General features: G+C 53.2%; 53 protein-coding genes and 5 tRNA genes (1 of these 58 running past the window's edge). 42 read left to right on the forward strand and 16 right to left on the reverse strand.

Annotated features, from left to right (window positions below; all coding sequences use genetic code 11):
• Positions 1–125: 125 nt before the first annotated feature.
• A tRNA-Trp gene (locus OGX67_RS01155) sits at positions 126–201 on the forward strand.
• 99 nt (positions 202–300) lie between these two features.
• Here OGX67_RS01155 and hdfR read toward each other — a convergent pair.
• A complete protein-coding gene (gene hdfR / locus OGX67_RS01160; protein WP_085952510.1) occupies positions 301–1146 on the reverse strand; it encodes an HTH-type transcriptional regulator HdfR in 846 nt (281 codons plus the stop codon).
• Positions 1147–1252: 106 nt separating this feature from the next.
• Between hdfR and maoP the strand changes: the two genes are divergently transcribed.
• Positions 1253–1591, forward strand: a complete 339-nt coding sequence (gene maoP, locus OGX67_RS01165) for a macrodomain Ori organization protein MaoP (RefSeq protein ID WP_003018025.1) — start codon at positions 1253–1255, stop codon at positions 1589–1591.
• A gap of 24 nt (positions 1592–1615) precedes the next feature.
• Here the strand turns inward: maoP and OGX67_RS01170 are convergent, their stop codons facing one another.
• Positions 1616–3136 (reverse strand): YifB family Mg chelatase-like AAA ATPase, encoded by a 1521-nt coding sequence (locus OGX67_RS01170; protein ID WP_286525690.1) that lies wholly within the window; start codon positions 3134–3136, stop codon positions 1616–1618.
• 351 nt (positions 3137–3487) lie between these two features.
• On the opposite strand from OGX67_RS01170, the gene ilvL reads away from it, so the two are divergent.
• The 6 genes from ilvL (at position 3488) to ilvA (ending at position 10040) form a co-directional block, all read left to right on the forward strand.
• The gene (gene ilvL / locus OGX67_RS01175) at positions 3488–3586 is read left to right on the forward strand and encodes an ilv operon leader peptide (RefSeq protein WP_001311244.1); all 99 of its coding nucleotides are present in this window, start codon (positions 3488–3490) and stop codon (positions 3584–3586) included.
• Between the two features lie 139 nt (positions 3587–3725).
• Positions 3726–5372 (forward strand): acetolactate synthase 2 catalytic subunit, encoded by a 1647-nt coding sequence (ilvG, locus tag OGX67_RS01180; RefSeq protein WP_257651988.1) that lies wholly within the window; start codon positions 3726–3728, stop codon positions 5370–5372.
• Entirely contained in the window at positions 5369–5632 is a 264-nt protein-coding gene (gene ilvM / locus OGX67_RS01185; RefSeq protein WP_003018017.1) for an acetolactate synthase 2 small subunit, read from the forward strand. The genes ilvG and ilvM overlap by 4 nt, the downstream gene beginning before the upstream one ends.
• A 17-nt stretch (positions 5633–5649) precedes the next feature.
• Complete coding sequence (locus OGX67_RS01190; protein WP_257651987.1) at positions 5650–6579, forward strand: branched-chain amino acid transaminase; 930 nt, start codon at positions 5650–5652, stop codon at positions 6577–6579.
• Between the two features lie 60 nt (positions 6580–6639).
• Positions 6640–8490, forward strand: a complete 1851-nt coding sequence (ilvD, locus tag OGX67_RS01195; RefSeq protein ID WP_257651986.1) for a dihydroxy-acid dehydratase — start codon at positions 6640–6642, stop codon at positions 8488–8490.
• 5 nt (positions 8491–8495) lie between these two features.
• Positions 8496–10040 (forward strand): threonine ammonia-lyase, biosynthetic, encoded by a 1545-nt coding sequence (gene ilvA / locus OGX67_RS01200; protein WP_003018007.1) that lies wholly within the window; start codon positions 8496–8498, stop codon positions 10038–10040.
• 63 nt (positions 10041–10103) lie between these two features.
• Here the strand turns inward: ilvA and fabV are convergent, their stop codons facing one another.
• Together fabV and ilvY are read right to left on the reverse strand one after the other, a co-directional pair.
• Positions 10104–11297 carry an enoyl-ACP reductase FabV gene (gene fabV, locus OGX67_RS01205; protein ID WP_257651984.1) on the reverse strand — a complete coding sequence of 398 codons (1194 nt, stop codon included), beginning with the start codon at positions 11295–11297 and terminating at the stop codon, positions 10104–10106.
• A gap of 172 nt (positions 11298–11469) precedes the next feature.
• Entirely contained in the window at positions 11470–12441 is a 972-nt protein-coding gene (ilvY, locus tag OGX67_RS01210; RefSeq protein ID WP_257651983.1) for an HTH-type transcriptional activator IlvY, read from the reverse strand.
• Positions 12442–12524: 83 nt separating this feature from the next.
• On the opposite strand from ilvY, the gene ilvC reads away from it, so the two are divergent.
• The gene (gene ilvC, locus OGX67_RS01215; protein ID WP_257651982.1) at positions 12525–14000 is read left to right on the forward strand and encodes a ketol-acid reductoisomerase; all 1476 of its coding nucleotides are present in this window, start codon (positions 12525–12527) and stop codon (positions 13998–14000) included.
• Positions 14001–14119: 119 nt separating this feature from the next.
• On the opposite strand, the gene ppiC (OGX67_RS01220) is transcribed toward ilvC, so the two are convergent.
• Together ppiC (OGX67_RS01220) and ppiC (OGX67_RS01225) are read right to left on the reverse strand one after the other, a co-directional pair.
• Positions 14120–14401, reverse strand: a complete 282-nt coding sequence (ppiC, locus tag OGX67_RS01220) for a peptidylprolyl isomerase PpiC (protein WP_001140251.1) — start codon at positions 14399–14401, stop codon at positions 14120–14122.
• A gap of 49 nt (positions 14402–14450) precedes the next feature.
• The gene (gene ppiC, locus OGX67_RS01225; RefSeq protein ID WP_106929805.1) at positions 14451–14732 is read right to left on the reverse strand and encodes a peptidylprolyl isomerase PpiC; all 282 of its coding nucleotides are present in this window, start codon (positions 14730–14732) and stop codon (positions 14451–14453) included.
• 115 nt (positions 14733–14847) lie between these two features.
• Here ppiC (OGX67_RS01225) and rep point away from each other — a divergent pair, with 115 nt between their 5' ends.
• Positions 14848–16869 carry a DNA helicase Rep gene (rep, locus tag OGX67_RS01230; protein ID WP_257651981.1) on the forward strand — a complete coding sequence of 674 codons (2022 nt, stop codon included), beginning with the start codon at positions 14848–14850 and terminating at the stop codon, positions 16867–16869.
• Between the two features lie 47 nt (positions 16870–16916).
• Here rep and gppA read toward each other — a convergent pair whose 3' ends face one another.
• The gene (gene gppA / locus OGX67_RS01235) at positions 16917–18398 is read right to left on the reverse strand and encodes a guanosine-5'-triphosphate,3'-diphosphate diphosphatase (RefSeq protein WP_257651980.1); all 1482 of its coding nucleotides are present in this window, start codon (positions 18396–18398) and stop codon (positions 16917–16919) included.
• 136 nt (positions 18399–18534) lie between these two features.
• Positions 18535–19803 (reverse strand): ATP-dependent RNA helicase RhlB, encoded by a 1269-nt coding sequence (rhlB, locus tag OGX67_RS01240; RefSeq protein ID WP_003017994.1) that lies wholly within the window; start codon positions 19801–19803, stop codon positions 18535–18537.
• 143 nt (positions 19804–19946) lie between these two features.
• On the opposite strand from rhlB, the gene trxA reads away from it, so the two are divergent.
• From trxA to OGX67_RS01330, 18 genes are all read left to right on the forward strand, one after another.
• Positions 19947–20276 carry a thioredoxin TrxA gene (gene trxA, locus OGX67_RS01245; RefSeq protein WP_001280776.1) on the forward strand — a complete coding sequence of 110 codons (330 nt, stop codon included), beginning with the start codon at positions 19947–19949 and terminating at the stop codon, positions 20274–20276.
• A 130-nt stretch (positions 20277–20406) separates the two neighbouring features.
• Positions 20407–20526 (forward strand): rho operon leader peptide, encoded by a 120-nt coding sequence (locus OGX67_RS01250; RefSeq protein ID WP_049259789.1) that lies wholly within the window; start codon positions 20407–20409, stop codon positions 20524–20526.
• 87 nt (positions 20527–20613) lie between these two features.
• A complete protein-coding gene (gene rho / locus OGX67_RS01255; RefSeq protein ID WP_002437993.1) occupies positions 20614–21873 on the forward strand; it encodes a transcription termination factor Rho in 1260 nt (419 codons plus the stop codon).
• A 238-nt stretch (positions 21874–22111) separates the two neighbouring features.
• Positions 22112–23215: a UDP-N-acetylglucosamine--undecaprenyl-phosphate N-acetylglucosaminephosphotransferase gene (gene wecA, locus OGX67_RS01260; protein ID WP_257651979.1), complete on the forward strand. Its 1104-nt coding sequence runs from the start codon at positions 22112–22114 to the stop codon at positions 23213–23215.
• A 12-nt stretch (positions 23216–23227) separates the two neighbouring features.
• Entirely contained in the window at positions 23228–24274 is a 1047-nt protein-coding gene (gene wzzE / locus OGX67_RS01265; protein ID WP_194858113.1) for an ECA polysaccharide chain length modulation protein, read from the forward strand.
• Positions 24275–24329: 55 nt separating this feature from the next.
• On the forward strand, positions 24330–25460 hold the full coding sequence (gene wecB, locus OGX67_RS01270; RefSeq protein WP_194858112.1) for a non-hydrolyzing UDP-N-acetylglucosamine 2-epimerase: 1131 nt from the start codon (positions 24330–24332) through the stop codon (positions 25458–25460).
• Positions 25457–26719 carry a UDP-N-acetyl-D-mannosamine dehydrogenase gene (wecC, locus tag OGX67_RS01275; RefSeq protein ID WP_071696993.1) on the forward strand — a complete coding sequence of 421 codons (1263 nt, stop codon included), beginning with the start codon at positions 25457–25459 and terminating at the stop codon, positions 26717–26719. The genes wecB and wecC overlap by 4 nt, the downstream gene beginning before the upstream one ends.
• Complete coding sequence (gene rffC / locus OGX67_RS01280) at positions 26716–27393, forward strand: dTDP-4-amino-4,6-dideoxy-D-galactose acyltransferase (RefSeq protein WP_003841192.1); 678 nt, start codon at positions 26716–26718, stop codon at positions 27391–27393. Before wecC ends, rffC begins: the two co-directional genes overlap by 4 nt.
• A 4-nt stretch (positions 27394–27397) precedes the next feature.
• Positions 27398–28528 (forward strand): dTDP-4-amino-4,6-dideoxygalactose transaminase, encoded by a 1131-nt coding sequence (gene rffA / locus OGX67_RS01285; protein ID WP_257651978.1) that lies wholly within the window; start codon positions 27398–27400, stop codon positions 28526–28528.
• A gap of 1 nt (position 28529) precedes the next feature.
• Complete coding sequence (gene wzxE / locus OGX67_RS01290; protein WP_257651977.1) at positions 28530–29780, forward strand: lipid III flippase WzxE; 1251 nt, start codon at positions 28530–28532, stop codon at positions 29778–29780.
• A complete protein-coding gene (locus OGX67_RS01295) occupies positions 29777–30856 on the forward strand; it encodes a TDP-N-acetylfucosamine:lipid II N-acetylfucosaminyltransferase (protein WP_054528917.1) in 1080 nt (359 codons plus the stop codon). Before wzxE ends, OGX67_RS01295 begins: the two co-directional genes overlap by 4 nt.
• Positions 30853–32208: an ECA oligosaccharide polymerase gene (gene wzyE / locus OGX67_RS01300; RefSeq protein ID WP_003017967.1), complete on the forward strand. Its 1356-nt coding sequence runs from the start codon at positions 30853–30855 to the stop codon at positions 32206–32208. Before OGX67_RS01295 ends, wzyE begins: the two co-directional genes overlap by 4 nt.
• Positions 32208–32948, forward strand: a complete 741-nt coding sequence (wecG, locus tag OGX67_RS01305) for a lipopolysaccharide N-acetylmannosaminouronosyltransferase (RefSeq protein WP_003017964.1) — start codon at positions 32208–32210, stop codon at positions 32946–32948. The genes wzyE and wecG overlap by 1 nt, the downstream gene beginning before the upstream one ends.
• 277 nt (positions 32949–33225) lie before the next feature.
• Positions 33226–34611, forward strand: a complete 1386-nt coding sequence (gene thrP / locus OGX67_RS01310; RefSeq protein ID WP_003841199.1) for a bifunctional threonine/serine APC transporter ThrP — start codon at positions 33226–33228, stop codon at positions 34609–34611.
• 102 nt (positions 34612–34713) lie between these two features.
• Positions 34714–34790: transfer RNA gene (locus OGX67_RS01315), tRNA-Arg, on the forward strand.
• A gap of 56 nt (positions 34791–34846) precedes the next feature.
• A tRNA-His gene (locus tag OGX67_RS01320) sits at positions 34847–34922 on the forward strand.
• A 20-nt stretch (positions 34923–34942) separates the two neighbouring features.
• Positions 34943–35028 (forward strand) — tRNA-Leu (locus OGX67_RS01325).
• Positions 35029–35069: 41 nt separating this feature from the next.
• Positions 35070–35146: transfer RNA gene (locus OGX67_RS01330), tRNA-Pro, on the forward strand.
• Between the two features lie 454 nt (positions 35147–35600).
• Here OGX67_RS01330 and hemY read toward each other — a convergent pair.
• The 4 genes from hemY to hemC are packed head-to-tail and all read right to left on the reverse strand — an operon-like array spanning position 35601 to position 39678.
• Positions 35601–36800 (reverse strand): protoheme IX biogenesis protein HemY, encoded by a 1200-nt coding sequence (gene hemY, locus OGX67_RS01335; protein WP_003017958.1) that lies wholly within the window; start codon positions 36798–36800, stop codon positions 35601–35603.
• Positions 36801–36802: 2 nt separating this feature from the next.
• The gene (hemX, locus tag OGX67_RS01340) at positions 36803–37978 is read right to left on the reverse strand and encodes a uroporphyrinogen-III C-methyltransferase (RefSeq protein WP_257651976.1); all 1176 of its coding nucleotides are present in this window, start codon (positions 37976–37978) and stop codon (positions 36803–36805) included.
• Positions 37979–37999: 21 nt separating this feature from the next.
• Positions 38000–38740, reverse strand: coding sequence for a uroporphyrinogen-III synthase (hemD, locus tag OGX67_RS01345; RefSeq protein WP_005133323.1), 741 nt, complete (start codon positions 38738–38740; stop codon positions 38000–38002).
• Positions 38737–39678, reverse strand: coding sequence for a hydroxymethylbilane synthase (hemC, locus tag OGX67_RS01350; RefSeq protein ID WP_003841203.1), 942 nt, complete (start codon positions 39676–39678; stop codon positions 38737–38739). The genes hemD and hemC overlap by 4 nt, the downstream gene beginning before the upstream one ends.
• Before the next feature lie 390 nt (positions 39679–40068).
• On the opposite strand from hemC, the gene cyaA reads away from it, so the two are divergent.
• Positions 40069–42615, forward strand: a complete 2547-nt coding sequence (cyaA, locus tag OGX67_RS01355) for a class I adenylate cyclase (protein WP_003017946.1) — start codon at positions 40069–40071, stop codon at positions 42613–42615.
• Between the two features lie 94 nt (positions 42616–42709).
• Here cyaA and cyaY read toward each other — a convergent pair whose 3' ends face one another.
• Complete coding sequence (gene cyaY, locus OGX67_RS01360) at positions 42710–43030, reverse strand: iron donor protein CyaY (protein ID WP_003017943.1); 321 nt, start codon at positions 43028–43030, stop codon at positions 42710–42712.
• Between the two features lie 138 nt (positions 43031–43168).
• Between cyaY and lptM the strand changes: the two genes are divergently transcribed.
• The 8 genes from lptM to corA all read left to right on the forward strand — a co-directional run bounded on the left by lptM (position 43169) and on the right by corA (position 50101).
• Positions 43169–43372: an LPS translocon maturation chaperone LptM gene (gene lptM / locus OGX67_RS01365; RefSeq protein ID WP_003017937.1), complete on the forward strand. Its 204-nt coding sequence runs from the start codon at positions 43169–43171 to the stop codon at positions 43370–43372.
• 49 nt (positions 43373–43421) lie between these two features.
• On the forward strand, positions 43422–44246 hold the full coding sequence (gene dapF / locus OGX67_RS01370; protein ID WP_003017933.1) for a diaminopimelate epimerase: 825 nt from the start codon (positions 43422–43424) through the stop codon (positions 44244–44246).
• Entirely contained in the window at positions 44243–44950 is a 708-nt protein-coding gene (locus OGX67_RS01375; RefSeq protein ID WP_003017931.1) for a DUF484 domain-containing protein, read from the forward strand. The genes dapF and OGX67_RS01375 overlap by 4 nt, the downstream gene beginning before the upstream one ends.
• Positions 44947–45849: a tyrosine recombinase XerC gene (gene xerC, locus OGX67_RS01380; RefSeq protein WP_003841210.1), complete on the forward strand. Its 903-nt coding sequence runs from the start codon at positions 44947–44949 to the stop codon at positions 45847–45849. The genes OGX67_RS01375 and xerC overlap by 4 nt, the downstream gene beginning before the upstream one ends.
• Positions 45849–46565: a 5-amino-6-(5-phospho-D-ribitylamino)uracil phosphatase YigB gene (gene yigB, locus OGX67_RS01385; RefSeq protein ID WP_286525710.1), complete on the forward strand. Its 717-nt coding sequence runs from the start codon at positions 45849–45851 to the stop codon at positions 46563–46565. The genes xerC and yigB overlap by 1 nt, the downstream gene beginning before the upstream one ends.
• 64 nt (positions 46566–46629) lie before the next feature.
• Entirely contained in the window at positions 46630–48792 is a 2163-nt protein-coding gene (uvrD, locus tag OGX67_RS01390; protein WP_003017922.1) for a DNA helicase II, read from the forward strand.
• A 148-nt stretch (positions 48793–48940) separates the two neighbouring features.
• Positions 48941–48997, forward strand: a complete 57-nt coding sequence (ysgD, locus tag OGX67_RS01395) for a YsgD/CorL family protein (protein WP_212723238.1) — start codon at positions 48941–48943, stop codon at positions 48995–48997.
• A 153-nt stretch (positions 48998–49150) separates the two neighbouring features.
• A complete protein-coding gene (gene corA, locus OGX67_RS01400; protein ID WP_003017920.1) occupies positions 49151–50101 on the forward strand; it encodes a magnesium/cobalt transporter CorA in 951 nt (316 codons plus the stop codon).
• Positions 50102–50174: 73 nt separating this feature from the next.
• Here corA and rarD read toward each other — a convergent pair whose 3' ends face one another.
• Both rarD and yigI read right to left on the reverse strand, forming a co-directional pair.
• Positions 50175–51068, reverse strand: coding sequence for an EamA family transporter RarD (rarD, locus tag OGX67_RS01405; protein ID WP_071696834.1), 894 nt, complete (start codon positions 51066–51068; stop codon positions 50175–50177).
• Positions 51069–51119: 51 nt separating this feature from the next.
• The gene (gene yigI, locus OGX67_RS01410) at positions 51120–51587 is read right to left on the reverse strand and encodes an acyl-CoA thioesterase YigI (protein WP_003017917.1); all 468 of its coding nucleotides are present in this window, start codon (positions 51585–51587) and stop codon (positions 51120–51122) included.
• 165 nt (positions 51588–51752) lie between these two features.
• Between yigI and pldA the strand changes: the two genes are divergently transcribed.
• From pldA to rhtC, 3 genes are all read left to right on the forward strand, one after another.
• Complete coding sequence (gene pldA / locus OGX67_RS01415) at positions 51753–52622, forward strand: phospholipase A (RefSeq protein ID WP_003017916.1); 870 nt, start codon at positions 51753–51755, stop codon at positions 52620–52622.
• Between the two features lie 88 nt (positions 52623–52710).
• Positions 52711–54540 (forward strand): ATP-dependent DNA helicase RecQ, encoded by a 1830-nt coding sequence (gene recQ, locus OGX67_RS01420; RefSeq protein ID WP_003017915.1) that lies wholly within the window; start codon positions 52711–52713, stop codon positions 54538–54540.
• A gap of 63 nt (positions 54541–54603) precedes the next feature.
• A complete protein-coding gene (gene rhtC, locus OGX67_RS01425) occupies positions 54604–55224 on the forward strand; it encodes a threonine export protein RhtC (protein WP_003828942.1) in 621 nt (206 codons plus the stop codon).
• A 48-nt stretch (positions 55225–55272) separates the two neighbouring features.
• Here the strand turns inward: rhtC and rhtB are convergent, their stop codons facing one another.
• Entirely contained in the window at positions 55273–55893 is a 621-nt protein-coding gene (gene rhtB / locus OGX67_RS01430) for a homoserine/homoserine lactone efflux protein (RefSeq protein ID WP_003828938.1), read from the reverse strand.
• Between the two features lie 110 nt (positions 55894–56003).
• Here rhtB and pldB point away from each other — a divergent pair, with 110 nt between their 5' ends.
• Complete coding sequence (gene pldB, locus OGX67_RS01435) at positions 56004–57020, forward strand: lysophospholipase L2 (RefSeq protein WP_003017911.1); 1017 nt, start codon at positions 56004–56006, stop codon at positions 57018–57020.
• 15 nt (positions 57021–57035) lie between these two features.
• A protein-coding gene (yigL, locus tag OGX67_RS01440; RefSeq protein WP_003017910.1) for a sugar/pyridoxal phosphate phosphatase YigL crosses the window boundary here: on the forward strand, positions 57036–57671 show its 5' portion. It continues 165 nt past the right edge of the window; 636 of the gene's 801 nt are visible here — the first part of the coding sequence; it begins with the start codon at positions 57036–57038; its stop codon lies beyond the right edge, outside the window.

Genomic DNA, 57671 nt, shown 5'->3' on the forward strand with positions numbered 1-57671 from the left:
CGGTAGTTCAGTTGGTTAGAATACCTGCCTGTCACGCAGGGGGTCGCGGGTTCGAGTCCCGTCCGTTCCGCCACTTATTAGAAAATTAAGCCTGCTTAGTAGCAGGCTTAATGATAAGAAAATTTAGGGGCGTAGCTCAGTTGGTAGAGCACCGGTCTCCAAAACCGGGTGTCGCGAGTTCGAGTCTCTCCGCCCCTGCCAGAAACAATCCTTAGCATTCTTGCTAAGGATTTTTTTTATCTGCAATTTGCGCTGTGCCTTCCAGTTGTTTTATTCCCGGCATCCTTGCCCGTATTTTCTTTAATCTTCCAGAATATTCGTTCTCAGCAAGTCGCAAATCAGTGCATGTTTATCGCTGTTTTGCAGCCAAACTGCATATAACGGGCGCGAAAGGGTTGTACTGTCAGTAACCGTATGGAGATCGCTTTTACCTTTAGCCCAACTGACCGGAAGCCAGCTAAAGCCTCTAAGGACTGAAAGTTGCTGCCTGGCCAATTCTGCCGAACTGGTGGTGAGTACCGGCACTTCATCTCCCGCAATCAATCCCGCTTCGTGTTGCTGAAAGTCAGGTCCCCATTCCAGACGCAGATAATTCAGTTCATCCTTGGTTTGCGAAGGAGAACTGCAATAGAGCGCCAGCGTGAAATATCCCAACAGTTGGCTGCTAAATTCGTCCATTTTGGGCGTTTCGGTAGTAATCAGTAGATCAAGCTGTCGTTCATGGAGCTGTTTTACCAACGACTGTCGCTGAGCGATCCTCGCTTCAAACTGCAGGCTGGATTGCGGCTCCTGGGATTGGTACAAACGCCCCAACCAGCCATTAAGCATACATTCCCAGAGGGATGCGCTGGCACCAATAGAAAACTCGTTATGACGCGAGGTATTCGCAACCTCCTTACGTGCGGCTTGCCACGTATTCATCAGCGTTTCAGCGTAAGGCAGTAATTTTTCACCAGCAGCGGTTAAACGGATATTGTTTCTGTGTCGGGTGAACAGGTTTACACCCAATTGATTTTCCAGTTGTCTGATCCGGAAACTAACCGCTGATTGGGTCAGATAGAGCGCTTCAGCAGCTCTGCCAAAGTGGCGTGTCCGGCTAACTTCCAGGAAAGTTTTTAACAATTCCGTATCCACAACTCGCTCCATAAAATTATTTGTCGTTATGATTTAAATCTTTTGTTTGACGCTCTGTCAAGCGTAACTAATACTCCGCGCCATAAATAGCTCGGCCAAAGAATTAGGAGCGTGCAGGATGGCGGAAAGCTTTACGACGACTAATCGATATTTCGATAATAAATATTATCCCCGCGGATTCTCCCGTCATGGTGATTTCACCATTAAAGAAGCACAACTGCTTGAGCGTCACGGTTATGCTTTCAATGAGCTGGATCTGGGCAAGCGTGAGCCGGTAACGGAAGAAGAAAAACTGTTTGTTGCGGTATGCCGTGGTGAGCGCGAACCGGTTACCGAAGCTGAACGTGTGTGGTCCAAATACATGACGCGCATTAAGCGTCCAAAACGCTTCCACACGCTGTCTGGTGGGAAACCTCAGGTGGAAGGTGCGGAAGATTACACCGAATCTGATGATTAATAAAAAAGGGCGAAAGCCCTTTTTTTATGCCAGTAGTTTTTGCAAATGAATGAGTAATCTGTCTATCGCCCGATACCCAACAGCCTCCTGTAAGTGCTGGCGAGAGATATGGTCAGATTGCTCTATATCCGCGATCGTTCGAGCGACCTTTATCAGGCGTAACCAGGCGCGGATGGATAATCCGAGATGCGCGAGCGTTTCTTCAAGCCACTGTGCATCGTCGCTGCGCAGTGGACAGTATTTATGGATATCCTGACTGTCCAGATGCGCGTTTAACTTATTTTGTCGTCGATACTGACGATCTCGCGCTGCCATAACACGTTGCTTCACCGTTGCGCTATCTTCTCCTTTTACCTGGTTCTGGCTGAGTATCCCGGGCGGTGGCAAAGGGATTTCGAGAGAGAGAGCGAAGCGGTCAAGAAATGGACCTGATAATCGATTGAGGTAGCGTAGCGTCTGCTCTGGGGTACAGCGGTTATGGTTCCCCTGATAATGGCCTGTTGGGCTGGGATTCATAGCGGCTATGAGTTGAAAGCGAGCGGGATAGGTGATTTTTGCTCTGGTGCGGGATAGATGTATCTGTCCGGACTCAATGGGTTCGCGCAGTGCATCCAGCGTGCGTCGCTCAAACTCGGGTAGTTCATCCAGAAATAGTATGCCGTTATGCGCCAGAGAGATCTCGCCTGGCGCAGGAATAGAGCCTCCACCGACCATGGCGGTTAAAGAAGCACTGTGATGCGGAGAGCGAAAAGGGCGTTGTTTCCACTGTTTCTGTAGCGTGTCGGAATTGACCAGACTAAGAATCGCGGCGCTTTCCAGTGCCTCATCGTTACTCAGTGGCGGAAGCAATCCTCTCAGGCGACTGGCCAGCATGGTCTTACCCGTACCCGGAGGGCCGATGAGTAAGAGGTTATGACCGCCAGCTGCGGTAAGCTCCAGCCCGCGTTTACCCTGTTCCTGGCCGATAACATCGCTCAGATCATCTGCTAATGCGCAGGGGGTAAAATCTGCCGATGATGGTCTGTCTAAATCATGCTTACCTTCGAGGAATGCGCATACGGCCTGTAAATGATCGGCTATCAGGCACCCTTCACCGTGTATTAGTCCAACTTCAGCTGCATTCTCTTTTGCGACAATAATTCTCCTCCCTGCGCGAATGGCTTCGGTTGCACTTGATATCGCACCGGGAACGCCGCGTAACGCGCCTGTAAGCGCTAATTCGCCTACCAGCTCATATGTATCGAGATTATGGGTAGTAAGCTGCTCAGAAGCGGCCAGAAGCGCAACTGCGATAGGTAAATCATATCGTCCCCCTTCTTTTGGGAGATCGGCCGGAGCGAGGTTTATGGTTATCTTCTTTGCCGGGAATTCATAACCGCTATTAATTACCGCACTGCGAACCCGATCGCGGGCCTCTTTTACCGTTGTTTCGGGTAATCCCACCATGGTTAAACCAGGCAAACCATTGCTGATATGTACCTCGATGGTAATGGCTGGCGCATTCACGCCCAACGCAGCGCGTGTGTGAACAATCGATAGTGACATAAGCCCTCCTGATGAAAGCATTATGTCGCAATACATCGCGGCAAGATTTCACATAATTACGGTTTTTAGAGGCTTATTCCCGTGTTTTTATGTAGCTCAACACTGATTGCATAAAGTCTGGAATAGCGCTCGCAAACGCTTTTGAATGGCGTTTTTAGTAGGGAATGGTTGCCGAGAATCACCTGAAACGTGAAATATTTTCACTTTTGATTTTTTGTTTAAAAAACAACGATATTTATCTAAACCGTTAACGTCGTCAGAAAAACGAATAAAAAAATATCTTGTGTCATTTGCAAATTCTATGGTAACTCTTTAGGTATTCCTTCGAACAAGATGCAAGAAAATACAAAAATGACAGCCCTTCTACGAGTGATTAGCCTGGTCGTGATTAGCGTGGTGGTGATTATTATCCCACCGTGCGGGGCTGCACTTGGACGAGGAAAGGCTTAGAAAACAAGCCTTAACGAACTAAGACCCCCGCACCGAAAGGTTCGGGGGTTTTTTTTGACCTTAAAAACATACACGAGGAGCAGAAAGTGAACGGTAGCATAAAATTCTGTTTCTCAAGATTTCCGGCGGGGATGTAACTATGAATGGGGCACAGTGGGTGGTACATGCGTTGCGTGCACAAGGGGTTCAAACCGTCTTTGGTTATCCTGGTGGCGCAATTATGCCGGTTTACGATGCGTTATATGACGGCGGCGTAGAACACCTGTTGTGCCGACACGAGCAGGGCGCGGCAATGGCAGCAATTGGCTATGCCCGTGCGACCGGTAAAACCGGCGTGTGTATCGCCACTTCCGGGCCTGGTGCTACCAACCTGATCACGGGCCTTGCCGATGCACTGTTAGATTCAGTTCCTGTGGTGGCGATCACCGGCCAGGTGGCATCATCTTTCATCGGAACGGATGCGTTCCAGGAAGTGGACGTTCTGGGTATGTCTCTGTCCTGCACCAAACACAGTTTCCTGGTGCAGTCACTGGAAGAGCTGCCGCGCATCATGGCTGAAGCTTTTTCTGTGGCGAATTCCGGTCGTCCGGGGCCGGTTCTGGTTGATATCCCGAAAGACATCCAATTGGCCAGCGGTACGCTGGAGCCGTATTTTACCACCGTCGAAAACGTAGAGGTTTTCCCGCACGCTGACGTTGAGCAGGCACGTAAAATGCTGGCACAAGCGCAGAAACCTATCCTGTACGTAGGTGGCGGCGTTGGTATGGCGCAGGCGGTCCCGGCCCTGCGTGAATTTATCGCGGTAACCCAAATGCCGGTCGCCTGCACGTTGAAGGGGCTGGGCGCAGTAGAGGCTGACTACCCATACTATTTGGGTATGTTGGGAATGCACGGCACTAAAGCGGCAAATTTCGCGGTGCAAGAATGTGATTTACTGATTGCAGTGGGCGCGCGTTTTGATGACCGGGTGACCGGCAAGCTGAATACCTTCGCACCAAACGCCAGCGTGATCCACATGGATATCGACCCTGCGGAAATGAACAAGCTGCGCCAGGCGCACGTAGCATTGCAGGGTGATTTAAATTCTCTGCTGCCGGCATTGCAGCAATCGCTGAAGATTGACGCATGGCGTCAGCATAGTGCTGAACTGCGCACAGAGCATACCTGGCGCTATGATCATCCCGGTGAGGCTATCTACGCACCACTGTTGTTGAAGCAGTTGTCCGATCGCAAACCCGCGGACAGCGTAGTGACAACGGATGTTGGCCAGCATCAGATGTGGTCGGCGCAGCATATGACCTACACCCGCCCGGAAAATTTTATCACCTCGAGCGGCCTGGGTACGATGGGCTTTGGCTTGCCAGCAGCGGTTGGCGCGCAGGTTGCTCGCCCGAACGATACGGTAATCTGTATCTCCGGTGACGGTTCCTTCATGATGAATGTACAGGAGCTCGGCACCGTAAAACGCAAGCAGTTGCCGCTGAAGATAGTTTTACTCGACAACCAGCGGTTAGGCATGGTGCGACAATGGCAGCAGCTGTTTTTCCAGGAACGTTATAGCGAAACCACCCTTACCGATAACCCCGATTTCCTCATGTTGGCCAGCGCCTTCGGCATACCAGGTCAACACATCACCCGTAAAGACCAGGTTGAAGCGGCACTCGACACCATGCTGAACAGCGAGGGGCCATACCTGCTTCATGTCTCAATCGACGAACTTGAGAATGTCTGGCCTCTGGTACCGCCAGGTGCCAGTAACTCAGAAATGCTGGAGAAATTATCATGATGCAACATCAGGTCGCCGTTGAGGCTCGGTTCAATCCGGAAACGTTAGAACGTGTTTTACGCGTGGTACGCCATCGCGGTTTTCAGGTGTGCTCCATGAATATGGAAGCCGCCAGCGATGCGCAAAATATAAATATCGAATTGACCGTTGCCAGCCCCCGGTCGGTCGACTTACTGTTTAGTCAGTTAAGTAAACTGGTAGACGTTGCACATGTTGCTATCTGCCAGAGCACAACCACATCACAACAAATCCGCGCCTGAGCGCAAAAGGAAGAAAAATGACGACGAAAAAAGCTGATTACATTTGGTCTAATGGCGAGATGATTCGTTGGGAAGACGCTAAGGTTCACGTGATGTCCCACGCGCTGCACTACGGTACTTCTGTATTTGAAGGCATCCGTTGCTACGATTCTCACAAAGGGCCGGTGGTGTTCCGTCATCGTGAACATATGCAGCGTCTGCGTGATTCAGCCAAGATCTATCGTTTTCCGGTTTCTCAGAGCGTTGATGAGCTGATGGAAGCTTGCCGTGAGGTGATTCGTAAAAACAATCTGACCAGCGCCTATATCCGTCCGCTGGTGTTTGTTGGCGACGTGGGGATGGGCGTTAACCCGCCAGCGGGATACACCACTGACGTGATCATCGCTGCGTTCCCGTGGGGCGCTTACCTTGGTGCTGAAGCGCTGGAACAGGGGATCGACGCGATGGTTTCTTCCTGGAACCGCGTTGCGCCGAACACCATCCCTACAGCGGCTAAAGCGGGCGGTAACTATCTGTCTTCGCTGCTGGTGGGTAGTGAAGCGCGTCGTCATGGCTATCAGGAAGGCATTGCGCTGGATGTGAATGGTTACATCTCTGAAGGCGCGGGTGAAAACCTGTTTGAAGTAAAAGACGGCATTCTGTTTACCCCGCCGTTTACCTCTTCTGCACTGCCGGGTATCACCCGTGACGCGATCATTAAGCTGGCGAAAGATCTCGATATCGAAGTGCGTGAGCAGGTGCTGTCCCGTGAATCGCTGTACCTGGCCGACGAAGTGTTCATGTCCGGTACCGCGGCCGAAATCACCCCAGTACGCAGCGTCGATGGTATCCAGGTGAGCGAAGGCCGCTGTGGCCCGGTCACCAAACGCATCCAGCAGGCCTTCTTTGGCCTCTTTACCGGTGAAACGGAAGATAAATACGGCTGGTTGGATCAGGTTAATCAATAAACATAAATTTGGGACGGCACGCACCGTCCCAATTATTAGACAGACGGGAGTTAATCAAGCATGCCTAAGTATCGTTCTGCTACCACCACCCACGGCCGCAATATGGCGGGTGCCCGCGCACTGTGGCGCGCCACCGGGATGACCGATGATGACTTCGGTAAACCGATTATAGCTGTGGTGAACTCTTTTACCCAGTTTGTGCCGGGTCACGTCCACCTGCGCGATCTCGGTAAACTGGTTGCCGAACAAATCGAAGCCTCAGGCGGCGTGGCGAAAGAGTTCAACACCATTGCTGTGGATGATGGTATCGCCATGGGGCACGGTGGCATGCTGTATTCACTGCCGTCCCGCGAGCTGATTGCTGACTCCGTTGAGTACATGGTTAACGCCCACTGCGCCGATGCGATGGTCTGCATCTCTAACTGCGACAAAATCACTCCTGGGATGTTAATGGCCTCTTTGCGCCTGAATATTCCGGTGATCTTTGTTTCCGGCGGTCCGATGGAAGCCGGGAAAACCAAGCTCTCTGACCAAATTATTAAGCTCGACTTGGTTGATGCCATGATTCAGGGCGCTGACCCGAAAGTCTCCGACTCGCAGAGCGAGCAGGTAGAACGTTCTGCTTGCCCAACCTGCGGCTCCTGCTCCGGCATGTTCACCGCCAACTCGATGAACTGCCTGACCGAAGCGCTGGGCCTGTCGCAGCCGGGTAACGGTTCGCTGTTGGCGACTCACGCCGACCGTAAAGAACTGTTCCTTAACGCGGGTAAACGCATCGTCGAGCTGACCAAACGCTATTACGAGCAGGATGATGACTCCGCCCTGCCGCGCAACATTGCCAGCAAGGCGGCGTTTGAGAATGCCATGACGTTGGATATCGCCATGGGCGGCTCCACCAACACTGTTCTGCACCTGCTGGCGGCGGCGCAGGAAGCGGAAATTGACTTCACCATGAGTGATATCGACAAGCTGTCCCGCAAAGTCCCACAGCTGTGTAAAGTGGCGCCGAGCACGCAGAAATACCATATGGAAGACGTGCACCGCGCAGGTGGCGTACTGGGTATTTTAGGCGAACTGGATCGTGCCGGACTGCTGAACCGCGACGTGAAAAACGTGCTGGGTCTGACTCTGCCGCAAACGCTTGACCGGTATGACGTGATGTTGACCAAAGACGACGCAGTGAAAAAAATGTTCCGCGCCGGACCGGCGGGCATCCGTACCACCCAGGCGTTCTCGCAGGACTGCCGTTGGGATACGCTGGATGACGACCGCGCTGAAGGCTGCATCCGCTCGCTGGAACATGCTTACAGCAAAGACGGCGGTCTGGCAGTCCTGTACGGTAACTTTGCGGAAAACGGCTGTATCGTAAAAACTGCAGGCGTGGATGACAGTATCCTGAAATTCACCGGCCCGGCAAAAGTGTATGAAAGCCAGGACGATGCGGTTGAAGCAATCCTCGGTGGTAAAGTGGTGGCTGGCGACGTGGTTGTCATTCGCTACGAAGGGCCGAAAGGCGGGCCAGGCATGCAGGAAATGCTCTACCCAACCACCTTCCTGAAATCGATGGGCCTCGGCAAGGCTTGTGCGCTGATTACCGATGGTCGTTTCTCCGGCGGTACTTCGGGGCTTTCCATCGGTCACGTTTCTCCGGAAGCGGCCAGCGGCGGTAATATCGCGATTATCGAAGATGGTGACATGATTGCCATCGATATCCCGAATCGCGGCATTCAACTGCAACTGAGTGATGCGGAAATCGCTGCGCGCCGTGAAGCGCAGGAAGCTCGCGGTGACAAAGCCTGGACGCCAAAAGATCGTCAACGTCAGGTCTCCTTTGCTCTGCGCGCCTACGCCAGCCTGGCAACCAGTGCCGACAAAGGTGCGGTGCGCGATAAGTCGAAGCTCGGGGGATAATGACTATGGCGGATTCACAACCTCTATCCGGTGCTCCTGAGGGCGCTGAATATCTCAGAGCGGTACTGCGTGCGCCGGTATACGAAGCGGCACAGGTAACGCCGCTACAGAAAATGGAAAAGCTCTCTTCGCGCCTCGATAACGTCATTCTGGTGAAGCGCGAAGACCGTCAACCCGTTCATAGCTTCAAGCTACGCGGTGCCTATGCCATGATGGCGGGCTTGACCGAAGAGCAAAAAGCGCATGGGGTCATCACCGCATCGGCGGGTAATCATGCTCAGGGTGTCGCGTTCTCTTCTGCGCGATTAGGCGTGAAGGCGCTGATTGTCATGCCAACGGCTACCGCCGATATCAAAGTCGATGCCGTTCGCGGCTTCGGCGGAGAAGTGCTGTTGCACGGCGCGAATTTTGATGAAGCCAAAGCCAAAGCGATTGAACTGTCACAGCAGCAGGGTTTTACCTGGGTTCCACCGTTTGATCATCCGATGGTGATTGCCGGGCAGGGCACGCTGGCGCTGGAGCTGCTCCAGCAGGACGCTCATCTCGATCGCGTATTCGTGCCTGTTGGTGGTGGCGGATTAGCGGCAGGTGTTGCGGTGCTGATTAAACAGCTGATGCCGCAAATCAAAGTGATTGCCGTGGAAGCGGAAGATTCGGCCTGCCTGAAGGCGGCGCTGGATGCCGGTCATCCGGTGGATCTGCCGCGTGTGGGTCTCTTTGCCGAAGGCGTAGCGGTGAAACGTATTGGCGATGAAACCTTCCGTCTGTGCCAGGAATATCTCGACGATATTATCACTGTCGATAGCGATGCTATTTGTGCGGCAATGAAAGACCTGTTCGAGGATGTACGTGCGGTGGCTGAGCCTTCCGGGGCGCTGGCGCTGGCGGGGATGAAAAAATACATCGCCCAGCACAATATTCGCGGTGAACGTCTGGCGCACGTGTTGTCCGGTGCGAACGTTAACTTCCACGGCTTGCGCTACGTTTCCGAACGTTGCGAGCTGGGGGAACAACGTGAAGCCCTGCTGGCGGTGACCATCCCGGAAGAGAAGGGAAGTTTCCTGAAGTTCTGCCAGCTGTTGGGTGGCCGTTCGGTAACGGAGTTTAACTACCGCTTTGCCGATGCGAAAGACGCCTGCATTTTTGTCGGTGTACGCCTGAGCCGTGGGCTGGAAGAGCGTAAGGAAATCCTGCAACTGCTCAACGAGGGCGGCTACAGCGTGGTGGATCTGTCTGATGACGAGATGGCGAAGCTACACGTGCGCTATATGGTCGGTGGACGTCCGTCGAAACCCTTACAGGAACGTCTCTACAGCTTCGAATTTCCTGAATCGCCGGGGGCGTTGCTCAAATTTCTGCATACCCTGGGGACGCACTGGAATATTTCATTGTTCCACTATCGCAGTCACGGTACCGACTATGGTCGCGTACTGGCGGCGTTTGAGTTGGGGGAACACGAGCCTGATTTTGAAACGCGGCTAAATGAACTGGGTTATGACTGTCACGATGAAACGCATAACCCGGCGTTCAGGTTCTTCCTTGCGGGTTAACAACAGCCATTAAAAAAGGGTTCATGTAAAAACATGAACCCTTTTTGCTACTGTATCAGCAGATTACAGCGTGATAACGTCGAATTCGACTTCAGTATTCACGTCAGCATCGTAATCCACACCGTCGAGGGCAAAACCGAACAGATTCAGGAATTCCTGCTTGTATCCTGCATAGTCAGTTTCTTGCGCCAGGTTTTCGGTGGTGATCAGCGGCCACAGGTCGCGACATGCCTGCTGAATGTCATCACGCAGTTCCCAGTCATCCATACGGATACGTTGGTTGTCATCAAGCGCCACTTTGTCACCGTACAGGCTGGTGGTCATCAGACGGTTGATTTGCTCGATACAACCTTCATGAATCCCCTGTGCTTTCATCAGCTTGAAGACCATGGAGATGTACAGCGGCATCACTGGAATGGCGGAAGACGCCTGAGTGATAACGGATTTCAGTACGGCAACGTTCGCGGAACCGTTCAGCGGAGCCAGCTGGTTACGCAGTTCGCCCGCGGCGCGATCAAGGTCTTCTTTCGCTTTGCCCAGCGCGCCGTGCCAGTAGATTGGCCAGGTCAGGTCGGTACCGATGTAGGAGTAGGCTACGGTTTTCACTCCGTCAGCCAGCACGCCCGCTTCGCTCAGCGCGCCCATCCACAGTTCCCAGTCCTCGCCACCCATTACGGTAACGGTGTTCTGCACTTCTTCTTCGGTTGCCGGCTCAATGCTGGCGGTGATGATCTGATCTTTGTTGGTATCGATCGCTTTAGAAGTGTAAACCTCACCGATTGGCTTCAGCGCAGAACGGACGATTTCACCGGTTTTCGGCATTTTACGCACTGGGGAAGCCAGTGAATAAACGACCAGGTCAATCTGACCCAGGTCTTCTTTTATCAGTTTGATCACTTCATCACGGCATTCGTCAGAGAACGCATCGCCGTTGATGCTTTTGGCGTACAGACCTTCACGCTTAGCGGCTTCATCGAAGGCGGCAGAGTTATACCAGCCTGCGGAACCCGGTTTGGTATCCGTGCCCGGTTTTTCGAAAAATACGCCGATAGTGGCGGCTCCGCTGCCAAAGGCGGCAGAAATTCTGGAAGCCAGACCGTAACCGGTGGAAGCACCGATCACCAGCACGCGGGACGGGCCGTTCTCGATTTTCCCGTTCTGCTTAACATACTCGATCTGCTTTTCCACGTTGACTTTGCAGCCAGTCGGATGGGTCGTTGTACAGATGAATCCACGAATTTTTGGTTTGATTATCATAATGATGGCTAATTAAGTTTGTATTTTCGCTGTCAAGTGCGCAATGACACCGTCTGTTCTGGCCTGCTTAACGCGATGGTTAACAAGCCCCCCACTACAATGGATCACGACATTATACAGAAAAGGAGTGCCAATACTGAATCTACCACTGATTTTAGGCCTGACGCTGGCGCTAGTCGGCAGATTTACGTTCCAGAACAATCTTCCAAAACGCGTCGATCAGCGGTTCATGCAGTCGTTTTTTCGGCGCGCAGACGCCGAGCTCGAACGGCGTTTTCTCGTCGCTGCGTTCTAAAATCATCACGCGGTTACGTACCGGCTCCGGGCTGTTTTCCAGCACCACTTCCGGCAGCAGCGCCACGCCGCAGCCCAGCGCCACCATCGAAACCATCGCCTCGTGGCCGCCCACCGTAGCGTAAATCGATGGGTTGCTGATTTTGTGACGGCGGAACCACAGCTCAATGCGGCGGCGTACCGGCCCCTGATCGGCCATGATAAACGGTACCGTCGACCAGTCGGGTTTCTCGACGGAAACCTGATTACGCACCGGGCAAGGCAGCGCCGGGGCAATCAGGACGACCGCCAGATTCTCTAACATGGAAAACGCTACCGCGCCGGGCAGCGTCTCGGGCTTACCGGCAATCGCCAGATCGGCCTCGCCGGTGACCACTTTGTCCATCGCATCGGCGGCGTCGCCGGTGGTGAGCTTGATTTCCACCGACGGATGTTCGGCGCGGAAGCGGTCGAGGATTGGCGGCAGATGGCTGTACGCGGCGGTCACCGAACAGAAAATATGTAATTCACCCGACAGCGACGGCCCTTGTTGGTCAAGCGTGTGGCGCAGCTGCTGGTATTGCAGCAGCGTCTGCTGGGCGAATACGCGCAGCTCTTCGCCCGCTTCGGTCAGCGTGACCGTACGGTTATCGCGTACAAACAGCGGCTGACCGAGGTCTTCTTCCAGGCGCTGAATTTGTCGGGAGAGCGTGGAGGGGCTGACGTGCATCGCCCGCGCGCTGCGGCCAAAGTGGCGGCTATCCGCCAGATGCAGGAACATTTTCAGATCGCGTAAATCCACGAATTCTACTCCCTCTTTTAACGTTGCAGAAATTGCAATGTGACGTTGTGAATATATCAATTTCCGCAATAAATTTCCTGTTGTAATGTGGGTACATTCTCGCTGAAACGCGAACCGAACAATAAGACAGTACAACATCACGAGGTATCACCATGGCTAACTACTTTAATACACTGAACCTGCGCCAGCAGCTGGCGCAGCTGGGCAAATGTCGCTTTATGGGTCGCGACGAATTCGCCGATGGCGCAAGCTACCTTCAGGGTAAAAAAGTGGTCATCGTCGGCTGTGGCGCACAGGGTCTGAACCAGGGCCTGAACATGCGTGACTCCGGTCTGGATATCTCCTACGCTCTGCGTAAAGAAGCCATTGCTGAGAAGCGTGCTTCCTGGCGTAAAGCGACTGAAAACGGCTTCAAAGTGGGCACCTACGAAGATCTGATCCCGCAGGCTGACCTGGTGGTTAACCTGACCCCGGACAAGCAGCACTCTGACGTAGTACGTTCCGTACAGCCGCTGATGAAAGACGGCGCGGCGCTGGGTTACTCCCACGGCTTCAACATCGTGGAAGTCGGCGAGCAGATCCGTAAAGACATCACCGTTGTGATGGTGGCGCCGAAGTGTCCGGGTACTGAAGTGCGTGAAGAATACAAACGTGGTTTCGGCGTTCCAACCCTGATCGCCGTTCACCCGGAAAACGATCCGAAAGGCGAAGGTATGGCTATCGCCAAAGCGTGGGCCGCAGCTACCGGCGGTCACCGTGCGGGTGTACTGGAATCCTCCTTCGTGGCAGAAGTGAAATCTGACCTGATGGGCGAGCAGACTATCCTGTGCGGTATGCTGCAGGCCGGTTCTCTGCTGTGCTTCGACAAGCTGGTGGCAGAAGGCACCGACCCGGCTTATGCGGAAAAACTGATTCAGTTCGGCTGGGAAACCATCACCGAAGCGCTGAAGCAGGGCGGCATCACCCTGATGATGGACCGTCTGTCTAACCCGGCGAAACTGCGTGCTTACGCGCTGTCCGAACAGCTGAAAGAGATTATGGTGCCGCTGTTCCAGAAACACATGGACGACATCATTTCCGGCGAATTCTCCTCCGGCATGATGGCTGACTGGGCCAACGATGATAAGAAACTGCTGACCTGGCGTGAAGAGACCGGCAAAACCGCGTTCGAAACCGCTCCGCAGTTTGAAGGTAAAATCGGTGAGCAGGAGTACTTCGATAAAGGCGTTCTGATGATTGCGATGGTGAAAGCGGGCGTTGAGCTGGCGTTCGAAACCATGGTTGATTCCGGCATCATCGAAGAATCTGCTTACTACGAATCACTGCATGAACTGCCGCTGATCGCCAACACCATCGCGCGTAAGCGTCTGTACGAAATGAACGTGGTGATCTCCGATACCGCAGAATACGGTAACTACCTGTTCTCTTATGCTTGCGTACCGCTGCTGAAAGAGTTCATGACCACTCTGCAGACCGGCGATCTGGGCAAAGCGATTGCCGAAGGTGCGGTAGACAACGCGCAGCTGCGCGACGTGAACGAAGCAATCCGTAGCCACGCTATCGAGCAGGTTGGTAAGAAACTGCGCGGTTACATGACCGATATGAAACGCATTGCCGTTGCTGGCTAAATAGGATGTCGGGTGGCGCTTGCGCTTACCCGACCTACGCACAGCAGATGTAGGCCGGGTAAGGCGTAGCCGCCATCCGGCAAAAAAATCCCGGCGCCTGAACGCTCCGGGATTTTTTATTAGTTACGGTACAGCACCTTAATGATGTGATAACCGAACTGGGTATGCAGCGGGCCGGTCGGCTCCAGCACCGGGCAGGAGAAGACGACTTTATCGAACGCCGGAACCATCTGGCCCTGACGGAATTCACCTAAATCACCGCCGCGTTTGCCTGATGGGCAGATGGAATGCTTTTTCGCCAGCTTGCCGAAGTCTGCGCCGTTTTTAATCTGCTCCAGCAGATCCAGGGCCAGTTTCTCTTCTTTAACAAGGATATGCAGTGCTGCTGCTGTTTTCGCCATGATTGTGCCTTCAAAAGGGGGTCAATGAGGCTGGCGATTTTAGCATGGCTTATCGGCGATACAGCACTTTGATGATGTGGTAGCCAAATTTGGTCTTGACCGGTCCGTAGGGTTTCAGCAGCGGACAGCTGAAAACGGCGGCATCAAATGGTCCCACCATCATCCCCTGTTTAAATTCACCCAGATCGCCGCCGTTGCGCCCGGAAGGGCAGCGAGAGTAGCGTTTCGCCAGATGATCGAAGCTGATACCACGATCCAGTTTGCTCAGGATCTCCAGAGCCAGTTTTTCTTCTTTTACCAGGATATGCAGGGCTGCCGCGCTCTTTGTCATGGGCTCTATCTCGTCGTGGGGGGCTATCCAACACTTTACCATCTGGCGGGTAAATCTCCGCCTGACTTTCTGCTACAATCCACACCCCCGTGTTTACAGATTGAGCAATCCCTTTATGCGTTTGAACCCCGGACAACAACAAGCCGTCGAATTCGTCACCGGACCTTGCCTGGTGCTGGCGGGGGCGGGTTCCGGTAAAACTCGCGTTATCACCAATAAAATCGCCCATCTGATCCATGCCTGTGGCTATCAGGCGCGGCACATTGCCGCGGTGACCTTTACCAATAAGGCCGCGCGCGAGATGAAAGAGCGCGTAGCGCAAACGCTGGGGCGCAAAGAAGCGCGTGGGCTGATGATTTCCACGTTCCACACCCTGGGGCTGGATATCATCAAGCGTGAATATGCCGCGTTGGGAATGAAGTCGAACTTCTCGCTGTTTGACGATACTGACCAGACCGCGCTGCTCAAAGAGCTGACCGAAGGGCTGATCGAAGATGACAAGGTGGTGTTTCAGCAGCTGATCTCGACGATCTCCAACTGGAAAAACGATCTGATGACGCCAGCGCAGGCGGCGGCCAGCGCGAAAGGCGAGCGCGATCGTATCTTTGCCCACTGCTATAGCCTGTACGATGCGCATATGAAGGCGTGCAACGTGCTGGACTTTGACGATCTGATCCTGCTGCCGACGCTGCTATTGCAGCGCAATGAAGAAGTGCGCGAGCGCTGGCAAAACAAAATTCGCTACCTGCTGGTGGATGAGTACCAGGACACTAACACCAGCCAGTATGAGCTGGTGAAACTGCTGGTGGGGCAGCGCGCCCGTTTTACCGTGGTGGGTGATGACGATCAGTCTATCTACTCGTGGCGCGGCGCGCGTCCGCAGAACCTGGTGCTGTTGAGCCAGGATTTCCCGGCGCTGCGGGTCATCAAGCTGGAGCAGAACTACCGTTCGTCCGGGCGTATTCTGAAAGCGGCCAACATTCTGATCGCGAACAACCCGCACGTGTTTGAAAAGCGTCTGTTCTCCGAACTGGGCTACGGACCGGAGCTGAAGGTACTGAGCGCTAATCATGAAGAGCACGAGGCGGAGCGCGTCACCGGTGAGCTGATCGCCCACCACTTTGTGAACAAAACGCAGTATAAGGATTACGCCATCCTTTACCGTGGCAACCACCAGTCGCGGGTGTTTGAAAAATTCCTGATGCAGAACCGCATCCCGTACAAAATTTCCGGCGGCACGTCGTTTTTCTCGCGCCCGGAAATTAAAGATCTGCTGGCTTATCTGCGCGTGCTGAGCAACCCGGATGACGACAGCGCGTTCCTGCGTATCGTCAACACGCCGAAACGCGAGATTGGCCCCGCGACGCTGCAAAAGCTCGGCGAATGGGCGATGACCCGTAACAAAAGCCTGTTTACCGCCAGCTTCGATATGGGGCTGAGTCAGACGCTCAGCGGGCGTGGCTATGAATCGCTGACCCGCTTTACCCAGTGGCTGGGGGAAATTCAGCGCCTGGCAGAGCGTGAGCCGATTGCCGCCGTACGCGATCTTATTCACGGCATTGATTACGAATCCTGGTTGTTTGAAACCTCGCCTAGCCCGAAAGCCGCCGAAATGCGTATGAAAAACGTCAACACGCTGTTCAGCTGGATGACGGAGATGCTCGAAGGCAGCGAGCTGGAAGAGCCGATGACCCTCACGCAGGTGGTTACCCGCTTTACCCTGCGCGATATGATGGAACGTGGAGAGAGTGAAGAAGAGCTGGATCAGGTGCAATTGATGACACTGCATGCCTCAAAAGGGCTGGAGTTCCCATACGTGTTTATGGTGGGAATGGAAGAAGGATTTTTGCCGCACCAGAGCAGTATCGATGAAGACAATATCGACGAAGAACGTCGTCTGGCTTATGTAGGGATTACGCGTGCACAAAAAGAGCTCATCTTCACGCTATGTAAAGAGCGTCGTCAGTACGGTGAGCTGGTGCGTCCGGAACCGAGTCGTTTCCTTCTGGAGCTGCCACAGGATGACGTTATCTGGGAGCAAGAGCGAAAAGTGGTGAGCGCAGAGGAACGGATGCAAAAAGGTCAGGCCAGCATCGCTAATATTCGGGCAATGATGGCGAAAGCTAAAGCGAAGTAGGTATTTTATGGGCCGGATATGTGTAAGCACTATCCGGCAACCAACATCTAATGAACGTCCAGCGGCCAATGGACATAGCTTTGCCACTGGCTTTCCTGATCGATTAACTCTTTACCCAGCGGATGCTGTTCCAGCCAGCCTTCTGGTAGAGTGACCGTCAGGTGCTCGTTTCTTGCATCCAATTGAATTTCCGGCACAAGATCGTCACGGCGACGACTGGCGAAGATGATCGCCAGGCGTAGCAAACGACAAAGATGCTCCGCGATGCGCGGTGGCACTGCGTTTTGCTGGTGGAGCGAAGAGAGATCGACGGGATTGGTCTGGTTGAGTAACAGCGTCGCTAGCAGTTTCTTTTGCGCAGGGGTAAAACCCGGGAGATCGAGATTGCGCACCAGATAAGCGGCATGCTGTGGTGCCTGTTTAAAATCAACGCTTAGGCCAATTTCATGCAGCTGACAGGCACTAATCAGTAATTCGCGGCTAATCGGTTCAAGATGCCACTTTTTTTCTACCTGATCGAGAAATTTAGTCGCTAAATTGGCAACGCGATGTGCTTGCTCTGTATCGACCATAAAGCGACGCTGGATATTGCGTAATGTGCGGCTACGAATATCCTGATCCACCGCCAGATGCAGCATACCGTAGACCAGACCTTCACGTAATGCGCCGCCGGCCAGGGTCATGCATTGAATGTTCAGTTCGGTGAAAATAGCAATCAGAATGGCCAGCCCGCTGGGGAAAACCAGCGCACGTTCCAGCGTTAACCCTTCGATTTCCAGCTCTTCCAGACGACCGCAGTGAATGGCGCGCTGCTTAAGCTGCTGAAGTTTGGCCAGCGTAATGCGCTCATCCATGCCCTGCGCCATCATGATTTCCTGCAACGCCTGGACGGTGCCAGAGGCACCAACGCAAACTTTCCAGCCATGAAAACGCAGTTTGTCGGCGACCGGGCGCAGAACTTCGCGAGCGGCTTTCTCGGCCTCGTCAAAGTTTTCCTGTGCCAGATTACGATCGGTAAAATAGCGTTCGAGCCAGGTGACGCAGCCCATTGACAGGCTGAACAGGGAAGTGGTTTGCGCGCCAGAACCGGTAACCAGTTCAGTGCTGGCCCCGCCAATGTCGACGACCAGACGCTGATCTGCACCGCCGGTAGTGTGGGCCACACCTTGATAAATCAGGCGCGCTTCTTCTTCACCGCTAATCACCTGGACAGGGCAGCCGAGGATCTCTTGCGCTTTAGCAATAAACACATCGGCATTTACGGCGATGCGTAATGTTGCCGTGGCGACCACGCGGATTTGTGGATGCGGGATATCCTGCAGACGTTCTGCAAACAGGCGCAAACATTGCCAGCCGCGCTCCATTGCTTCAACAGAGAGCTCGTTGTCACCGTTGAGTCCAGCAGCCAGACGCACTTTGCGTTTGATACGAGTGAGCGTCTGGATGCTTCCTGCCACCTCGCGTACAACCAGCATATGAAAACTATTTGATCCGAGATCGATTGCCGCATACAGCGAAGTAGAATTCATACACTTCATCCTTCAACCTGTATCTGTGTTGGCTGCGTTCTCTCACCCGAATCACTTACTAAAGTAGGTTCATCAGGATTCGTTTTCTTGCCGCCTTGATACAGGCTGAATGATTTTGTGTATGGCATAACGTTTCTTAACCTGAACGACGACGATTACGCGGAGCACCACCGGTACGGCGTGGGCCATTGCCTGTGCGCGGGCGCGTTAAGCGCAAAGGCTTCGGCAGATCGGTCATCAGCGCATCCGGGTTATATTTGCTGACCGGAATCGAGTGGCCGATATAGGTCTCAATTGCGGGTAAATTCAGCGCGTACTCTTCACAAGCGAGGCTGATAGAGTGACCGCTTGCACCAGCACGACCGGTACGACCAATACGGTGAACGTAATCTTCACAGTCATCCGGCAGGTCATAGTTAAATACGTGCGTTACGGCTGGGATATGCAGACCACGTGCAGCAACATCCGTCGCAACGAGAATGTCGATATCGCCACGGGTGAATTCATCGAGGATTCGCAGACGTTTTTTCTGCGCCACGTCACCGGTCAGCAGACCGACACGATGGCCGTCTGCAGCAAGGCTGCCCCAGATATCTTCACAACGATGCTTGGTGTTAGCAAAAACAATGGCGCGATCTGGCCACTCTTCTTCAATCAGCGTTTGCAGCAAACGCATTTTCTCTTCGTTGGAGGGGTAGAAGAGCTCTTCTTTAATGCGATGGCCAGTTTTCTGTTCCGGTTCGACTTCAACGTACTCAGCGTTATTCATTTGTTCGAACGCCAGTTCGCGAACGCGATAAGAGAGGGTTGCAGAAAACAGCATATTCAGACGTTGGGTGGTTGGCGGCATACGACGGAACAGCCAACGGATATCTTTAATAAAGCCCAGATCGTACATACGATCGGCTTCATCCAGCACCACGACCTGAATCGCGCCCAGATTAATGTGGTTCTGTTTTGCATAGTCGATGAGACGACCGGTCGTGCCGATAAGAATATCGACGCCGCTTTCCAGCACTTTCAGCTGTTTATCGTAACCGTCGCCGCCATACGCCAGGCCTAATTTCAGACCAGTGGTCTGTGCCAGCGGCTCGGCATCGGCGTGGATCTGCACGGCTAACTCACGCGTTGGCGCCATAATTAACGCACGCGGTTGGTTCACCTTGCGATCGGCAATCGCGGGATGAGAGAGAAGATAATGAAACGTTGACGTCAGGAACGCCATCGTTTTTCCGGTACCGGTTTGCGCCTGCCCGGCAACATCACGACCAGCCAGCGTTAGCGGCAGCGCGAGGGCCTGAATGGGCGTGCAGTTATGAAAGCCTTTGTTTTCAAGGGCTTCTATCACCTTTGGGTGCAGGGCGAAGTCGGAAAACTTCTGTTCTGTTAAATGTGTTTTGCTCATAGTGTGGTAGAATATCAGCTTACTATTGCTTTACGAAAGCGTATCCGGTGAAATAAAGTCAACCTTTAGTTGGTTAATGCTACATCAACACGTCGTTGATTAATGCTACACCAATGCACCAGGCTTATTCCTGTGGAGTTATTATGAGCGATAAAATTATTCACCTGACTGACGACAGTTTTGACACGGATGTACTCAAAGCGGACGGAGCAATCCTCGTTGATTTCTGGGCAGAGTGGTGCGGTCCGTGCAAAATGATCGCTCCGATTCTGGATGAAATCGCTGACGAATATCAGGGCAAACTGACGGTTGCTAAATTGAACATTGACCAAAACCCAGGCACCGCGCCGAAGTATGGTATCCGTGGCATCCCGACCCTGTTGCTGTTTAAAAACGGCGAAGTTGCGGCGACAAAAGTCGGCGCGCTGTCCAAAGGTCAGTTGAAAGAATTCCTCGACGCTAATTTAGCGTAAGGAAGTCTCATGATCGGGCGACCATACTTCGAAATGATTCGGATGACTGGACGCCCGACTTGAGTCGTGCTAAGTTAGTGTTGACTTCGTATTAAACATACCTTATTAAGTTTGAATCTAGTTATATCCAATACTTCCCGTTGTTTCTCGCGCGAGAAGTGGACAGATTCCTGGCTTGTCACTCAATCCGTCTTGTCGTTTCAGTTCTGCGTACTTTCCTGTGACCAGACAGCGAACAGACATGAGTTGATGGCCGTAAACAGGCATGGATGACCCTGCCATACCATTCACAACATTAAGTTCGAGATTTACCCCAAGTTTAAGAACTCACACCATTATGAATCTTACCGAATTAAAGAATACGCCGGTTTCTGAGCTGATCACTCTCGGCGAAAATATGGGCCTTGAAAACCTGGCTCGTATGCGCAAGCAGGACATTATTTTTGCCATCCTGAAGCAGCACGCAAAGAGTGGCGAAGATATCTTTGGTGACGGTGTGCTGGAGATATTGCAGGATGGATTTGGTTTCCTCCGCTCTGCAGACAGCTCCTACCTCGCCGGTCCTGATGACATCTACGTTTCTCCCAGCCAAATCCGCCGTTTCAACCTCCGCACTGGTGATACCATTTCTGGTAAGATTCGCCCGCCGAAAGAAGGTGAACGCTACTTTGCGCTGTTGAAAGTTAACGAAGTTAACTACGACAAACCAGAAAACGCCCGTAATAAAATCCTCTTTGAGAACTTAACGCCGCTGCACGCAAACTCTCGTCTGCGTATGGAGCGTGGTAATGGTTCTACTGAAGACTTAACGGCACGTGTACTGGATTTGGCATCGCCGATCGGTCGTGGCCAACGTGGTCTGATTGTTGCTCCGCCGAAAGCGGGTAAAACCATGCTGCTGCAGAACATCGCGCAGAGCATTGCATACAATCATCCTGACTGCGTGTTGATGGTGCTGCTGATTGACGAACGTCCGGAAGAAGTTACCGAGATGCAGCGTCTGGTGAAAGGTGAAGTGGTTGCGTCTACCTTTGACGAACCTGCCTCCCGCCACGTTCAGGTTGCGGAAATGGTTATCGAGAAGGCGAAACGTCTGGTTGAACACAAGAAAGACGTTATCATTCTGCTTGACTCCATCACTCGTCTGGCACGTGCATATAACACCGTGGTTCCTGCTTCCGGAAAAGTACTGACCGGTGGTGTGGACGCCAACGCCCTGCATCGTCCGAAGCGTTTCTTTGGTGCTGCACGTAACGTGGAAGAGGGCGGTAGCCTGACCATCATCGCGACTGCGCTGATTGATACCGGCTCTAAAATGGATGAAGTTATCTACGAAGAGTTTAAAGGTACCGGCAACATGGAACTGCATCTCTCCCGTAAGATTGCTGAAAAACGCGTCTTCCCGGCTATCGACTACAACCGTTCCGGTACCCGTAAAGAAGAGCTGCTCACCACCCAGGAAGAGCTGCAGAAAATGTGGATCCTGCGCAAAATCATCCATCCTATGGGTGAAATCGACGCAATGGAATTCCTCATTAACAAACTGGCGATGACCAAGACCAATGACGACTTCTTCGATATGATGAAGCGTTCCTGATTCAGGCATCATCTGAAAACGCCACGTTTTTACGTGGCGTTTTGCTTTTGTGGATGTAATCTTAACGACACAATAATAATAATCCGGTATGACATACCGCCTGGTGACGAAGGGTTGTAATTCGTATTTTGTGGTTAATAATCATACAGAACCACCTGGTATGGAGTCGGGTTTCTCTTCTGAATAATCGCCTGGATGGTTATACTTCATATATTGATATTCTCTGAGAGCATGTATAGTGAATTTACTGACAGCAAGTACTGATCTCATCAGTATTTTTTTATTCACAACGCTGTTTCTTTTCTTTGCTCGCAAGGTCGCGAAAAAGATTGGATTGGTGGATAAACCCAATTTCCGTAAACGTCATCAGGGACTGATTCCGCTGGTTGGAGGGATTTCAGTTTACGCAGGTATTTGCTTTACGTTTCTCATCGCCGATTATTATATCCCGCATGCGACTCTCTACCTGGCTTGTGCCGGTGTACTGGTGTTTATTGGTGCGCTGGACGACCGCTTTGATATCAGTGTAAAAATCCGCGCGACCATCCAGGCTATCATCGGCATCATTATGATGACGGTAGGTAAGCTCTATCTGTTGAGCCTTGGGTTCATTTTTGGCCCTTGGGAGATGGTGCTCGGGCCTTTTGGCTATTTCCTTACCCTTTTCGCCGTTTGGGCTGCAATTAACGCCTTTAACATGGTGGATGGGATTGATGGTCTGTTAGGCGGGCTATCCAGTGTCTCATTCGCCGCAATGGGGCTTATCTTGTGGTTTGACGGCCAGACAAGCCTGGCAATCTGGTGTTTTGCCATGATCGCCGCCATTCTGCCTTACATCCTACTGAACCTTGGTATTCTCGGACGTCGCTATAAGGTCTTTATGGGCGATGCAGGGAGTACGCTGATTGGCTTTACGGTAATCTGGATCCTGCTGGAGACCACTCAAGGTAAAACGCATCCTATTAGCCCGGTCACCGCACTGTGGATTATTGCCATTCCGTTAATGGATATGGTGGCGATCATGTATCGTCGTTTACGTAAAGGTATGAGCCCTTTCTCCCCGGACCGCCAACATATTCACCATTTAATTATGCGCGCCGGGTTTACTTCCCGACAGGCTTTTGTCCTGATTACGCTGGCTGCTGCGATCCTGGCTTCTATCGGCGTGTTGGCTGAATATTCTCGGATCGTTCCGGAATGGGTGATGCTTGTGCTCTTTTTACTGGCATTTGTCTTGTACGACTATTGTATTAAACGTGCCTGGAAGGTAGCGAGATTTATCAAACGCTGGAAGCGCAAGTTGCGTAGAAACCGTGACAGTAAACCAAACTTAACCAAATAAATTGAGGGTACGATGACACAACCATTACCGGGGGAACATGCCATGAGCGCTGAAAATGAACTGGACATCCGTGGGTTGTTTCGTACTTTGTGGACAGGGAAGGTGTGGATCGTCGGTATGGCTCTCGCCTTCGCGTTAGTCGCTCTAGCCTATACGTTTTTTGCTCGTCAGGAGTGGAGCGCGACGGCGATTTCAGACAGGCCAACGGTTAATATGTTGGGCGGCTATTACTCTCAGCAGCAGTTCTTACGTAACCTGGACATCAAGGCCAGTCTTGCATCAGCGGATCAGCCATCAGTGATGGATGAAGCCTATAAAGAATTTATCATGCAGCTTGCCTCATGGGATACGCGCCGTGAATTCTGGCAGCAGACTGATTACTACAAGCAACGTATGGTGGGGAACAGTAAAGCCGATGCGGCGATGCTGGATGAACTGATCAATAACATTCAGTTTATGCCTGGCGATGCGGTTCGTAATACCAATGACAGCGTGAAGCTGATTGCCGAGACGGCACCTGATGCCAACAATCTATTGCGTCAGTACATCGCGTTTGCCAGTCAGCGTGCAGCGCGTCATCTGAACGACGAGTTAAAGGGAGCCTGGGCTGCGCGCACTGTGCAGATGAAGGCGCAGGTTAAACGCCAGGAAGAAGTGGCGAAATCGATTTTTTCTCGCCGAGTTCACAACATTGAGCAGGCGCTCAAAATTGCTGAACAGCATAATATTTCGCGTACTTCCACTGACGTTCCGGCTGAAGAGTTACCTGATTCAGAACTGTTTTTGCTTGGACGCCCTATGCTGCAGGCGCGACTCGAAAACCTGCAATCTGTTGGTCCCGATTTCGATCTGGACTACTTCCAAAACCGAGCCATGCTTAACACACTGAACGTTGGGCCAACTCTGGATCCGCGTTTTCAGACCTATCGTTATTTGCGTACGCCGGAAGAACCGGTAAAACGTGACAGCCCTCGTCGTGCTTTCCTGATGATTATGTGGGGCATCGTTGGGGCTCTGATCGGTGCTGGTGTCGCGTTAACCCGCCGCCGCACGATTTAGCAATATCGTTGCAGTGAGGGGCTGGGCCCTCACTGCCAATCCGAAGAGAATCGATGTGAAAGTACTGACTGTATTTGGCACGCGACCAGAGGCCATAAAAATGGCACCTCTGGTTCATGCGCTGGCAAAAGATCCTGATTTTGAGGCAAAAGTTTGCGTCACGGCGCAGCATCGGGAGATGCTCGATCAGGTGTTGAACCTTTTTTCCATTGTACCTGACTACGATCTCAATATTATGCAGCCAGGTCAGGGACTAACAGAAATTACCTGCCGAATACTTGAAGGATTAAAGCCTATTCTGGCTGATTTTAAACCTGACGTTGTGTTGGTTCACGGCGATACCACGACCACCATCGCTACTAGCCTGGCCGCGTTCTATCAGCGTATTCCGGTAGGGCATGTGGAGGCGGGTTTACGTACTGGTGATCTCTACTCTCCCTGGCCGGAAGAGGCGAACCGGACGCTGACCGGGCGTCTGGCTATGTATCATTTTGCGCCAACAGAAAACTCGCGCCAAAACCTGTTACGGGAAAACATTTCTGATAGCCGTATCTTCGTTACAGGTAATACGGTTATTGATGCGTTGATCTGGGTGCGCGACCGCGTACTGGCGAGCGATGCATTACGAGCTGAACTGGCAGAGCATTACCCTTTCCTGAGCTCGGATAAAAAGATGATACTGGTGACCGGTCATCGTCGGGAAAGCTTCGGTCGCGGTTTTGAACACATTTGCCATGCGCTGGCGGAAATTGCTGCGTCCAATCAGAACGTACAGATTGTCTATCCGGTGCACCTGAATCCTAACGTCAGCGAACCGGTGAATCGCATTCTGGGTCACGTTGAAAACGTCATCCTGATTGAACCGCAGGATTACATGCCGTTTGTCTGGCTGATGAATCACGCCTGGCTGATCCTTACCGACTCCGGTGGGATTCAGGAAGAAGCCCCATCTCTGGGGAAACCAGTACTGGTGATGCGCGAAACGACGGAACGTCCGGAAGCGATTACTGCAGGCACAGTACGTCTGGTAGGGACAGACCCGCAGCGTATTGTCGAAGAAGTCACGCGTTTGCTGCATGACGACAATGAATATCAGACCATGAGCCGCGCCCATAATCCGTATGGTGACGGGCAGGCATGTGACCGTATTTTACACGCGTTAAAAAATAATCGGATATCGCTATGAGTTTTACGACCATTTCTGTCATTGGGCTGGGTTATATCGGACTGCCGACGGCGGCTGCCTTTGCTTCCCGTCAAAAGCATGTGATTGGCGTAGATGTAAATCAACACGCGGTGGATACCATTAATCGCGGTGAAATTCATATCGTAGAGCCTGATTTGGGCGCCGTGGTGAAAACGGCGGTCGAAAATGGATTTCTGCGTGCGACCACAACCCCTGTAGATGCGGATGCCTATCTGATTGCTGTGCCTACTCCGTTTAAGGGGGAGCACGAACCCGATATGGTTTATGTGGAAGCCGCAGCCAAGTCTCTTGCTCCGGTGCTGAAAAAAGGCGCGTTGGTGATCCTTGAATCAACGTCGCCTGTCGGGGCTACCGAACAGATGGCCACATGGCTGGCTGAAATGCGTCCTGATCTGACTTTCCCGCAGCAGGTCGGGGAACAGACTGACGTTAACATTGCTTATTGTCCTGAACGCGTGCTGCCGGGTCAGGTGATGGTTGAACTGATTAAAAACGACCGCGTGATTGGGGGAATGACCTCCGTCTGTTCCGCGCGTGCTAGCGAACTGTACAACATTTTCCTTGAGGGTGAATGTGTCGTGACCAACGCCCGCACTGCGGAAATGTGCAAGCTGACTGAAAATAGCTTCCGCGACGTCAATATCGCCTTCGCCAATGAGTTGTCGCTGATTTGCGCCGATCAGGGGATCAACGTCTGGGAACTGATTCGCCTGGCAAATCGCCATCCGCGCGTGAATATTTTGCAACCGGGTCCGGGTGTTGGCGGGCACTGTATCGCGGTTGATCCGTGGTTTATCGTGGCGCAGAACCCGCAGCAGGCGAAATTGATTCGCACCGCGCGTGAGGTCAACGACGGTAAGCCTCATTGGGTGGTCGATCGGGTAAAAGCTGCCGTGGCCGACTGTCTGGCGGATACCAATAAACGGGCCAGCGAAGTGAAAATTGCCTGTTTTGGTCTGGCATTTAAACCGAATATTGATGATTTACGTGAAAGCCCGGCGATGGGAATTGCGCAAAGTATCGCGCATTGGCACAAAGGCGAAACATTGGTAGTGGAACCGAATATCCATCAACTGCCGAAAAAACTGGACGGTCTGTGCCAACTGGCAACGCTGGACGATGCCCTGGGAAGCGCCGATGTGCTGGTCTTGCTGGTCGACCACAATGAATTTAAAGCCATTAAAGGCGATGCGGTTCACCAGCAATATGTCGTTGATACCAAAGGGGTCTGGCGGTGAAAATCCGCGCCAGTATTGAGCCGCTTAGCTGGGAAAATACGTTCTTTGGCGTGCATAGCGCCATTGTGCGTTTTGACCAACACGCGTCGGTTCTGACTGCGGATGCGTTGCAGCCCTGGTCGCGGGTACAGGCAAAAATACCTGCCGCCAATACCCAAGCATTAGATGCCCTGCAACAGCTGGGCTTCTCACTGGTTGAAGGTGAAGTGGATTTTGTGCTGCCAGTGACGTGTGCGCATGGTGACCCCGGTGCGCAGGTCGCACAAACTACGGATATCCCTGCATTACGCCATCTGGCAGGACAGGCGTTCGCGCAAAGTCGTTTTCGCGCCCCGTGGTATGCCGCAGATGCCAGCGCGCGTTTTTATGCGCAGTGGATTGAAAACGCGGTGCTGGGGACGTTCGATCATCAATGCCTCGTTTTTCGTACACCAACAGGTGAGATTCGTGGCTATGTCTCGCTGCGTGAACTGAATGCGACCGAGGCGCGAATTGGCCTGCTAGCCGGGCGTGGGGCGGGAGCAGAACTGATGCAGGCCGCGCTTTGCTGGGCGCAGGCTCACGGTAAAACAGCACTGCGTGTGGCGACCCAAATGGGCAATACCGCCGCGCTTAAACGTTATATACACAGTGGTGCGAATGTGGAAAGCACCGCGTATTGGTTATACAGGTGACACGATGATTCCATTTAACGCACCGCCGGTGGTGGGCACTGAACTCGATTACATGCAGGCTGCGATGAACAGCGGCAAACTGTGTGGCGACGGCGGTTTTACCCGTCGCTGCCAGCAGTGGCTGGAACAGCATTTTGGCAGCGAGAAAGTATTGCTGACGCCTTCCTGCACCGCATCGCTTGAGATGGCGGCATTGCTGCTGGATATCCAGCCTGGCGATGAAGTCATTATGCCAAGCTATACGTTTGTCTCCACGGCCAATGCTTTCGTGCTGCGAGGCGCGAAAATTGTCTTTGTTGATATCCGCCCGGATACCATGAACATTGACGAAACGCTGATTGAAGCGGCGATCACCGACAAAACCCGCGCGATTGTGCCGGTGCATTACGCGGGCGTGGCCTGCGAAATGGATACTATTATGGCGCTGGCGACCAAACATAACCTGTTTGTGGTGGAAGATGCGGCCCAGGGCGTTATGTCGACTTACAAAGGTCGGGCGCTGGGGACGATTGGTCACATCGGTTGCTTTAGCTTTCATGAGACCAAAAACTATACCGCAGGTGGTGAAGGCGGCGCGACGCTGATTAATGATAAAAAATTAGTCGAACGTGCAGAGATCATCCGTGAAAAAGGGACAAACCGCAGCCAGTTTTTCCGTGGCCAGGTAGATAAATATACCTGGCGTGATATCGGCTCCAGCTATTTGATGTCCGATCTACAGGCCGCCTATCTGTGGGCGCAGCTGGAAGCAGCTGACCGCATTAACCAGCAGCGTCTGACGCTGTGGCAGAACTACTATGATGCTCTTGAACCGCTGGCGCGTGCCGGACGTATCGAGCTGCCTTCTGTACCGGACGACTGCGTGCAAAACGCCCATATGTTTTACATCAAGCTGCGCGATATCGACGATCGCACAGCGTTGATTAACTTCCTGAAAGAAGCTGAAATTATGGCGGTGTTCCACTATATCCCGCTGCATGATTGCCCGGCTGGCGACAAATTCGGCGTATTTGCCGGTGTTGATCGTTACACCACCAAAGAGAGCGAGCGTTTGCTGCGTTTACCGCTGTTCTACAACCTGTCGCCGGTCAACCAGCGAACGGTAATTTCGACCTTACTCAACTACTTCGCCTGAAATGTCGCTTGCTAAAGCGTCCTTATGGACGGCAGCCAGTACGCTGGTAAAAATTGGTGCGGGTTTGCTGGTCGTGAAGCTGCTGGCGGTGTCGTTTGGCCCGGCAGGCGTGGGGCAGGCGGGTAACTTCCGCCAGATGGTCACCGTGCTTGGTGTCCTGGCGGGGGCCGGCATTTTCAACGGCGTCACGAAATATGTTGCGCAGCACCATGACGATTCGACCCGGCTCCGCAAGGTCGTCGGTACATCTTCCGCGATGGTGCTGGGATTCTCTACGCTGATGGCGGTGATTTTTCTGCTGGCGGCCGCACCAATCAGTCAGGGATTGTTTGGTCATACTCATTATCAGGGGCTGGTAAGACTGGTTGCGCTGGTGCAGATGGGCATTGCCTGGGCGAATCTGCTGCTGGCGTTGATGAAGGGGTTTCGCGATGCGGCGGGTAACGCGCTGTCGCTGATTGTGGGTAGTCTGGTGGGCGTAGTGGCTTATTATGGCTGTTATCGCCTGGGAGGGTATGAAGGCGCTTTGCTGGGTCTGGCGTTAGTGCCCGCGTTGGTCGTTATCCCTGCCGCTATTATGCTGATTAAGCGCGGGGCGATTCCTCTGCATTACCTGAAACCCTCGTGGGATAACGGTCTGGCTGGACAGCTAAGCAAGTTTACGCTGATGGCGCTGATTACCTCCGTAACGTTGCCTGTGGCATACGTGATGATGCGAAACCTGCTGGCGGCGCAGTACAGTTGGGATGATGTGGGGATTTGGCAGGGGGTAAGCAGTATCTCTGATGCTTATCTGCAATTCATTACCGCTTCATTCAGCGTTTACTTGCTGCCGACGTTGTCGCGACTGACTGAAAAGCGCGACATTACGCGCGAGGTGGTTAAGTCGCTGAAGTTCGTGTTACCAGCAGTTGCCGTTGCGAGCTTTACCGTTTGGCTGCTGCGTGACTTTGCTATCTGGCTGCTTTTCTCCGCAAAATTCACCGCCATGCGCGATCTGTTTGCCTGGCAACTGGTTGGCGATGTACTAAAAGTTGGGGCGTATGTCTTTGGGTATCTGGTGATCGCGAAAGCATCACTGCGGTTTTATATTTTGGCTGAAATTAGCCAGTTCATGTTATTGACGGTGTTTGCTCACTGGCTGATCCCTGCACATGGTGCGCTGGGAGCGGCACAGGCTTATATGGCAACGTACATCGTCTATTTTTCTCTTTGTTGTGGCGTGTTTTTACTCTGGCGTAGGCGGGCATGACTGTACTGATTCACGTTCTGGGATCGGATATCCCTCACCATAACCAAACCGTGCTGCGGTTTTTCAACGACTCGCTTGCCGCGACGAGCGAGCACGCGCGCACGTTTATGGTTGCCGGTCAGGATGCGGGATTCAGTGAGAGCTGCCCGGCGTTATCGCTGAGTTTCTACAGCGGGAAAAAAGCGTTAGCCGAAGCAGTTATTGCGAAAGCAAAAGCGAATCGCCAACAGCGATTCTTCTTCCACGGTCAGTTCAACACCAGCCTGTGGTTGGCGCTGCTGAGCGGGGGAATTAAACCGACGCAGTTTTACTGGCATATCTGGGGTGCTGATTTATACGAAGTCTCCAGTGGGCTGAAATTCCGCCTGTTTTACCCGATTCGCCGCATGGCGCAGAACCGCGTGGGCTGCGTATTTGCCACTCGGGGCGATTTACGTTATTTCGCCGAGCAACATCCGCATGTACGGGGTGAGTTGCTCTATTTCCCAACGCGAATGGATCCTTCACTCAATAACATGAGCAATGATTGTCAGCGCAGCGGCAAGATGACGGTGCTGGTTGGCAACTCTGGCGATCGCAGCAATGAGCATGTTGCCGCGCTGCGTGCTGTCCATCAGCAGTTCGGCGACACGGTGAACGTGATTGTGCCGATGGGTTACCCCGCCAATAATGAGGCCTATATCGACGAGGTTCGCCAGGCCGGTATGGCATTATTTAGCGCTGATAATCTGCAAATTTTAAGTGAAAAGCTGGAATTTGATGCCTATCTAACATTATTGCGGCAATGCGATTTGGGTTACTTTATTTTTGCCCGGCAGCAGGGGATCGGTACCCTGTGTTTGCTGATCCAGGCGGGTATCCCGTGCGTGCTCAACCGTGAAAATCCCTTCTGGCAGGATATGGTGGAACAGAATCTTCCAGTGTTATTTACCACGGATGATCTCAATGAAGGCGTCGTACGTGAAGCGCAGCGCCAGTTGGCATCGGTAGATAAAAACACGATTACCTTCTTTAGCCCGAATTATCTGCAGCCGTGGTATAACGCGCTGCGCATTGCTTCAGGAGAAACCGTATGAGCCTGATGCAATTCAGCGGTCTGCTGGTAGTCTGGCTGCTCTCCACCTTGTTTATCGCCACGCTGACCTGGTTTGAGTTCCGCCGCGTACGTTTTAACTTCAATGTTTTCTTCTCATTGTTGTTCTTGCTGACGTTCTTCTTCGGATTCCCGTTAACCAGCATCCTGGTGTTCCGCTTTGATGTGGCAGTGGCTCCGCCGGAGATCCTGCTGCAGGCCTTGCTGTCAGCAGCCTGTTTCTATGCCGTCTACTACGTGACGTATAAAACGCGATTGCGTAAGCGAGTAGAGGGTAAGCCGCGCAGGCCGCTGTTTACCATCAATCGCGTTGAAGCCCATTTGACCTGGGTTATCCTGATGGCGATTGCGCTGGTGAGCGTGGGCGTCTTCTTTATGCACAACGGATTCCTGCTGTTCAGACTGCAATCCTATAGCCAGATTTTTTCCAGCGAAGTCTCTGGGGTCGCTCTGAAGCGTTTCTTCTACTTCTTCATTCCGGCCATGCTGGTGGTTTATTTCCTGCGTCAGGACAGCAAAGCGTGGTTGTTCTTCCTGGTGAGTACCGTCGCGTTTGGTTTGCTGACCTATATGATTGTGGGTGGGACGCGCGCCAATATCATTATCGCGTTTGCCATCTTCTTGTTTATCGGCATTATTCGCGGCTGGATTTCGCTGTGGATGTTGGTCGCAGCAGGCGTGCTGGGTATTGTCGGGATGTTCTGGCTGGCGTTGAAGCGCTACGGAATGAGCGTTAGCGGCGATGAGGCGTTCTATACGTTCCTGTACCTTACGCGCGACACCTTCTCGCCGTGGGAGAACCTGGCGCTGTTGCTGCAGAATTACCACAATATTGAGTTCCAGGGGCTGGCGCCGATCGTCCGTGACTTCTACGTCTTTATTCCTTCCTGGCTGTGGCCTGGGCGGCCGAGTATTGTACTCAACTCAGCGAACTACTTTACCTGGGAAGTGTTGAACAACCACTCAGGACTGGCGATTTCGCCGACGTTAATTGGTTCACTGGTGGTGATGGGCGGGGCGCTTTTTATACCATTAGGCGCGATTGTCGTTGGACTCATTATCAAGTGGTTCGACTGGCTGTATGAGCTAGGTAACCAAGAAACCAATCGCTATAAGGCGGCGATTTTGCACAGTTTCTGTTTTGGCGCCATTTTCAATATGATCGTGTTGGCACGTGAAGGGCTGGATTCGTTTGTCTCGCGAGTGGTCTTTTTCCTCGTGATTTTTGGCGTTTGCCTACTGATGGCAAAACTGCTGTTTTGGCTATTCGATAGCGCAGGACTCATCCATAAACGAATCAAGTCGCTGCCCCGGACACAAATTGAAGGATCGTAATGACAGATAACACAACTGCGCCGCTGTATTCGCTGCGCGGATTACAACTGATTGGCTGGCGCGATATGCAACATGCGCTGAATTACCTGTTTGCCGAAGGACACCTCAGGTCAGGAACGCTGGTGGCTATCAACGCTGAGAAAATGCTGACAGCAGAAGATAATCCTGAAGTGAGGGAGCTGATCAACGCCGCGGAGTTCAAATATGCGGATGGGATTAGCGTGGTGCGTTCGGTGCGCAAAAAATTCCCGCAGGCGCAGGTTTCACGTGTGGCCGGTGCTGATCTTTGGGAAGCGCTGATGGCGCGAGCTGGGCAAAACGGAACGCCTGTTTTCCTGGTTGGTGGCAAGCCTGAAGTTCTGGCGCAAACAGAAGCAAAACTACGTGCACAGTGGCGTGTGAACATTGTGGGTAGCCAGGATGGTTATTTTACCCCAGAGCAGCGTCAGGCGTTATTTGAGCGTATTCACGCCAGCGGCGCGCAAATTGTGACGGTGGCGATGGGTTCGCCGAAACAAGAGATCTTTATGCGTGATTGCCGCAAGACTCACCCCGACGCGCTGTATATGGGCGTGGGCGGCACCTACGACGTCTTTACCGGTCACGTTAAGCGTGCGCCTAAAATCTGGCAAAATCTGGGGCTGGAGTGGCTGTATCGCTTATTGTCGCAACCGAGCCGTATTACTCGACAACTTCGCTTATTACGCTATCTCCGCTGGCACTATACCGGCAACCTCTGACGCCCTCTCTCCTCTGATAAGTAGCGTGATCTGCTAATTACGCTACTTATTTACAACATAATCGCTGCTTTCTCGCACAATGTATTCATTTTTTGAATGCTTTAATTGCCATTTAAGCGATTTTAGGAAACCATTCGCAACAATCATTCCAGTGCCGTGGAGTTTTGACGCCAATCGCTAAGCGGTCGGTGTCGTATGGCCTGTTATGACATAACAAGATGTACCCATAACGAGAACCGGTAATACCGGACAGTATGCAAACACAACAAGAGGATTTATGGCCGAGAACAAACCTGAGCTACAGCGTGGGCTGGAGGCTCGTCACATCGAATTAATTGCCCTCGGGGGCACTATTGGCGTCGGGCTGTTTATGGGGGCCGCCAGTACCCTGAAATGGGCGGGACCTTCGGTTCTGCTGGCGTATATCGTCGCCGGGCTGTTCGTATTTTTCATTATGCGTTCTATGGGGGAGATGTTATTCCTCGAGCCGGTTGCCGGTTCATTCGCTGTTTACGCTCACCGTTATATGAGCCCCTTCTTTGGCTATCTCACCGCCTGGTCATACTGGTTTATGTGGATGGCGGTGGGGATCTCAGAGATTACCGCCATCGGGGTGTACGTCCAGTTCTGGTTCCCTGAAATGGCGCAATGGATACCCGCACTGGTCGCGGTCGGATTGGTTGCATTGGCGAACCTCGCCGCAGTTCGCTTGTATGGTGAAATTGAGTTCTGGTTTGCCATGATCAAAGTGACCACCATCATTGTGATGATCGTCATTGGGTTAGGGGTGATTTTCTTCGGTTTTGGTAATGGCGGTCAGGCTATCGGCTTTGGCAACCTGACCGAACACGGCGGTTTCTTTGCCGGTGGTTGGAAGGGTTTCCTGACGGCATTGTGTATTGTCGTGGCTTCTTACCAGGGCGTGGAGCTGATCGGCATTACTGCAGGTGAAGCGAAGAACCCACAGGTCACGCTGCGCAGCGCGGTAGGTAAAGTGCTGTGGCGTATCCTGATTTTCTACGTTGGCGCAATTTTTGTTATCGTCACTATTTTCCCGTGGAATGAAATTGGCAGCAACGGCAGTCCGTTTGTTCTCACCTTTGCCAAGATTGGTATTACCGCCGCGGCGGGGATTATTAACTTTGTGGTCCTGACGGCGGCGCTGTCGGGTTGTAACAGCGGCATGTACAGCTGTGGGCGTATGCTCTACGCGCTGGCCAAGAATCGCCAGCTCCCCGCCGCTGTTGGGAAAGTTTCTCGCCATGGCGTACCGGTTGCCGGCGTGGCCATTTCTATCGCGATCCTGCTGATTGGTTCGTGCCTGAACTACATCATTCCCAATCCGCAGCGCGTGTTTGTTTATGTCTATAGCGCCAGCGTGTTGCCGGGGATGGTGCCGTGGTTTGTGATCCTGATAAGCCAGCTGCGTTTTCGTCAGGCGCATAAAGCGGCGATTGCCAGTCATCCATTCCGCTCCATTCTGTTCCCGTGGGCGAATTATTTGACGATGGCGTTCCTGATTTGCGTATTAATTGGCATGTACTTTAATGAAGATACCCGAATGTCGCTTTTTGTTGGCATGGGTTTCTTACTGGCCGTGACGTTCATTTATAAGGTTTTTGGTCTGAATCGTCATGGCACAGCCCATAAATTGCGGGAATAAGCGACAAAACGCACAAACCATGACCAAACGATAATTTATTTTAAAAAAGCACTAGACAGAAGACCGAGACCTCCGTAATATCCAGCCCCGCAACGGCGCTAAGCGCCCGTAGCTCAGCTGGATAGAGCGCTGCCCTCCGGAGGCAGAGGTCTCAGGTTCGAATCCTGTCGGGCGCACCATTTAGTAGGGTGCCAGAGCTGCGGTGGTTTTAATACCGCGTAAAAGATTTGCAGTGGTGGCTATAGCTCAGTTGGTAGAGCCCTGGATTGTGATTCCAGTTGTCGTGGGTTCGAATCCCATTAGCCACCCCATTAATTTAAAGTTGTGAAATGCGAAGGTGGCGGAATTGGTAGACGCGCTAGCTTCAGGTGTTAGTGTCCTTAGGATGTGGGGGTTCGAGTCCCCCCCCTCGCACCACGACTTAAAGAATTGAACTAAAAATTCAAAAAGCAGTAAAACGGCGAGTAGCGCAGCTTGGTAGCGCAACTGGTTTGGGACCAGTGGGTCGGAGGTTCGAATCCTCTCTCGCCGACCAATTTTGAACCCCGCTTCGGCGGGGTTTTTTGTTTTCTGATTTTCCCTTCTCAGCCTTTATTCCCGCGAATTACCTGATGTCTTAAAAAGTCCGAATACCTGGTTTTTGCAGTGCAATCGTGGCATGCCTTGTGCAATAATATGCGGGTAGATGCTCATTCCATCTCTTATGTTCGCCCTCTGGCCTCATAAACTCAGGAATGATGCAGAGCCATTTACGGTGCTTATCGTCCACAGACAGATGTCGCGTAGCCTCATCAAACACCATGGACATAACGTTGAGTGAAGCACCCATTTATGTTGTCATACAGACCTGTTTAACGCCTGCTACTTACCGAGCGGGCGTTTTTTTATGCATACACAAAATCCTTCGAACTGCTTCTCGAATGATTTTGTGTATACGATTGAAAAATATGTAGGCCCGGTAAGCGAAAGCGCTACCGGGCATTCAGGAGTTACTGCGGGGGATTGTTGTTCTGCAACGTCAACATCAGGCCATCACGACGCATGGTGGCGGCTTCTTCCGGCTGATGCAGTCTGTCCAGCGCGTCAGCAAGCCAGGCGTAGTCATAGGCATCCGGGCGCTGTTTGAGAGCGGCACGGAAGGCGAGCGTGGCTTCCTGCCATTCCCCATGCTTCATTAACGACTGACCCAGTGTACTCCACAGCAACGGGCGATCGCCCACGGCTTTAATCTGCTGGCGCAGCACTTTTTCTATCTGTTCCGGATTATTGGTTTTCAGACGCGGGATCGGCAACACCAGACGGTCATCGTACTGACGTTTCAAACCATCAATGATGACCTGCTGCGCCGTATCGTGATCGTCACACTCAATCAGATGTTCAGCCATTGCTACCTGCAAAGCAACCTGATGACGAGTTTTACGGTTCTGGTTTTTCCACCATGCACGCAGCCCCTCGCTGCCCTGATCGGCGCGGACCTGATCCATCAAGCCAACCCATGCCTGTTGTTCCAGCATGGCGCGGTGCTCGTCATCACCCACATGCGCTTTTGCCATGGATGGGATGATATCCAGCAAGGAACTCCATGCGCCGGTGCGAATGTAGGCCTGCTCAGCCAGACGCAGCACTTCCGGATGACGTGGCGTTACTTCCAGCAGTTTGTCTATGCTGTGGCGTGCGGCGTGATTTTCATTACGCGCCAGTTGCAGGCGAACGCGAGCGATTTCTACCGGGATCGTATCATTTCCCGCCAGTTCGGCAGCACGCTCAAGGTGTTGGTTGGCGCGAGCTTCGTCACCGCGCTGCTGAGCCGCTTCTGCCGCCAGCAGGTAATTCACTACTGGTTGTTCTGCATGATCGGCATTTTTCGACATCAGCTTCTCAACCTGCTGATAGTCACCTTCTGCCAGTTTGAGCAGCGCCTGTTCGGTCTGCTTACGGGCGCGACGACGTTTACGACCCACAAACCACCCACGGGTATGTGCGCCGGTGCGGAAAATTCGGCGCAACAGCCATTCAATCGCAAACAGGACGACCATGGCGACGATCAGGATGATCACCAGGCCCGTCACGCTGGTTTCGATATTGTAGTTATCCGTCTGGATCAGCACATAGCCCTGATGACCGGCTATCATCGGACCGACGACGATCCCGGCGATCAACAGCACAAAGAGCAACAATACTTTTAGCATCATTATTCTCCTTGCGGCGCGGTTGCCGGAGCGTCTGTCGAAGGCGCTGGCGCTGCTGCTACCGGTGCTGTGGCAGGTTGCGCCAGTAAATTACGTACGCGGGTCTGCATTAACTTGTCGAGAATAGCCTGACTCTGCAGCGTTTCCGGGACATCCATACTGATGCTTTGCTGGCTCAGTTGGTCTACTTCTTCAAGGAACGCTTTGGTCGCTGCATCGTCGGTGTCGTAGTAAGCACGCACCCATGTGGAGACATTTTCCAGCGCCTGGCGGTATGTCTCTTCCTGATGACGCGGCACGGCCTGGGCCGCTACTAACAGGCGGGAACGGATATTTTCACGTAAGTAAACGTCCTGGTTCGGTGCCAGCAGCGGTACGGCAGTTTCATCACGACGGCGCACGGTGATAAAGCTGTCCATAAAGTTCTGCCAGCTTTTTTGCAGATTGACACGCCATTCGCTAATCGAGCTGGAAAGCTCGCTGCTGTCCGAGTCCATCGGTGAATCGTCGGAGTCGTTGTCGGCCAAACGCAGGTTATCGATCTGATTAGAGAGCTGATTCACTTTCAGGATAATGCCGTCATAGTCGACCTGAGTCACCGCGGAGAGGCTCGCGATATCGTCAGTAATCGCACGTCGCGCGGTAATTAAGCTCGGGTCGTTCATATCTGCCAGACTGGCATCGGCGCTTTTCAGCAGCGCGGCGGCGGTGGTGACGTCCTGATCGCTCCATAATTTGCGACCAGCCAGTTTCACCAGGAAATCAGCCTGCGCCAGCAGCCATGTTCCAGCATCGCTGCCGGAGATGGTGGCGACTTTTTGCTGGACTTCATCAAGCTGTTTGACCAGCGCGGCCTGCTGGCGAGTGGCTTCATCCAGCTGTGTTGCCTGCTGTTTAATAATACCTTCCAGCTCAGCTTTCTGGCTTTCCTGCGCTTTTTGCAGTGCCGTCAGCCGGTTCGCCAGCGCATCGCTGGTTGCCGTTTGTGTTGTTGCCTGTTGTTTCCCCCAGCCGTACAGCCCAACGCCTGCTGCCAGCGCAATAGCAATCGCCACAGCGCTCAGAATCAGCGCCGTGCTGTTCTTACTCTTTTTTTCAGTATTAACTGGCTGTGACGTGGTTTCCACGGCCTCCCTGGTCTCTTCAACCACGGCGGAGGATTTTTCTTGTTCCGTCATTATGGCATCCCATTATGAGAGTTATTGTAATGCGCGTAGTAGCGCATCGTTGTCGGCGTTATCAGCGACCTTAATATCTTGCCAGCCCAGTTCCCGGGCGAGGTGCGCCAGACGCTCACTGACGACCAGCAGCCGACAGCGTAGTAACCAGTGCTCACGATACCACTGTGGAATAAGCGTCCAGAGCTGTTGTAGCATCTCTCCGCTAGTGACGACCACCGTGGTTACGCCACGGGATTGCCAGCGCATCGCTTCTTCTGCACCATCGTAATATTTTGCACTGCGTTGATAACATTCACAAAAATCGACATCGGCTCCGCGTGCCGTCAGGGTTTCACCTATCAGCTCACGGCCACCGTTGCCGCGTAATATAAGCGCGCGTTTTCCCGCAATATTTTGTAATTCAGGTAATTGTAGCAAGACTTCGCTAATTTCCCGATCCAGAGGGTAGTGAATATTGAAGCCGCTAACAGTATGCAGCGCCAGCGCCGTTGTACGGCCAATGGCAAAATACCGCGGAAGGGATGGCCAGCTTTTCTCTTGCTGCTGAAGCTCGGCATCTGCAAAGGTAACGGCGTGCTGCGAGAGGGCGAAGACCAGATCGTTCTCCGTCAGCGCCGACAGTCGGGAAGCAAGCGTTGCCAGTTCCCGACCAGGTGAAAACTCGATGAGCGGAAAACTCCAGGCCACCTGCCCCAGTGTGCGCAGACGGCTCACTAACTCTTCCCCAGCGGGAGACGGGCGGGTGACCAGAATACTCATGCGGGTGCTTCTCCGTTATAAACTTCAGCCAGAATGGCGCGCGCACCGTTCTCCAGCAGTTCTTCTGCCAGAGAGATGCCCATCTGTTCGGCATCCTGTGTGGCGCCGCGACGTTCTCCGCATACCATCTGTGAACCGTCTGGCGCGCCGACCAGCGCACGTAGCCAAATCTCACCGTCGATGATTTCGGCATAGCTACCAATAGGTACCTGACATCCCCCTTCCAGGCGGGTGTTCATGGCGCGTTCTGCTTTGACGCGTAGCGCCGTCTCTTCATGGTTGAGCGGCGCTAACAGCGCCTGAGTGCGCATATCATCCAGTCGACATTCTATGCCTACTGCGCCTTGTCCGACAGCGGGTAGGGAGACTTCCGGCGGCAGAGCGGTACGGACTCGCGACTCAAGACCTAAACGTTTTAATCCAGCGACCGCCAGAATAATGGCATCATAATCGCCGTTATCCAGTTTGCTGAGGCGCGTGCCTACGTTGCCGCGCAGCGAACGGATGACGAGATCCGGGCGACGCTTCGCCAACTGGCACTGGCGACGCAAACTGGATGTCCCAACGATGCTGCCTGCGGGGAGTTCATCCAGCGTGTTGTACTTATTTGAGACGAAAGCATCACGCGGATCCTCTCGCTCGCAAATGGTGACCAGTCCAAGACCGTCAGGGAATTCAACCGGCACATCCTTCATGGAATGCACGGCGATATCGGCGCGTTTTTCCAGCAGCGCGACTTCCAGCTCTTTAACAAACAACCCTTTCCCTCCGACTTTCGCCAGCGGGGTATCAAGGATCACATCGCCACGGGTTACCATAGGAACCAGTTCTACGATCAGACCTGGGTGGTTTGCCATTAAGGCGTCTTTGACATAATGTGCCTGCCAGAGCGCAAGGGGGCTTTGGCGTGTGGCAATTCTCAAAACATTGTCTAACATGCTTGTTACCGTCATTATCAATCATTGACCATCCTAACATCCTTATCAAAGGGATGTCAGCGTTACGCTCAAACGTAAGTGAGAGGAAAGGCGCTGCATCATCACTGTCAGTGAATAATGACGAGAAAAACCTCCCGACCGTATGAAGGAATTTACACGTAACGAACGGTGCTACACTGGTATGTAGCGCATCTTTCTTTACGGTCAATGAGCAAGGTGTTAAATTGATCACGTTTTAGACCATTTTTTCATCTGTAACTAATAAAAGTGCAGGGGAAAAAGGTAACGGTTATTTTTGACATACGGTTTATCCGGACTGATGACGAGGGTGGTGAGCGTTTGCGCCGCCGCTATCGACGCCATGACGGATGCAACATCAGGCGATACGTCTTGTACCTCTATATTGAGACTCTGAAACAGAGACTGGATGCCATAAATCAACTGCGTGTGGATCGCGCGCTTGCTGCCATGGGACCTGCTTTCCAGCAGGTATACAGTCTGCTGCCGACATTATTGCACTACCACCATCCGCTGATGCCGGGTTACCTTGATGGTAACGTTCCCAAAGGCATATGCCTTTACACGCCTGATGAAACCCAACGCCACTACCTGAACGAACTGGAACTGTACCGCGGTATGTCGCCGCAGGACCCGCCGAAGGGCGAACTGCCGATCACCGGCGTTTACTCGATGGGCAGTACCTCTTCGGTAGGGCAAAGTTGTTCGTCTGACCTTGATATCTGGGTCTGCCATCAATCCTGGCTGGATAGCGAAGAGCGCCAACTGCTGCAGCGTAAATGTAGCCTGCTGGAAAGCTGGGCGGCCTCGTTGGGCGTGGAAGTCAGTTTCTTCCTGATTGACGAAAACCGTTTCCGTCACAATGAAAGCGGCAGTCTGGGTGGTGAAGACTGTGGCTCGACGCAGCATATCCTGTTGCTGGATGAATTCTATCGCACCGCTGTGCGCCTCGCGGGTAAACGTATTCTGTGGAATATGGTGCCGGGCGACGAAGAAGAGCACTACGACGATTACGTCATGACGCTCTACGCACAGGGGGTGTTAACGCCAAACGAATGGCTGGATCTCGGCGGACTCAGTTCGCTTTCCGCCGAAGAGTACTTTGGCGCCAGCCTCTGGCAGTTGTACAAGAGTATCGACTCCCCGTACAAAGCGGTACTGAAAACGCTGTTGCTGGAAGCCTATTCCTGGGAATATCCCAACCCACGACTGTTGGCGAAAGACATTAAACAGCGCTTGCATGACGGCGAGATCGTCTCTTTTGGTCTCGACCCTTACTGCATGATGCTGGAGCGCGTTACCGAGTACCTCACGGCGATCGAAGATCCGACGCGCCTGGATTTAGTACGTCGATGTTTCTACTTAAAAGTGTGCGAGAAACTGAGCCGTGAGCGCGCCTGCGTGGGCTGGCGTCGTGAAGTATTAAGTCAGTTAGTGAAAGAGTGGGGCTGGGATGACACTCGTCTGACCATGCTGGATAACCGCGCTAACTGGAAGATTGACCAGGTACGTGAAGCGCATAACGAACTGCTCGATGCGATGATGCAGAGCTATCGTAACCTGATCCGCTTTGCGCGGCGCAATAACCTCAGCGTCAGCGCCAGTCCGCAGGATATCGGTGTGCTGACCCGTAAGCTGTATGCTGCGTTTGAAGCGTTGCCCGGTAAGGTCACGCTGGTGAACCCGCAGATATCTCCGGATCTCTCGGAACCGAATCTGACCTTTATCCATGTACCGCCGGGTCGTGCCAACCGTTCGGGTTGGTATCTCTACAACCGCGCGCCTAACATGGACTCGATCATCAGCCATCAGCCGCTGGAATATAACCGCTATCTCAACAAGCTGGTGGCGTGGGCCTGGTTCAATGGCCTGCTGACCTCGCGTACGCATTTGTTTATTAAGGGTAACGGCATTGTTGATTTGCCGAAGCTGCAGGAAATGGTCGCCGATGTGTCGCACCACTTCCCGCTGCGACTGCCTGCGCCAACGCCGAAAGCGCTCTATAGCCCATGCGAAATTCGCCATCTGGCGATTATCGTTAACCTCGAATATGACCCGACGGCAGCGTTTCGCAATCAGGTGGTGCATTTTGATTTCCGTAAGCTGGACGTCTTCAGTTTTGGTGAAGAGCAAAAATGCCTGGTGGGTAGCGTAGACCTGCTGTACCGCAACTCGTGGAATGAAGTGCGTACGCTGCACTTCAACGGCGAGCAGGCGATGATTGAAGCGTTAAAAACGATTCTGGGCAAAATGCACCAGGATGCCGCGCCGCCAGATAGCGTCGAGGTTTTCTGCTATAGCCAGCATCTGCGCGGTTTAATTCGCACCCGCGTTCAGCAACTGGTGTCTGAGTGCATTGAATTACGCCTCTCCAGCACCCGTCAGGAAACCGGACGTTTCAAAGCGCTACGTGTTTCCGGCCAGACGTGGGGATTGTTCTTCGAGCGCCTGAACGTCTCGGTGCAGAAGCTGGAAAACGCGATTGAATTCTATGGCGCGATTTCACATAACAAACTGCACGGGCTTTCCGTCCAGGTTGAGACCAACCATGTGAAACTGCCGTCGGTGGTAGACGGTTTTGCCAGTGAAGGGATTATTCAGTTCTTTTTCGAAGAAACGGGTGATGAGCAGGGCTTTAATATCTACATTCTGGACGAAAGCAATCGGGCTGAGGTGTATCACCACTGCGAAGGTAGTAAAGAGGAACTGGTACGCGACGTCAGCCGTTTCTACTCATCGTCGCACGATCGTTTTACCTACGGCTCCAGCTTCATCAACTTTAACCTGCCGCAGTTCTATCAGATTGTGAAAACCGACGGGCGCGCGCAGGTGATTCCGTTCCGCACCCAGCCGATTAGCGCTGTTCCGCCCGTCAATCAGGACAACGACGCGCCGCAGTTGCAGCAGTACTTCTCTTAAGCATAGTGCCGGATGGCGGTGTAAACACCTTATCCGGCCTCCAAATGCGCGAGATACCCAGGCCGGATAAGCGAAGCGCATCCGGCAATCACACTTAGTGGAAGCTCACCTCTTCACCTGCCTGCTGCGTTGCCGCCTGTTCCAGCAGATCCCAGAACGTTTCGCCGCTTCGGTCGCAGATCCACTCGTCGCCTTTCAGGTCAAAGTGGTAGCCGCCCTGTTTGGTCGCCAGCCATACCTGGTGCAGCGGCTCCTGACGGTTAATGATAATTTTGCTGCCGTTTTCGAAACTGATGGTCAGAACGCCGCCGTTGATCTCACAATCGATATCGCTGTCGCCATCCCAGTCATCCAGACGTTCTTCAATGGTCATCCACAGGGTGTCAGCAAGGCGATGAAATTCACTGTCGTTCATTTTCTTATCCTATTTTTCGTGATGCCCGCAGTATAACGTGGAATAAATCGCGATGCAGTTTTTAACCAAACTCTTGCTTTTACGCCTTCTCCTGCGATGATAGAAAACAGAAAGCATGAACTTTACAGGCAATCAATAATGAAAAACGTGTTAAAGCCACTCGCTGTCATTTTTACTCTGTTCAGCCTGACGGGCTGTGGGCTAAAAGGCCCGCTCTATTTCCCGCCAGCTGATAAAACCGCGCCGCCTCCGACCAAGAGCGTTCAGCCGCAATCGCAATCCACCACGCCTGAGAAAAACGATCGTGGGATTAGTGATGGGCCTTCTCAGGTGAATTACTAACGGCAGGAATAGATTTTACATTTCTGTACCCGCGTGAACGGAGTGAATGATGCAATTCTCTAAAATGCATGGCCTTGGCAACGATTTTATGGTCGTCGACGCGGTAACGCAGAATGTCTTTTTCTCACCAGAGCTGATCCGCCGCCTGGCCGACAGACATCTCGGCGTTGGATTTGATCAACTGCTGGTGGTTGAACCTCCGTATGATCCGGAGCTGGATTTCCACTACCGTATTTTTAATGCCGACGGCAGTGAAGTGTCACAGTGCGGCAATGGCGCCCGCTGTTTTGCCCGTTTTGTTCGCCTGAAAGGGCTGACCAATAAGCGCGATATTCGCGTCAGTACCGCGAATGGTCGTATGGTATTAACCGTAACCGACGACGAGCTGGTGCGGGTGAATATGGGCGAACCCAATTTTGAACCCTCGCAGGTTCCTTTTCGCGCTAATAAAGCAGAGAAGACCTATATTATGCGTGCGGCCGAACAGACAGTATTGTGCGGCGTGGTTTCAATGGGGAACCCGCACTGCGTGATTCAGGTTGATGATGTTGATACGGCCACGGTAGAAACACTGGGACCGGTTCTGGAAAGCCATGAACGCTTCCCTGAACGCGCCAACATTGGATTTATGCAGGTGGTAAAACGCGAGCATATCCGACTGCGCGTCTATGAGCGCGGCGCGGGTGAAACGCAGGCCTGCGGCAGCGGTGCATGCGCAGCCGTTGCAGTCGGTATCCAGCAGGGGCTGCTGGCAGAAGAAGTGAGGGTGGAATTACCGGGCGGTCGACTTGATATCGCCTGGAAAGGTCCGGGTCATCCGCTGTATATGACTGGCCCGGCGGCACATGTCTACGACGGATTTATTCACTTATGAAGCAACCAGGGGAAGAACTACAGGAAACGCTCATGGAGCTCGACGATCGGGCGGTCGTCGATTATCTGCAACGTAATCCTGAGTTTTTTATCCGTAATGCCCAGGCCGTTGAAGCGATGCGAGTTCCGCACCCAGTGCGGGGCACGGTCTCTTTAGTGGAATGGCATATGGCGCGGGCGCGTAATCATATTAACGTGCTGGAAGAGAACATGGCGTTGTTGATGGAACAAGCCAACGCCAATGAAAGCCTGTTCTATCGTCTGTTAAGTCTGCAAGGCCGGCTGGTGTCGGCCAGCAGTCTTGACGACATGCTGATGCGCTTGCATCGCTGGGCGCGTGAGCTAGGGCTGGCCGGAGCGACGGTTCGTCTGTTCCCGGATCGCTGGCGACTTGGCGCGCCATCAAAATTCACCCATCTGGCATTAAGCCGTCAGGCTTTTGAACCGTTGCGTATCCAGCGTTTGGGCCAGTCGCAGCACTATCTTGGGCCGCTCAATGGTCCTGAATTGCTGGTGATGATGCCGGAGGCGAAAGCCATCGGCTCAGTCGCGATGTCGATGCTCGGGCAGGATGGATCCCTTGGCGTGATGCTGTTTAGCAGTCGTGATGTTAATCATTACCAGCAGGGGCAAGGCACGCAATTGCTGCAGGAAATCTCGCTGATGTTGCCAGAGCTGCTGGAGCGCTGGATTGAACGCGTATGACCGATTCACCCCTTTCTCAGGATGTGGCGCGCTTTTTGCGCTATCTGGGCGTTGAGCGTCAGCTTAGCCCGATCACCTTGCTTAATTATCAGCGTCAGCTTGATGCCATCATTGCGTTAGCCGGAGAGACCGGTCTGCAAAGCTGGCAACAATGTGATGCGCTCATGGTCCGCAGTTTTGCTGTTCGCAGCCGTCGTAAAGGACTGGGGCCGGCGAGTCTGGCACTGCGTCTCTCCGCGTTACGCAGTTTCTTCGACTGGCTGGTTAATCAGGGCGAACTGAAAGCCAATCCGGCAAAAAGCGTTTCCGCGCCGAAAGCACCGCGTCATCTACCTAAAAATATCGATGTCGACGACGTTAATCGTCTGCTGGATATCGATCTCAACGACCCCCTTGCCGTGCGTGATAGAGCGATGCTGGAAGTGATGTACGGCGCGGGTCTGCGTTTATCTGAACTGGTTGGGCTGGATATTAAACATCTCGATCTCGACACCGGCGAAGTGTGGGTGATGGGTAAGGGCAGTAAAGAGCGTCGCCTGCCGATTGGCCGCAATGCGGTGGCGTGGATTGAACACTGGCTGGATCTACGCGGACTCTTTGGCTGCGATGACGATGCGCTATTTCTGTCCAAACTGGGCAAACGCATCTCGGCGCGTAACGTGCAGAAACGCTTTGCTGAATGGGGTATCAAGCAGGGGCTGAACAGCCACGTACATCCCCACAAATTACGCCACTCATTTGCGACGCATATGCTGGAGTCGAGCGGCGATCTGCGCGGAGTGCAGGAGTTATTGGGTCATGCCAATCTCTCCACAACTCAAATCTATACCCATCTTGATTTTCAACACCTGGCTTCAGTGTACGATGCGGCGCATCCGCGCGCTAAACGGGGGAAATAATGCGTTTTTACCGGCCTTTGGGGCGCATTTCTGCGCTCACCTTTGACCTTGATGACACCCTTTACGATAACCGTCCCGTTATCACACGCACCGAGCAGGAAGCGCTCGCGTTTGTACAGAATTACCATCCGGCGTTGAATTCGCTGCAAAATAGCGACCTACAGCGCTTGCGTCAGGCCGTTCGCGACGCCGAGCCGGAAATCTATCACGATGTTACCCAATGGCGTCACCGGGCCGTAGAACGCGCTATGCTGGAGGCGGGTTTGTCAGCGGCAGAAGCCAGAATGGGGGCGAATGCGGCGATGATGAATTTTGCCAAATGGCGTAGCCGCATTGAAGTCCCACAGACGACGCATGACACGCTGAAAGCGCTGGCTCGCAAATGGCCGCTGGTGGCGATCACCAACGGTAACGCGCAGCCGGAACTGTTTGGCCTGGGTGATTACTTTGAGTTTGTGCTGCGCGCCGGCCCCGACGGACGATCAAAACCGTTCAGCGACATGTACTTGCTGGCGGCGGAAAAACTGAAAATGCCTGTAGGTGAGATCCTGCATGTGGGTGATGACCTGACGACAGACGTCGCGGGCGCCATCCGTTGTGGTATGCAGGCCTGCTGGATCAAACCGGAAAATGCCGACCTGATGCACACCGCAGACAGTCGTTTGCTGCCGCATATCGAAATTTCACAGTTGGCATCTCTGACCTCGCTGATATAATCACCAACAACTCTGTATAAATTCCCAGGGGTCCGGCTGGGCCCTGTTGATTCCGGCGGTGCCAATGGACGTTTCTTACCTGCTCGATAGCCTCAATGACGAACAGCGCCAGGCTGTGGCCGCGCCACGCAGCAACATGTTGGTTCTGGCAGGCGCGGGGAGTGGTAAAACGCGCGTGCTGGTGCACCGTATCGCCTGGTTACTGACGGTAGAGAACAACTCGCCGTATTCGATTATGGCGGTAACCTTTACCAACAAAGCGGCAGCGGAAATGCGCCACCGTATTGGTCAGATCATGGGAACCAGCCAGGGTGGTATGTGGGTGGGGACGTTCCACGGTCTGGCGCACCGTCTGCTGCGCGCGCACCATATGGATGCCAACCTGCCGCAGGATTTCCAGATCCTCGACAGCGAAGACCAATTGCGTCTGCTTAAGCGCCTGATCAAGGCGATGAACCTGGATGAGAAGCAGTGGCCGCCGCGTCAGGCGATGTGGTTTATTAATAGTCAGAAAGACGAAGGGCTGCGCCCGCACCATCTGCAGAGCTATGGCAACCCGGTTGAGCAAACCTGGCAGAAAGTGTATCAGGCTTACCAGGAAGCGTGTGACCGCGCCGGGTTGGTTGATTTCGCCGAGCTGCTGCTGCGCGCCCATGAACTGTGGCTCAACAAGCCGCATATCCTGCAGCACTATCGCGAACGCTTTACCAATATCCTGGTGGACGAATTTCAGGATACCAACAACATTCAATACGCCTGGATCCGCCTGCTGGCGGGCGATACCGGTAAAGTGATGATCGTGGGTGATGACGACCAGTCGATCTACGGCTGGCGCGGGGCGCAGGTGGAAAACATCCAGCGCTTCCTCACCGATTTCCCGGGCGCAGAAACCATTCGTCTGGAGCAGAATTACCGCTCGACCAACAATATCCTCAGCGCAGCTAACGCCCTGATTGAGAACAACAACGGGCGTCTGGGTAAAAAGCTGTGGACCGACGGTGTCGACGGTGAACCGATCTCGCTTTACTGCGCGTTCAACGAACTTGATGAAGCGCGTTTTGTCGTTAACCGCATCAAGACCTGGCAGGACAACGGCGGCGCACTTGAACAATGCGCTATTCTGTACCGCAGCAACGCCCAGTCGCGCGTACTGGAAGAGGCGTTGTTACAGGCCAGCATGCCGTATCGGATTTATGGCGGGATGCGCTTCTTCGAACGCCAGGAAATCAAAGATGCGCTCTCTTACCTGCGCCTGATCGCTAATCGCAATGACGACGCCGCATTTGAGCGCGTGGTGAATACACCGACCCGCGGGATTGGCGATCGTACTTTAGATGTGGTGCGTCAGACCTCCCGTGACCGCCAGCTAACGTTGTGGCAGGCTTGTCGTGAGCTGTTGCAGGAAAAAGCCCTCGCGGGGCGCGCTGCCAGCGCCTTACAGCGTTTTATGGAGCTGATTGACGCCCTGGCCCAGGAGACCGCCGATATGCCGTTGCACGTGCAAACTGACCGGGTGATTAAAGACTCCGGCCTGCGCATGATGTACGAGCAGGAAAAAGGCGAGAAGGGCCAGACGCGTATCGAAAACTTAGACGAACTGGTGACGGCAACGCGCCAGTTCAGCTACAACGAGGAAGATGAAGACTTAATGCCGCTGCAGGCGTTCCTGTCTCACGCCGCGCTGGAGGCGGGCGAAGGGCAGGCGGATACCTGGCAGGATGCGGTTCAGCTGATGACCCTGCACTCGGCGAAAGGTCTGGAGTTCCCGCAGGTGTTTATCGTCGGCATGGAAGAAGGCATGTTCCCCAGCCAGATGTCGCTGGACGAAGGCGGACGTCTCGAAGAGGAACGCCGCCTGGCCTACGTCGGCGTGACCCGCGCGATGCAAAAGCTGACGCTGACCTACGCCGAAACGCGTCGTCTGTACGGCAAAGAGGTTTACCATCGCCCGTCGCGCTTTATTGGTGAACTACCGGAAGCGTGTGTTGAAGAGGTACGTCTGCGCGCCACGGTCAGCCGCCCGGTAAGCCATCAGCGAATGGGCACGCCAATGGCGGAAAACGATACCGGCTATAAGCTTGGCCAGCGCGTACGCCATGCCAAGTTTGGCGAGGGCACCATTGTCAATCTGGAAGGCAGCGGCGAGCACAGTCGTTTGCAGGTCGCGTTCCAGGGGCAGGGGATCAAATGGCTGGTGGCGGCCTATGCCCGACTGGAAACGGTATAACTTTCAGAAAAATATCATTATTTTGTAACGATCTGCTAGCCTTACTGATGAGCAGGTAATTTATCCAGGCTAGCGTTTCGTTGCGTGTTGACGTCAAAATTTTGCTGGCGTAACATGCGCGCACGATTACGCTAAGAGGACATTCGCCTTGGACACACCCAGTAGATACTGGCTCATTATCCTGTCATCCAGGATCAACTCCTAAGGCTATCCCTTTTTGCTGATAGCCTTCGCGGTTGTCAGCGACCTTCTGTTTTTCCCGTCGCGCTGAGTCAGGCTGTTTAATGGTCTGAAACCCAATTTGTTTCTGTGTGCCCTCCGAACTGTCCGATAATTTTTTGCATTGGGAGTCCCGGTCATGCTGAGCGCATTTCAACTGGAAAACAATCGTTTAACTCGCCTTGAGGCAGACGAGATCGAGCACCTTGCCAGTTCGGTTTGGGTCGATTTAGTCGAGCCGGATGACGAAGAACGAAACCGTGTGCAAAAGGACTTGGGCCAGAATCTGGCTACGCGCCCTGAACTGGAAGACATCGAAGCATCCGCGCGTTTTTTTGAAGACGAAGACGGTCTGCACATTCACTCCTTCTTCTTTTATGAAGACGCCGACGATCACGCGGGTAACTCAACCGTCGCATTTACTATTCGCGAAGGCCGTCTGTTTACCCTGCGCGAGCGCGAATTGCCGGCCTTTCGCCTGTACCGCATGCGTGCGCGCAACCAGGCTATGGTGGATGGCAATGCCTACGAGCTGTTGCTCGACCTGTTCGAAACCAAAATTGAACAGTTGGCGGATGAGATCGAAAACATCTACAGCGACCTGGAAAAACTCAGCCGTGTGATCATGGAAGGGCGTCAGGGCGATGAATATGACGAAGCGCTGTCGACGCTGGCGGAACTGGAAGATATCGGCTGGAAGGTACGCTTGTGTCTGATGGATACCCAACGCGCACTGAACTTCCTGGTGCGTAAAGCGCGGTTGCCGGGCAGTCAGTTGGAGCAGGCGCGTGAGATCCTGCGCGATATCGAATCTCTGCTGCCGCACAATGAATCGCTGTTCCAGAAGGTTAACTTCCTGATGCAGGCGGCGATGGGTTTTATCAACATCGAGCAGAACCGCATCATCAAGATCTTCTCGGTGGTTTCTGTGGTGTTCCTGCCGCCGACGCTGGTGGCGTCCAGCTATGGGATGAACTTTGAGTTCATGCCGGAACTGCACTGGAGCTTTGGTTATCCTGGGGCGATTGTCTTTATGATGCTCGCCGGTCTGGCGCCGTATCTGTACTTTAAGCGCAAGAACTGGCTGTAATGGCGGTGACTTATCCGGCCTACGGTGATGTGTTTTTGTAGGCCGGATAAGCGAAGCGCCATCCGGCAATCCCCTAGCTCCGACGTACCCGTCGTTGCGTATAAATCGCATCCATTACGAAAATCGCCAGCGCGACCCAGATAAACGCGAAAGTAACCATCTTGTCCGCACCCGGTACTTCACCGTAGAACGTTATCGCCAGCAGGAACATCAGCGTAGGGCCAATGTACTGGAAAAAACCCAGCGTCGACAGACGCAGGCGGGTTGCCGCGCCGGTAAAGCACAGCAGCGGTATGGTGGTCACGACACCCGCAGCAATCAGCAGCAGATTAAGCGACATCGGGTTTTGCCCCATATGGCTGGTTGGGCTGTCCGCAATGCCAAACAGATAGATGGCTGCAACGGGTAAAAGCCACAGGGTTTCGATCAGCATGCCGGTTTGTGCTTCGACGGCTATCTTCTTGCGCACAAGACCATAAAAAGCAAAGCTGAACGCCAGTCCCAGCGCGATGATTGGCAGCGATCCGAAGGTCCACAGCTGTACCAGCACGCCGCAGGCGGCTAACAGTACCGCCAGCCACTGCATGCGACGAAAGCGTTCGCCGAGGAAAAGCATTCCCAGCACAATATTCACCAGCGGGTTAATAAAATAGCCGAGGCTGGCTTCCAGCATATGGTGATTATTGACTGCCCAAATGAACAGCAGCCAGTTTCCGCCGATAAGCACGGCCGAGAGCGCCAGCAGGAAGATCTTCTTTGGCGTTTGGAGCAGCGTTTTGACACCCGACCATTGGCGGCTGATGCTCATCAGCACCACCATGAAGAAAAATGACCAGATGACGCGGTGCGTCAGGATCTCATCCGCCGGGACATAGTAAATCAGCTTGAAGTAGGCAGGTGCGATACCCCAAATAAAATAAGCAGCAAGAGCGAGTAACACGCCCTGCCGCGTTTGTTTAGCATCCATCGGGAAAACTCATTGCAGAAATGTAACAGCAGTTTACCTTTTTTTGGCTACTTACCCCACCATATAAGTGGCGGTTGCGCTGGCAATATAAAGCTGTTCTTCGTTATGCAGTTCCACGCGTGCCACGGCGACTTTATTACCCGCCCGCAGCAGGCTGCTGGTGGCGGTAAAGCGATTCCCTCTCCCTGGACGCAGGTAATCAACGCGCAAATCGATGGTTCCCATGCGTGACATCCGCTGACGCAGTTCGTCCTCACTGATTGTCTCATGGCGGGTTAGCGTACTGCCAACGCACACCAGTCCGGCGGCGACGTCCAGCGCCGAGGCGATCACGCCGCCATGTAAAATGCTTTGCGCCCAGTTGCCGACCATCATCGGTTGATTATTAAAGGCTAATTGAGCAAATTCTTTCTCATAGCGTTCAAGCTCCAGTCCCAGCGCCCGGTTAAACGGCATATGATAGACAAACATTTCACCCACTAACTTCAGCGCTTCCTCAGCAGTAAGTACGGCAGACATACGATCCCTACATCTCAATGGTTAATGAAATGTTGATATTATGCTTATTATTTGTTGTTTTCTACTTTAGGAAGGGATAACTAACGAGGAACTCGCTAAGTATGTAGAATACTTGCCAGATAATTATACAATTCATCAATATTTTGGTTCAGGAGAACAGTACCGATGCGGGCGATTCTGGGATGGTTACTACCAGCAGTCATGCTGCCGTTGACCGCGTATGCGCAGGAAGCGACAGTGAAAGAGATTCATGATGCACCCGCGGTTCGCGGCAGTATTATCGCCAACATGCTGCAGGAGCATGACAATCCTTTCACGCTTTATCCTTATGACACCAACTATCTTATCTACACCAATACCAGCGACATGAACAAAGAAGCGATCAGCAGCTATAGCTGGTCCGAAAATGCGCGCAAAGATGAGGTTAAGTTTCAGCTAAGCCTGGCGTTTCCGCTCTGGCGCGGGATATTAGGCCCAAATTCGGTGCTCGGCGGCTCCTATACCCAGAAATCCTGGTGGCAGCTTTCTAACAGTGAAGAGTCTTCACCGTTTCGCGAAACCAACTACGAACCGCAATTGTTCCTCGGTTTCGCCACCGACTACCGCTTTGCCGGTTGGACGCTTCGTGATGTCGAAATGGGCTATAACCATGATTCCAACGGCCGCTCCGATCCCACTTCACGTAGCTGGAACCGTCTTTATACTCGTCTGATGGCTGAAAACGGTAACTGGCTGGTGGAAGTTAAGCCGTGGTACGTCATCGGCAGCACTGACGATAACCCTGATATCACAAAATATATGGGCTACTATCAGCTCAAACTGGGTTATCACCTCGGTGACGCCGTCTTAAGTGCGAAAGGTCAGTACAACTGGAATACCGGTTACGGCGGCGCTGAGTTGGGTGTCAGTTACCCCATTACGAAGCATGTGCGTCTTTACACCCAGGTTTACAGCGGTTACGGCGAATCGCTGATTGACTATAACTTCAATCAGACCCGTGTTGGTGTGGGCGTGATGCTCAACGATATCTTCTGATAAGTATTGAGAGTATTTTAATCATTGCAGTTTCTCTCTCAGGCGCTGAAAATAGCGCCTGTTTTTATTTCAGGCTAATGGGGTTAATGTGGCGCAGGCGGAAGTGTTGAATCTGGAAATGGGCGCTAAACAGGTTTTGCAAGAAACCTTTGGCTACCAACAGTTTCGCCCTGGTCAGGAAGAAATCATTGATACCGTGCTCTCTGGTCGCGACTGCCTGGTCGTTATGCCGACCGGCGGCGGTAAATCCCTGTGCTATCAAATTCCCGCATTATTGCTAAACGGACTCACCGTTGTTGTTTCTCCGCTGATTTCCTTGATGAAGGATCAGGTCGATCAACTGCTGGCCAACGGCGTGGCGGCGGCGTGCCTTAACTCTACTCAAAGTCGTGAGCAGCAGCTTGAGGTGATGGCAGGCTGTCGTACAGGACAGATTCGCTTACTGTACATTGCGCCCGAACGCCTGATGCTGGATAACTTCCTTGAGCATCTGGCGCACTGGAATCCGGTGCTGCTGGCGGTTGATGAAGCGCACTGTATTTCGCAGTGGGGGCATGATTTCCGCCCCGAATACGCGGCGCTGGGCCAGTTGCGCCAACGTTTCCCAACCCTGCCGTTTGTGGCGCTGACCGCGACCGCGGATGAGACAACCCGGCTGGACATTGTGCGTCTGCTGGGACTCAACGACCCGTTAATTCAGATCAGCAGCTTTGACCGCCCGAACATTCGCTACATGTTGATGGAGAAGTTTAAGCCGCTCGATCAACTGATGCGCTACGTGCAAGAGCAGCGCGGTAAGTCTGGCATTATCTACTGTAACAGTCGCGCTAAAGTCGAGGACACCGCCGCGCGTCTGCAAAGCCGTGGCATCAGCGCCGGGGCTTATCATGCCGGGCTAGAAAATGCCGTACGCGCCGAGGTGCAGGAGAAATTCCAGCGCGACGATCTGCAAATCGTGGTGGCGACCGTGGCGTTCGGTATGGGGATCAACAAACCTAACGTACGCTTCGTGGTGCATTTCGACATTCCGCGCAATATCGAATCCTATTACCAGGAAACCGGCCGCGCCGGGCGTGATGGCCTACCGGCGGAAGCGATGCTGTTTTACGATCCGGCTGATATGGCATGGCTACGCCGTTGCCTCGAAGAGAAACCCGCCGGACAGTTGCTGGATATCGAACGGCATAAGCTCAATGCGATGGGGGCGTTTGCCGAGGCGCAAACCTGTCGTCGTCTGGTGCTGCTGAACTATTTTGGCGAGGGGCGTCAGGAGCCGTGTGGTAACTGCGACATCTGCCTCGATCCGCCAAAACAGTACGACGGACTCATGGATGCGCGTAAAGCGCTGTCGACGATTTACCGTGTTAACCAACGCTTCGGCATGGGGTACGTCGTGGAAGTGCTGCGCGGAGCGAATAACCAGCGTATTCGCGAACTGGCCCATGACAAACTGCCGGTCTATGGCATTGGTCGCGAGCAAAGCCACGAACACTGGGTGAGCGTTATTCGCCAGCTTATTCACCTGGGCCTGGTGACGCAGAATATTGCTCATCACTCCGCGTTACAGTTAACCGAAGCCGCGCGTCCGGTGCTACGCGGTGACGTTCCACTACAGCTTGCCGTGCCGCGTATTGTGGCGCTGAAACCGCGCGCGATGCAGAAATCCTTCGGCGGCAACTATGACCGCAAACTGTTCGCCAAATTGCGTAAGCTGCGTAAAGCCATTGCCGATGAAGAGAACATCCCGCCGTACGTGGTGTTCAACGACGCTACGTTGATTGAAATGGCCGAACAAATGCCGGTTTCACCGAGTGAAATGCTGAGCGTCAACGGCGTGGGAATGCGTAAACTTGAGCGTTTTGGCAAAGAGTTTATGGCGCTTATTCGCGCACATGTTGATGGTGACGACGAAGAGTAGTCAGCCGGGCAAAAAAGTGCCAGGATGGTGACTCACTGAACTATTCCCCCGCGAGTCATTTTTATGTTAACGCTATTTTTCACCGTTGCGTTGGTGCATATCGTTGCGCTGATGAGCCCCGGTCCCGATTTCTTTTTTGTTTCTCAAACTGCGGTTAGCCGTTCGCGCAAAGAAGCGATGATGGGCGTGCTGGGTATTACCTGTGGCGTCATGGTCTGGGCTGGCGTGGCACTGCTCGGCCTGCATCTGATTATCGAAAAAATGGCCTGGCTGCACACCATTATTATGGTCGGTGGGGGTCTGTATCTGTGCTGGATGGGCTACCAGATGCTGCGTGGCGCGTTTAAAAAACAGGATGTTGCAGCTCCCACTCCGCAGGTGGAGCTGGCGCAGAGCGGACGCAGCTTTTTGAAAGGTCTGCTGACCAACCTGGCGAACCCTAAAGCCATTATCTATTTTGGCTCCGTCTTCTCATTGTTCGTTGGCGATAACGTGGGAACGGGCGCGCGTTGGGGGATTTTTGCTCTGATTATCGTGGAAACGCTGGCGTGGTTTACCGTGGTCGCCAGCCTGTTTGCGCTGCCGAAAATGCGTCGTGGCTATCAGCGTCTGGCGAAGTGGATTGATGGTTTTGCTGGCGCGCTGTTCGCGGGTTTCGGCATCCATCTGATTATTTCGCGCTAAGTGATTGGCCCACTCGGTATTGGGTGGGCCCAGTATTTTTATCTGCTTTTAAGCATGCCTTGCCGATGCCAGCAGAGCGCCTATCAGCATAAATAGCGAGCCAAACACTTTGTTGAGCGCCTTCATTTGCTTTGGTCCTTTAATCCAGCCTGCAATGCGCGTGGCCAGCGTCGCGTAACCGATCATCACAATGATATCGACCACGATGGTCGTAACGCCAAGCACCACGTACTGCATCAGTTGCGGTTCCTGCGGCAGGATAAACTGCGGGAACAGGGCGGCAAGAAAAACAATGCTCTTGGGGTTGGTCAGATTCACAAAGACCGCGCGTTTGAACAGGCGACTGCGTGATTGTGTATTCGCCATGGTGTTCAGATCGATAGCGCCCGCAGCCCGCCATTGTTGAATACCCAGCCAAATCAGATAGGCCGCTCCCGCCCACTTCAGCACCTCAAATGCGATCACCGAACGTGAAAATAGCGTTCCTAGCCCCACGCCTACCAAAACGATATGAATGCCCAGCCCTGTCTGTAAACCTGCAATCGACGCGCTGGCACCGCGATAACCATGGCTGATGGCAGTGGTCATAGTGTTGATTGCGCCAGAGCCTGGAGACAAGCTCAAAATAATAGAGGTCAGCAGGTAGGCGAACCACCATTCAAAGGTCATGAGAAACTCCCGGATTGTCTATTTTTATGCCACAATACGCTACTGCCGTTAGGTTGTATCAGCGACGGCGAAAAAAACGATTTTACTTGGTCAGCGAGGCTGGATACCCGATGTTTCAGCAGCAAAAGGACTGGGAAACAAGAGAAAACGCGTTTGCTGCTTTTTCCATGGGGCCACTGACAGATTTCTGGCGTCAGCGGGAAGAAGCGGAATTTACGGGTGTGGATGATATCCCCGTACATTTTGTGCGTTTTCATGCAGAAAAAAACGATCGCGTCATCGTCGTCTGTCCTGGACGCATTGAAAGCTATGTGAAATACGCTGAACTGGCGTATGACCTGTTTCATTCTGGTTTTGACGTGCTCATTATCGATCACCGTGGTCAGGGGCGTTCCGGGCGAATGCTTTCGGATCCACATCGCGGTCATGTCGATAACTTTAATGACTATGTCGACGATCTAACCGCCTTCTGGCAGCAGGAGGTGCTACCCGGCCCGTGGAGAAAACGCTATATCCTGGCGCATTCAATGGGCGGGGCGATTGCCACGTTATTTCTGCAGCGCCACCCGAATCAGTGTGATGCCATCGCGCTTTGTGCACCGATGTTTGGTATTGTGATGCGCTTTCCCGACTGGATGGTGCGCCACATTCTGGATTGGGCTGAAGGGCACCCGCGGATCCGCGAAGGCTATGCGATGGGAACCGGGCGCTGGCGGGCGCTGCCGTTCGGTATGAATGCGTTAACCCATAGTCGACAGCGCTATCGGCGCAATCTACGCTTCTATGCTGATGAGCCGCGGTTGCGCGTTGGCGGTCCCACCTATCACTGGGTACGCGAAGGGATTCTGGCTGGTGAACAGGTTTTGGCTGGCGCTGGGGATGATGCGACGCCGACGCTGCTGATTCAGGCTGAAGAAGAACGTGTAGTGGATAACCGCATGCACGATCGTTTTTGTGAACTCCGCGCCGCAGCGGGCCATCCTGTAGAAGGAGGTCAGCCGCTTGTCATAAAAGGCGCGTACCATGAGATCCTTTTTGAAAAGGACGCCATGCGCTCAGTCGCGCTTAACGCTATTGTCGAATTTTTCGACAAGCATAACTCATCCAGCGGAACCCGCTTTGCCTAGAGGTTGAATTTTCTTATGTATCAGGTTGTTGCGTCTGATTTAGACGGTACGCTGCTTTCCCCCGACCATACTCTGTCCCCTTATGCCAAAGAGACGCTGAAGTTATTGACCGCTCGCGGCGTTAACTTCGTGTTTGCGACTGGCCGTCATCATGTTGATGTGGGGCAAATTCGCGATAACCTCGGCATTAAAACCTACATGATCACGTCCAACGGCGCGCGGGTGCATGATTCTGACGGGAATCTGGTTTTTTCCCATAACCTGGATCGCGACATTGCCAGCGACCTGTTTGGCGTAGTGAATGCAAACCCGGACATCGTGACCAACGTTTATCGCGATGATGAATGGTTTATGAATCGCCATCGTCCGGACGAAATGCGATTCTTCAAAGAAGCAGTGTTTAATTATTCCCTGTTTGAACCTGCATTACTGGAGCCTGAAGGCGTCAGCAAAGTGTTCTTCACCACCGACTCTCACGAAAGACTGCTACCGCTGGAGCAGGCGATTAACGCCCGCTGGGGCGATCGCGTCAACGTCAGCTTCTCTACGCTTACCTGTCTGGAAGTCATGGCGGGCGGCGTGTCGAAAGGTCATGCGCTGGAAGCGGTAGCGAAAGCGATGGGCTACAGCCTGAAAGACTGCATCGCTTTT

This window comes from Citrobacter sp. Cf118 (assembly GCF_030334095.1).
GTDB classification, from domain to species: Bacteria; Pseudomonadota; Gammaproteobacteria; order Enterobacterales; family Enterobacteriaceae; genus Citrobacter; species Citrobacter freundii.

Excerpts from the sequence above, each read along its gene's own strand:
- hdfR (WP_085952510.1), bottom strand. The coding sequence starts at position 1,146 with ATGGAGCGAGTTGTGGATACGGAATTGTTAAAAACTTTCCTGGAAGTT.
- maoP (WP_003018025.1), top strand. The coding sequence starts at position 1,253 with ATGGCGGAAAGCTTTACGACGACTAATCGATATTTCGATAATAAATAT.
- OGX67_RS01170 (WP_286525690.1), bottom strand. The coding sequence starts at position 3,136 with ATGTCACTATCGATTGTTCACACACGCGCTGCGTTGGGCGTGAATGCG.
- ilvL (WP_001311244.1), top strand. The coding sequence starts at position 3,488 with ATGACAGCCCTTCTACGAGTGATTAGCCTGGTCGTGATTAGCGTGGTG.
- ilvG (WP_257651988.1), top strand. The coding sequence starts at position 3,726 with ATGAATGGGGCACAGTGGGTGGTACATGCGTTGCGTGCACAAGGGGTT.
- ilvM (WP_003018017.1), top strand. The coding sequence starts at position 5,369 with ATGATGCAACATCAGGTCGCCGTTGAGGCTCGGTTCAATCCGGAAACG.
- OGX67_RS01190 (WP_257651987.1), top strand. The coding sequence starts at position 5,650 with ATGACGACGAAAAAAGCTGATTACATTTGGTCTAATGGCGAGATGATT.
- ilvD (WP_257651986.1), top strand. The coding sequence starts at position 6,640 with ATGCCTAAGTATCGTTCTGCTACCACCACCCACGGCCGCAATATGGCG.
- ilvA (WP_003018007.1), top strand. The coding sequence starts at position 8,496 with ATGGCGGATTCACAACCTCTATCCGGTGCTCCTGAGGGCGCTGAATAT.
- fabV (WP_257651984.1), bottom strand. The coding sequence starts at position 11,297 with ATGATAATCAAACCAAAAATTCGTGGATTCATCTGTACAACGACCCAT.
- ilvC (WP_257651982.1), top strand. The coding sequence starts at position 12,525 with ATGGCTAACTACTTTAATACACTGAACCTGCGCCAGCAGCTGGCGCAG.
- ppiC (WP_001140251.1), bottom strand. The coding sequence starts at position 14,401 with ATGGCGAAAACAGCAGCAGCACTGCATATCCTTGTTAAAGAAGAGAAA.
- ppiC (WP_106929805.1), bottom strand. The coding sequence starts at position 14,732 with ATGACAAAGAGCGCGGCAGCCCTGCATATCCTGGTAAAAGAAGAAAAA.
- rep (WP_257651981.1), top strand. The coding sequence starts at position 14,848 with ATGCGTTTGAACCCCGGACAACAACAAGCCGTCGAATTCGTCACCGGA.
- gppA (WP_257651980.1), bottom strand. The coding sequence starts at position 18,398 with ATGAATTCTACTTCGCTGTATGCGGCAATCGATCTCGGATCAAATAGT.
- rhlB (WP_003017994.1), bottom strand. The coding sequence starts at position 19,803 with ATGAGCAAAACACATTTAACAGAACAGAAGTTTTCCGACTTCGCCCTG.
- trxA (WP_001280776.1), top strand. The coding sequence starts at position 19,947 with ATGAGCGATAAAATTATTCACCTGACTGACGACAGTTTTGACACGGAT.
- rho (WP_002437993.1), top strand. The coding sequence starts at position 20,614 with ATGAATCTTACCGAATTAAAGAATACGCCGGTTTCTGAGCTGATCACT.
- wzzE (WP_194858113.1), top strand. The coding sequence starts at position 23,228 with ATGACACAACCATTACCGGGGGAACATGCCATGAGCGCTGAAAATGAA.
- wecC (WP_071696993.1), top strand. The coding sequence starts at position 25,457 with ATGAGTTTTACGACCATTTCTGTCATTGGGCTGGGTTATATCGGACTG.
- rffA (WP_257651978.1), top strand. The coding sequence starts at position 27,398 with ATGATTCCATTTAACGCACCGCCGGTGGTGGGCACTGAACTCGATTAC.
- wzxE (WP_257651977.1), top strand. The coding sequence starts at position 28,530 with ATGTCGCTTGCTAAAGCGTCCTTATGGACGGCAGCCAGTACGCTGGTA.
- OGX67_RS01295 (WP_054528917.1), top strand. The coding sequence starts at position 29,777 with ATGACTGTACTGATTCACGTTCTGGGATCGGATATCCCTCACCATAAC.
- wzyE (WP_003017967.1), top strand. The coding sequence starts at position 30,853 with ATGAGCCTGATGCAATTCAGCGGTCTGCTGGTAGTCTGGCTGCTCTCC.
- wecG (WP_003017964.1), top strand. The coding sequence starts at position 32,208 with ATGACAGATAACACAACTGCGCCGCTGTATTCGCTGCGCGGATTACAA.
- thrP (WP_003841199.1), top strand. The coding sequence starts at position 33,226 with ATGGCCGAGAACAAACCTGAGCTACAGCGTGGGCTGGAGGCTCGTCAC.
- hemY (WP_003017958.1), bottom strand. The coding sequence starts at position 36,800 with ATGCTAAAAGTATTGTTGCTCTTTGTGCTGTTGATCGCCGGGATCGTC.
- hemX (WP_257651976.1), bottom strand. The coding sequence starts at position 37,978 with ATGACGGAACAAGAAAAATCCTCCGCCGTGGTTGAAGAGACCAGGGAG.
- hemD (WP_005133323.1), bottom strand. The coding sequence starts at position 38,740 with ATGAGTATTCTGGTCACCCGCCCGTCTCCCGCTGGGGAAGAGTTAGTG.
- hemC (WP_003841203.1), bottom strand. The coding sequence starts at position 39,678 with ATGTTAGACAATGTTTTGAGAATTGCCACACGCCAAAGCCCCCTTGCG.
- cyaY (WP_003017943.1), bottom strand. The coding sequence starts at position 43,030 with ATGAACGACAGTGAATTTCATCGCCTTGCTGACACCCTGTGGATGACC.
- lptM (WP_003017937.1), top strand. The coding sequence starts at position 43,169 with ATGAAAAACGTGTTAAAGCCACTCGCTGTCATTTTTACTCTGTTCAGC.
- dapF (WP_003017933.1), top strand. The coding sequence starts at position 43,422 with ATGCAATTCTCTAAAATGCATGGCCTTGGCAACGATTTTATGGTCGTC.
- OGX67_RS01375 (WP_003017931.1), top strand. The coding sequence starts at position 44,243 with ATGAAGCAACCAGGGGAAGAACTACAGGAAACGCTCATGGAGCTCGAC.
- xerC (WP_003841210.1), top strand. The coding sequence starts at position 44,947 with ATGACCGATTCACCCCTTTCTCAGGATGTGGCGCGCTTTTTGCGCTAT.
- yigB (WP_286525710.1), top strand. The coding sequence starts at position 45,849 with ATGCGTTTTTACCGGCCTTTGGGGCGCATTTCTGCGCTCACCTTTGAC.
- uvrD (WP_003017922.1), top strand. The coding sequence starts at position 46,630 with ATGGACGTTTCTTACCTGCTCGATAGCCTCAATGACGAACAGCGCCAG.
- corA (WP_003017920.1), top strand. The coding sequence starts at position 49,151 with ATGCTGAGCGCATTTCAACTGGAAAACAATCGTTTAACTCGCCTTGAG.
- rarD (WP_071696834.1), bottom strand. The coding sequence starts at position 51,068 with ATGGATGCTAAACAAACGCGGCAGGGCGTGTTACTCGCTCTTGCTGCT.
- yigI (WP_003017917.1), bottom strand. The coding sequence starts at position 51,587 with ATGTCTGCCGTACTTACTGCTGAGGAAGCGCTGAAGTTAGTGGGTGAA.
- pldA (WP_003017916.1), top strand. The coding sequence starts at position 51,753 with ATGCGGGCGATTCTGGGATGGTTACTACCAGCAGTCATGCTGCCGTTG.
- rhtC (WP_003828942.1), top strand. The coding sequence starts at position 54,604 with ATGTTAACGCTATTTTTCACCGTTGCGTTGGTGCATATCGTTGCGCTG.
- rhtB (WP_003828938.1), bottom strand. The coding sequence starts at position 55,893 with ATGACCTTTGAATGGTGGTTCGCCTACCTGCTGACCTCTATTATTTTG.
- pldB (WP_003017911.1), top strand. The coding sequence starts at position 56,004 with ATGTTTCAGCAGCAAAAGGACTGGGAAACAAGAGAAAACGCGTTTGCT.